Annotated in this window: 39 protein-coding genes (1 of these 39 only partly in view); 15 read left to right on the top strand and 24 right to left on the bottom strand. The window is 61.5% G+C overall.

All coding sequences use genetic code 11. The features are described 5' to 3' along the window. Window positions 1–60: 60 nt before the first annotated feature. A complete protein-coding gene (locus tag DDE20_RS19350; RefSeq protein WP_116559632.1) occupies window positions 61–339 on the top strand; it encodes a DUF1775 domain-containing protein in 279 nt (92 codons plus the stop codon). A gap of 105 nt (window positions 340–444) precedes the next feature. Beyond that, window positions 445–1,998, top strand: coding sequence for a copper resistance CopC/CopD family protein (locus tag DDE20_RS16515; RefSeq protein ID WP_116559631.1), 1,554 nt, complete (start codon window positions 445–447; stop codon window positions 1,996–1,998). A 333-nt stretch (window positions 1,999–2,331) separates the two neighbouring features. Here DDE20_RS16515 and DDE20_RS16510 read toward each other — a convergent pair whose 3' ends face one another. The 10 genes from DDE20_RS16510 to DDE20_RS16465 all read right to left on the bottom strand — a co-directional run bounded on the left by DDE20_RS16510 (window position 2,332) and on the right by DDE20_RS16465 (window position 19,382). Next, window positions 2,332–4,062 carry a UvrD-helicase domain-containing protein gene (locus tag DDE20_RS16510; RefSeq protein WP_116559630.1) on the bottom strand — a complete coding sequence of 577 codons (1,731 nt, stop codon included), beginning with the start codon at window positions 4,060–4,062 and terminating at the stop codon, window positions 2,332–2,334. Between the two features lie 3 nt (window positions 4,063–4,065). Next, a complete protein-coding gene (locus DDE20_RS16505; RefSeq protein ID WP_116559629.1) occupies window positions 4,066–5,970 on the bottom strand; it encodes an ATP-dependent nuclease in 1,905 nt (634 codons plus the stop codon). A gap of 321 nt (window positions 5,971–6,291) precedes the next feature. After that, a complete protein-coding gene (locus DDE20_RS16500) occupies window positions 6,292–8,100 on the bottom strand; it encodes a TniQ family protein (RefSeq protein WP_116559628.1) in 1,809 nt (602 codons plus the stop codon). A 315-nt stretch (window positions 8,101–8,415) separates the two neighbouring features. Continuing rightward, complete coding sequence (locus tag DDE20_RS16495) at window positions 8,416–12,111, bottom strand: vitamin B12-dependent ribonucleotide reductase (RefSeq protein WP_116559627.1); 3,696 nt, start codon at window positions 12,109–12,111, stop codon at window positions 8,416–8,418. Window positions 12,112–12,591: 480 nt separating this feature from the next. Next, window positions 12,592–13,578 (bottom strand): ABC transporter substrate-binding protein, encoded by a 987-nt coding sequence (locus DDE20_RS16490; protein ID WP_116559626.1) that lies wholly within the window; start codon window positions 13,576–13,578, stop codon window positions 12,592–12,594. Window positions 13,579–13,617: 39 nt separating this feature from the next. Then, window positions 13,618–14,502, bottom strand: coding sequence for an ABC transporter permease (locus DDE20_RS16485; protein WP_205961694.1), 885 nt, complete (start codon window positions 14,500–14,502; stop codon window positions 13,618–13,620). A 239-nt stretch (window positions 14,503–14,741) separates the two neighbouring features. After that, a complete protein-coding gene (locus DDE20_RS16480) occupies window positions 14,742–15,635 on the bottom strand; it encodes an ABC transporter permease (protein ID WP_116559624.1) in 894 nt (297 codons plus the stop codon). Continuing rightward, the gene (locus DDE20_RS16475) at window positions 15,632–16,429 is read right to left on the bottom strand and encodes an ABC transporter ATP-binding protein (RefSeq protein ID WP_116559623.1); all 798 of its coding nucleotides are present in this window, start codon (window positions 16,427–16,429) and stop codon (window positions 15,632–15,634) included. Before DDE20_RS16475 ends, DDE20_RS16480 begins: the two co-directional genes overlap by 4 nt. An 82-nt stretch (window positions 16,430–16,511) precedes the next feature. After that, window positions 16,512–17,966 (bottom strand): dihydropyrimidinase, encoded by a 1,455-nt coding sequence (gene hydA / locus DDE20_RS16470; RefSeq protein WP_116559622.1) that lies wholly within the window; start codon window positions 17,964–17,966, stop codon window positions 16,512–16,514. A gap of 165 nt (window positions 17,967–18,131) precedes the next feature. Next, a complete protein-coding gene (locus tag DDE20_RS16465; protein ID WP_116559621.1) occupies window positions 18,132–19,382 on the bottom strand; it encodes a Zn-dependent hydrolase in 1,251 nt (416 codons plus the stop codon). A 328-nt stretch (window positions 19,383–19,710) separates the two neighbouring features. Between DDE20_RS16465 and DDE20_RS16460 the strand changes: the two genes are divergently transcribed. Then, on the top strand, window positions 19,711–20,379 hold the full coding sequence (locus DDE20_RS16460) for a TetR/AcrR family transcriptional regulator (RefSeq protein WP_116559620.1): 669 nt from the start codon (window positions 19,711–19,713) through the stop codon (window positions 20,377–20,379). After that, a complete protein-coding gene (locus DDE20_RS16455) occupies window positions 20,376–20,969 on the top strand; it encodes a TetR family transcriptional regulator C-terminal domain-containing protein (RefSeq protein ID WP_116559619.1) in 594 nt (197 codons plus the stop codon). Before DDE20_RS16460 ends, DDE20_RS16455 begins: the two co-directional genes overlap by 4 nt. Before the next feature lie 169 nt (window positions 20,970–21,138). Here the strand turns inward: DDE20_RS16455 and DDE20_RS16450 are convergent, their stop codons facing one another. Next, window positions 21,139–22,230: an anhydro-N-acetylmuramic acid kinase gene (locus DDE20_RS16450; protein ID WP_116559618.1), complete on the bottom strand. Its 1,092-nt coding sequence runs from the start codon at window positions 22,228–22,230 to the stop codon at window positions 21,139–21,141. 81 nt (window positions 22,231–22,311) lie between these two features. Between DDE20_RS16450 and tyrS the strand changes: the two genes are divergently transcribed. Beyond that, a complete protein-coding gene (tyrS, locus tag DDE20_RS16445) occupies window positions 22,312–23,562 on the top strand; it encodes a tyrosine--tRNA ligase (RefSeq protein ID WP_116559617.1) in 1,251 nt (416 codons plus the stop codon). Between the two features lie 166 nt (window positions 23,563–23,728). Here tyrS and DDE20_RS16440 read toward each other — a convergent pair whose 3' ends face one another. Beyond that, window positions 23,729–24,694: a GlxA family transcriptional regulator gene (locus DDE20_RS16440; RefSeq protein WP_116559616.1), complete on the bottom strand. Its 966-nt coding sequence runs from the start codon at window positions 24,692–24,694 to the stop codon at window positions 23,729–23,731. Window positions 24,695–24,764: 70 nt separating this feature from the next. On the opposite strand from DDE20_RS16440, the gene bcoG reads away from it, so the two are divergent. From bcoG to DDE20_RS16390, 10 genes are all read left to right on the top strand, one after another. Then, window positions 24,765–25,679 carry a 3-dehydrocarnitine:acetyl-CoA trimethylamine transferase BcoG gene (gene bcoG / locus DDE20_RS16435; protein WP_116559615.1) on the top strand — a complete coding sequence of 305 codons (915 nt, stop codon included), beginning with the start codon at window positions 24,765–24,767 and terminating at the stop codon, window positions 25,677–25,679. Window positions 25,680–25,715: 36 nt separating this feature from the next. After that, complete coding sequence (locus DDE20_RS16430) at window positions 25,716–27,182, top strand: carnitine 3-dehydrogenase (RefSeq protein ID WP_116559614.1); 1,467 nt, start codon at window positions 25,716–25,718, stop codon at window positions 27,180–27,182. 38 nt (window positions 27,183–27,220) lie between these two features. Continuing rightward, window positions 27,221–28,384: an acyl-CoA dehydrogenase family protein gene (locus tag DDE20_RS16425; protein ID WP_116559613.1), complete on the top strand. Its 1,164-nt coding sequence runs from the start codon at window positions 27,221–27,223 to the stop codon at window positions 28,382–28,384. 317 nt (window positions 28,385–28,701) lie between these two features. Then, the gene (locus DDE20_RS16420) at window positions 28,702–30,690 is read left to right on the top strand and encodes an acetate--CoA ligase family protein (RefSeq protein ID WP_116559612.1); all 1,989 of its coding nucleotides are present in this window, start codon (window positions 28,702–28,704) and stop codon (window positions 30,688–30,690) included. Window positions 30,691–30,695: 5 nt separating this feature from the next. Beyond that, window positions 30,696–31,484, top strand: a complete 789-nt coding sequence (locus tag DDE20_RS16415) for a carnitinyl-CoA dehydratase (RefSeq protein ID WP_205961693.1) — start codon at window positions 30,696–30,698, stop codon at window positions 31,482–31,484. 139 nt (window positions 31,485–31,623) lie between these two features. After that, window positions 31,624–32,109, top strand: coding sequence for a c-type cytochrome (locus tag DDE20_RS16410; RefSeq protein ID WP_165814543.1), 486 nt, complete (start codon window positions 31,624–31,626; stop codon window positions 32,107–32,109). 3 nt (window positions 32,110–32,112) lie between these two features. Next, entirely contained in the window at window positions 32,113–33,024 is a 912-nt protein-coding gene (locus DDE20_RS16405; RefSeq protein ID WP_116559609.1) for a c-type cytochrome, read from the top strand. A 256-nt stretch (window positions 33,025–33,280) separates the two neighbouring features. Beyond that, the gene (gene alr / locus DDE20_RS16400) at window positions 33,281–34,324 is read left to right on the top strand and encodes an alanine racemase (protein WP_116559608.1); all 1,044 of its coding nucleotides are present in this window, start codon (window positions 33,281–33,283) and stop codon (window positions 34,322–34,324) included. Next, window positions 34,321–35,103: an MlaE family ABC transporter permease gene (locus tag DDE20_RS16395; RefSeq protein WP_116559607.1), complete on the top strand. Its 783-nt coding sequence runs from the start codon at window positions 34,321–34,323 to the stop codon at window positions 35,101–35,103. Before alr ends, DDE20_RS16395 begins: the two co-directional genes overlap by 4 nt. Beyond that, a complete protein-coding gene (locus tag DDE20_RS16390; RefSeq protein WP_116559606.1) occupies window positions 35,100–35,840 on the top strand; it encodes an ABC transporter ATP-binding protein in 741 nt (246 codons plus the stop codon). Before DDE20_RS16395 ends, DDE20_RS16390 begins: the two co-directional genes overlap by 4 nt. Here the strand turns inward: DDE20_RS16390 and DDE20_RS16385 are convergent. The 12 genes from DDE20_RS16385 to nuoH all read right to left on the bottom strand — a co-directional run. Continuing rightward, entirely contained in the window at window positions 35,797–36,798 is a 1,002-nt protein-coding gene (locus tag DDE20_RS16385; protein ID WP_165814542.1) for a FliM/FliN family flagellar motor switch protein, read from the bottom strand. The two genes, DDE20_RS16390 and DDE20_RS16385, sit on opposite strands and share 44 nt — an antisense overlap. Before the next feature lie 63 nt (window positions 36,799–36,861). Next, the gene (locus DDE20_RS16380; protein ID WP_116559604.1) at window positions 36,862–38,535 is read right to left on the bottom strand and encodes a ribonuclease J; all 1,674 of its coding nucleotides are present in this window, start codon (window positions 38,533–38,535) and stop codon (window positions 36,862–36,864) included. Then, window positions 38,532–39,305, bottom strand: coding sequence for a type III pantothenate kinase (locus DDE20_RS16375; RefSeq protein WP_116559603.1), 774 nt, complete (start codon window positions 39,303–39,305; stop codon window positions 38,532–38,534). The genes DDE20_RS16380 and DDE20_RS16375 overlap by 4 nt, the downstream gene beginning before the upstream one ends. A 15-nt stretch (window positions 39,306–39,320) precedes the next feature. Continuing rightward, on the bottom strand, window positions 39,321–40,055 hold the full coding sequence (locus tag DDE20_RS16370; protein ID WP_116559639.1) for a biotin--[acetyl-CoA-carboxylase] ligase: 735 nt from the start codon (window positions 40,053–40,055) through the stop codon (window positions 39,321–39,323). A gap of 1 nt (window position 40,056) precedes the next feature. Further along, the gene (gene nuoN / locus DDE20_RS16365) at window positions 40,057–41,499 is read right to left on the bottom strand and encodes an NADH-quinone oxidoreductase subunit NuoN (protein WP_116559602.1); all 1,443 of its coding nucleotides are present in this window, start codon (window positions 41,497–41,499) and stop codon (window positions 40,057–40,059) included. Between the two features lie 13 nt (window positions 41,500–41,512). Continuing rightward, window positions 41,513–43,075: an NADH-quinone oxidoreductase subunit M gene (locus tag DDE20_RS16360; RefSeq protein WP_116559601.1), complete on the bottom strand. Its 1,563-nt coding sequence runs from the start codon at window positions 43,073–43,075 to the stop codon at window positions 41,513–41,515. Next, the gene (nuoL, locus tag DDE20_RS16355; RefSeq protein ID WP_116559600.1) at window positions 43,075–45,039 is read right to left on the bottom strand and encodes an NADH-quinone oxidoreductase subunit L; all 1,965 of its coding nucleotides are present in this window, start codon (window positions 45,037–45,039) and stop codon (window positions 43,075–43,077) included. The genes DDE20_RS16360 and nuoL overlap by 1 nt, the downstream gene beginning before the upstream one ends. Before the next feature lie 5 nt (window positions 45,040–45,044). Then, window positions 45,045–45,350, bottom strand: a complete 306-nt coding sequence (nuoK, locus tag DDE20_RS16350) for an NADH-quinone oxidoreductase subunit NuoK (RefSeq protein WP_116559599.1) — start codon at window positions 45,348–45,350, stop codon at window positions 45,045–45,047. Window positions 45,351–45,442: 92 nt separating this feature from the next. After that, a complete protein-coding gene (locus DDE20_RS16345) occupies window positions 45,443–46,057 on the bottom strand; it encodes an NADH-quinone oxidoreductase subunit J (protein WP_116559598.1) in 615 nt (204 codons plus the stop codon). Next, complete coding sequence (locus tag DDE20_RS16340; RefSeq protein ID WP_116559597.1) at window positions 46,054–46,464, bottom strand: carboxymuconolactone decarboxylase family protein; 411 nt, start codon at window positions 46,462–46,464, stop codon at window positions 46,054–46,056. The genes DDE20_RS16345 and DDE20_RS16340 overlap by 4 nt, the downstream gene beginning before the upstream one ends. Window positions 46,465–46,470: 6 nt before the next feature. Then, complete coding sequence (nuoI, locus tag DDE20_RS16335; protein WP_116559596.1) at window positions 46,471–46,986, bottom strand: NADH-quinone oxidoreductase subunit NuoI; 516 nt, start codon at window positions 46,984–46,986, stop codon at window positions 46,471–46,473. A gap of 16 nt (window positions 46,987–47,002) precedes the next feature. Then, on the bottom strand, window positions 47,003–47,736 hold the 3' portion of the coding sequence (gene nuoH, locus DDE20_RS16330; protein ID WP_116559595.1) for an NADH-quinone oxidoreductase subunit NuoH. The gene runs 307 nt beyond the window's last position; 734 of the gene's 1,041 nt are visible here — the last part of the coding sequence; its start codon lies off the right edge, out of view; the stop codon is at window positions 47,003–47,005.

Here is a 47,736-nt window from a genome sequence, read left to right as displayed (position 1 = left end):
AGCTACTAGGCGTAGATATAGGCGTAGAACTGGTCGTCGACATAGAACCCCGGCGCTTGCATGAACGCTCGAAAGCTAGCTCGGACACGCCGACCCGTTAACCCACGGGGTTCCCTTGTCGCTTACGAACTTCTAGACGCTCATTTCGACCAGTTTTCCTTTCGCGGCAAAATGACCGACACATTTGCGGTAGGATCGACTGTCTATTTCCCTGTTGTGCAGGAATGCGCAAACGGGGCCGAACGTTGGATCGAAATCCCCGCCGAAGGTCAAGACCCCCATGAACTCGAAGGTCCGGCTCCGGGTGTGGAAATCACCGAACCAGGTCACAGCCACTAACGCGACTGCATAGCAGGGGGTCGTCCGATATCGGGCGGCCCCACCTTTCGGCGCTGAATTGACCCGAACAGAAGAATCCACGACAAATCGAGAGCGAGTAGACCGATGACACGACCGACAGGCATTCTGCATAGGTTTCTATGCACCTTGATTGCGGTTCTCGCGTTGGCGTCACCCGCTTTCGCTCATGCCGAGTTCCAAGGCAGCAGCCCAGCAGCCGATGCCCTGCTTGATGCTTTGCCCGAGACCGTAAGTCTGCGTTTCAGCGAACCCGTTGGCGTATTGACTATGGAATGGCTTCTACCGGACGGAACACGCAGTGCGGCTGAAGCATCTGCCAAGCCCGACGCGCTTTCTATTTCTGCACCTCCCGAAACCGGACGAGGCACCTATGTGCTGAACTGGCGGGTCGCCTCAGCCGATGGACATCCGGTCGGCGGGGCATTGGTGTTTTCGGTTGGCGAAGTCACGGGCGGGGCCGAACCGGATGTTCCGGCAACTGCTATTCCCTCAATTGCGGCGCGGTATCTGGCGGTTTTGAGCATGGTTCTGACAGTTGGTGCGGCGCTTTACGCCGCTATGATTGCACCATTGCCCCCGGTTGCCGGCCGCCTCTGGCGAACGTCCGCTCTGGCTGCACTCCCACTCGCTGGTGTCGCTCTCGGGGCATACGGGCTTGATCTTTTAGGTCGCGGATTTCCTGCCCTGCTGTCACCCGCCCCTTGGATCGCCGCTGTGTCTGCCCCGCGTGGCTGGGGACTTTTGATAGGTGCGGTCGCGGCCTTGATCGCAGGCAGTTCCTTAGGGAAGTGTGGTGTTGCTCTGTTTGCACTGGCTCTCGGGGCTATATCGCTTGCTGTGTCTGGCCATGCCAGCGTGGGGCCAAGCCGCTGGATCGGTCAGCCGCTGATGGGTCTGCACGCCGCCGCGTTGATCTTCTGGATCGGAGGGTTGCCGCCGTTGATTGCCAGCCTCTCGGGGGCGAATAACCTACGGGCTTTGCACAGGTTCTCGAAGGTGGCGCTTCCCGCTGTGATCGTGCTTGTGGCCTCTGGCGTTGGCCTGATTTTCATCCACAGCGTGGATGTTGCGACCCTGATCGGGTCGAACTGGGGCAAACTTCTGGCGTTCAAACTGGTTCTGGTGGCCTGCATGCTTGCGCTTGCCTTGCTGAACAAGACATGCTTGACCCCGGCACTCGCCGCTGCGCCCCTTGCGGCGCAATCTGGATTGCGCCGCAGCATTGGAGCCGAAATAGCACTCGGGATGATTGTCCTGCTGGTTGCCATGTGCTTTCGGCTGACCCCGCCGCCCGGTCCCGAAGAGGCAACTGACCAGATTTACCTGCACCTGCATGGCGCTGAGGTAATGGCCGATGTCACTTTTTCTGACGCGCCTCCCGGTGCGATTAACATAACAATCTATTTCGCGGATGGTGGCGGAGACCCACTACTGCCCAAGGAAGCCAGCCTTTTGTTCACAGACACTCTAGAAGGCATTGGCCCAATCAAGGTTGAGGCGGAATTAACGCCAGAAGGCACTTGGCTGGCGGGACCGTTGACGCTTCCCACCGAAGGGCCATGGGAAATGAAGTTGAGCGTTCTGATCACCGACTTCGAGCAATCGACTTTAACAGCAACACTTGCCACGCAAGAATAGCGGTTATGTCTCGTTCGCTTCGTCAATTGGGGCCACCAACCCAAAGCGTGTCACAGGTTTTAAGCAGCCATCTATGCAGCTTGCAGCGAAGGCTCACTTTGTCCGCATCTTACCGGTTCGCGACCCTCACGGCGAAGGTCAGCTATCGAAAATCAGCACTGAGGTTCATGGGGCCGCTTCGGGCTGGGAACTGCCGTTGGACGGATTTGTCACGAACGGCAGCTCAGGGCCGGTTCCGTCAGTCTGACAAGCATCGGCGGGAAGCGGTCGTTCGCTGCAGTCGCAACCCAACTGGCCAATTGCGAAGAAGATTGCGCAATAGGTCGCGCGCTATCAATCAATCAGGGGACTGGCTGTTCTGGGACGCACAAGCAGGACAAAGCTCCTCGCCCTGGTAATTCCAACGCGCAAAAGTCGCCGAGACGGTGCAAAGTCGGGCGCTTCGCGCTCAAGCAGGAAAGGGCTGGAATACATGCCTTCAATCATTACGACGCCGTCAAACTCTTTCCCTTTGGATTTGTGCAAGGTCATTAACGAGACGCCCTTCGGATCACGCTCCAGGCCGATCAGCTTTTCCTGATCAAGCACGCTTCGGATCATGCGTGCCGCGCCTTCATAGGTCGCGCGTTCCATCCAGCGCCCAGCCAAGGCCGTCGCCAGCGTATCGGAGGCGCGGAAAAGTCTCACCATCCGAGCATCCTGAAAGATCGCCTTCAAATCATCATGCGCTCGAAACGCTGCTCTAACGGTCTTCCAGTCTCTGACCGGATCACCCGTCAGAGCGGGGATTGCCGATAGCGCGGTCTCGAAGGTCTTCGGCGAGCCTTGCGTTAGGTCCTTACCCTCCGCGACCTTGGCCTTTGCTTTCCCAAAGCGCGCCGCCTTCGTGCCCGCCGTCTGCGCACCACGCCCACCATAGCGTTGGCAAAAATCCTTTTTGATCAGGAAATACTCTTCGATCTTGGCGTGCATCGCCTCGCGTGCAACCGGTGTATCCAGAGAGACAAATTCCAACGCCGACGCAATCGCAACACCGGCCGATGCCGAGAGCTCTTGATCCCAGACAATGTCATGGGGGATCGGCTTCAGGTCCTTTCCGTTATAGCTGTGCGGGACTTCGAGAATATCGGAGATTTCTGCGACCAGATCATTGCTTCTCGCCAGAACGGCGACGGTCGGATCATCGATCCCGCATTTGCGCAGGGTGTGAAGTGTGACCGCGACCGCGAAATGAACTGTTGCCGAGAACTGGTTCTTGTAGTCGTAGGACAGCCGCTTCACATCTTTGGTGTTGGGCAACGGGCCTTTGCCGCTCAGGACGCAATCCGCAAAGGCCAGAATGTCGCTGTCGGCGCTGCGGTAATTGTCATCACGCAGATCAACTTCACGAAGCACGATGGCACTCTTAAGAATATCCAGCCTATCCGCCCGAACGCCGGGCCGGAACGACCCTTCGAATATCCGTTGTTCTGTATCAGCGAGAAATAGGGTTTGAGTGACGGCGCTGAGTTGCTGGACAAAACGCCATTGATCGTCATCGGAATCCTGAAATTCATCAAGGATCACCAGTGGGAAGAGCCGTCCCATCCAGATGCGCAGGTGCGAACTGCCCTCGAAGAGCTCCGCCGTTGCAGCGGCGAAGAGGTCGAAGCAAATAATCCCGTCTTCATCTTTCAGTCGTTTGCTTTCCGTCGTCCAGTCTCCATCGAACTGCGTGCGCCGTATGCCTTCCTCTGACGGGGCCATCATCTTCAGAGGCCGCCCGCCCAGCAAGCGCCCATGGCAATGCAGGATATCCCAGCAGAAGGAATGATAGGTGCGCACATCAATGCGCTTCATTTCTTCTTTGTTGAGGATCTCTCGGCAGCGCTTGAGGATTTGTTGCACGGCGGCGCGCGAAAAACTCAGGAAAATAATGCTTTGCCCCTTTGCGAGGCTATCCAGAATACCCTTGCTCTTGAGCAGCGCGAGTGTCGTTTTGCCCGATCCCGGCCCGCCGATGACCAGCGCGTGCCCCTGTTCATCAATGACCGATTGACGTTTTTCGCAGATCGTAAAGGCCATCACTCAGATCAGGTCCTCGGCGTCGATATCCAGCGGGTCGGGATCATCCGGTCCATCTTCGCCGTCTCCCGAATCGTCGTCTGTATCGTCCAGCTTGGGCAGCGCCATGTCGGCGGCGACCTTTTCCAGAAAGCCCTTCACGGTTCCGGGCATCTCTTCCAGCGTCGCGCATTGTTCGATCAGCATCGCAGCGAAGCCCGAGCCCTTTTTGGCTTTGAGGACTTGTTTGGACAACAGGATCACGTCGTCATCGCTTTCGCCGCCTTTCAGATACCCCTTATCGGTTGGGTAGTCGGGATGGTCCTTGGCCTGATCCAGAAACCGCCGAAGAACCGCAGGCGGCACTTCGGCGGCCAGCAAGTCTTCCGTGCCCTTATACGCGCTCTCGAAATTGTAGTGATAAGTGTCCAGCTTCTCCGTCTGGTCTGCCGTCCAGGCTTTTTGAGGCTGATCGTGGAAGGCAAAGGTCGTCTTTTTCAATACCTCAAAAAACGGCCCCCATTTCGGGACATCGGACTGCGAACCCGCATCAAAGACGCTCACCCCAATCAAGTCCAACGGCGCATAAGCATCAGATTTATCGAGAGCTTCATACACGTAGCTTGCCGCTGCCAGCATCTTGGCTTCGGTATCGCCTTCGGCGACGATCACGCCGCGCGCCAAGACGGCTTCGGCCAATTGCCTGCGATTGGTGCGCAGTGCTCTGTGTTTGATGACGCCCGCAGGAATACTATCCGAAGACAAAATCCCCGCCGTCCGGGAGACAGCCCGCAGATTCGCCATATCGAACTCTTCAATTACATAGGGTGAATGGGAAGTGATGATGGCCTGTCCCATATTCTTCAGGAGATATTTCGCGATCCGACGCTGCGAATGGGGCGGCAAGGCAATCTCAGGTTCTTCCATCGCAAAGATGATGGCGCGGTTGCCCCGCAAATCCGCAATATGGGTCAGCAGTGCAAAGACCAGTGCGTTCACCGCGCCTGTCCCGAGGCGGTTGAACGGAACCGCGTGGTTGCTGTCCTGGCTCTTCAGGAAGAGCTGGACCACCTCACGCAAGTTCTCCCGCGTCAGGTCAGAAGCATAGAAGCCAGTCGCATCCTGGTCCGCAGACAAGCCGACGAAGCGCGCCATACGGTCCCTGATTTGCCTCTGAATGCCCTCGAGCTGGGGAATGTCTCCAATCGGCGGGTCCAGGGCGCGCAGTTGCCTCACCGTGCTTTCCCACATTGATTCCTTCCCGGTGTCGCCGAGCCGTAGGATCGTATCGAGCAGCGAGCCGCGTTCCAGACTAAGGGCGCGACGTCCGGTCCGTAGCGTCCGCAAATAGATGAAGCCGCACTGGATTTTCCAATCACGAGGGAAGAAGTGCAGGCCCGCAAATGGCTTGCCAAAGTGTTCATCGTCTTCGCCAAGTTCTTCGACAGGGTGTGCGAAATACGTCGCCCCGACAAAGTCATCCTCCTTTCGGTCATAATGACCGATGAAGGTCAGTGGCAGGGCGCGGACGATATCTTCGCCATTGGCGTCCTCGGGCGCTGCGCCATCTTCATCTACAAATCCACTTTTGGCATCGCTCCATGGACGGGTCTTCGAAAAAAGTTTCTTCTCCATCTCTTCAGGCAGATGAAGCAGAACTACATCAATCTTGATGTAAACAGGATTATCGTCCTCATCGAGATAACGGCCAGCATGAAAGTCATGCTCATTGACGATTGGGCGACGATAGGCACGCTCTGGACCAAGCACCAGTTCCAGCGCTTCACAGATCGTAGACTTGCCCGCATTGTTGCCGCCAACAAGAAGTGTGTGGCCATGGAAATCAACTAATCCACTTTTTACACCTCTAAAATTTTGGATCAACAGGCGCCGAACAATAAGAGGTTTACGTTTTTCTTCTTTCAACAATTAAAAAATCCTATTCAGGCTGGAGGGCCATCATCAATAGGTGTAAACGAGCACGCTGACGCGGCAAAACGGCACTTCGCCACCACCTTCGATTGTCACCCTACAGCTTACAGGCGCACTCGCCAAATATAAGATTTCGATTGCTGCGCTGCCGCAATCGCGGGCTATGTGTAAGGCAGCTAAGGGCCGGAAGCGCGCGTCTCCAAATTCCTGCAATCGGCGTCTCTGGAGATCAATCTGATCGTTGGTTTCTTAGTTTGCAGTCCTTATGTTGGATTCGATTAAACTCATCGCAGACGCGAACTAAGTCATGTTCAGCCATCAGATATTAACGAGATGCCCCCGCTCGTAGATAAATTCCTTTCCGTCTAAGGAAACGAATGCGGGCTCGATACCGGCGTCATCGAGTTTGCGTTTGATCGCGATCGGGCTGCGCCCGCTACGTGACAGGTAGCGGCGCGAAACATATTGCGCGTTGAACAGAGCAAATTCATCATCTGGAATTCGGGTTTCTGGTTGATGATGGCTTCGTGTCTCGGTTGCCTGCACAAGGCCGAAACAGCCGGCGTCAGCCAATTGCTGCAGGAAATCAGTGCTGATCCCCGCGTCTTTTGACACCGCCGAGATCGACGTTGAGAGCCGCCTGCCCTGCACGGCCTTTAAGCGCTGCGCCACTTCACCTTTCCGAATTAGGATCGCCGACAAACCTTGCTTGCGGGAATCTCTGAATACCTCCCTCAACTGCTGTTGCGTGATCAGATTCAGGACATCAGTCGTCGTGCTGCCGAGGTTGCTGACGGTTTCTGTCACGCTCGTCAATGTGTGATGCTGGGGCGCACATGGGAAACTGTTAAAGAAACTGGTCCACTGACTGATCGCGGCTTCCGTGAAACGCGGCCGCGCTTTATCGCCGCCCTCCCCCGGCTTCAACTGCCCGCCAGCTATCAACCTCTCCATCTGTGTGCGCGTCATACCCAGACGGCGTTGGGCCTCCGCATAACCCACCGAACCCGATGCTTGCTCGAGGAACGTCTGCGCCGCCGGTGCGCTAAACAATGCTTCAAAATCAGGCCGGTCCGATTCAGCGAGGAGACCCGCGTCAGTTAGCAGCCGGCGCAGCCTTTTGGGATGCAAGCCATGTGTCTGTGAGGCAGTCCTGATGGAATGCAGGCGTCGCTCTGGAAGCCGATATCCAAGAACCATTACGCCCGCATCAAGCGGCCAGGTCTCTAGGATGTGTTGCCGAAACAGATCGCGCAGTGGCGCATAGGCGTCCCCCTTTCCGCTACCGCGGGTCATCCATTCATAAATCCGGCCGTAGCGGGCCTGAGGCTTGTCTTGAGGCGAGCCCTTCTCTGAGTGAAGCGTTTCAAAATAGGCGACGACTGCCTGCGGTCCTTCCGCGAGAAGCGCAAAGCCTGAATCGGTTGCGACCGCGAGATCGCGAGATGTCATATCGCGGATTCCTACCTGCTTTCCAAATAGTAGGGAAATACCCATCATCTCGCATGCGGCGCCCAACGCCCCGAGGGAAAATTCCATTAGCCAACTCTTCGTTGCATTCCCAGCCAGTCGATCTGAGAGATGGCGCTCAAACTGGGCCTCCGCCGGGCTAGGATCGTCAAGCTCCCCATCCGCGATTTCTAAAAGCCAAGGGCTCCATGACGAGGCAAACTCATACATGAGATCCTCTTCCGGCGGCGCAACCAGGAACAGATGATGGATTGGGCAGGTTCGCGCGGAGGAAAAAGACCAGAGAACGCGGGCATAGGCATTCACCATCGCACTCGCGGACATCTGACCGCCGAGATCAGCACGAAAGCATGCAGGGCATATCCGGTTCCGGCGAAGGTAGAGATGGCGCTTTTCGACGGTTGAACCGGCTATCCGATAGGAGGAGCTATCGAGGGGTCGAAATGCCCGATTGGAAAGACGCGTCGCCTCGACGCCGCCAAGCTCTGCCAAGCCAGCCAAGGTCGTCGGGTCACCGTTAAGGATGTCTGTGATCGTAAACTGGAAGTCTTTCAGGAGTTCGGACAGGCTCGGCAGCTGATTGACCGCTGCAAGGCGCGATCCAAACGACAGTGCGGTCTCATCATCATGCAAGGTAACCGAATGCGGCATCAACATAGCGGTCTCCTGTGCCTGATGCGTGAAAAGTTCCAGCCCAACACGTCGCAAATAATTAGGGGCGCCGCAAGGACGCCCCTAATATGATGACTTCGTTGAGTTTTCGGCTTAGACGCCTGCTCCGATTTTCACCACCAAGCGCATTGAGGCGCTTCGGGCATCAAGGTGTCAATTTTGAAATTCTGATGGAATTCCGGATTCTGACACCAATACAATAACTTAACGCTCGGAGCCGCGTCGGACTTCCAGTTCTTGGAACAAACTTAGCCCGATTTGGGAGCTACTTTGCCCCTGCTGACACCCACCTCAATCTCTTTAACTACACCCAGACGTCCCGCCGCAGGTGTTGCATTTCATGCAGGTGCCGTTGCGGACGAGGGTGTAGTTGCCGCATTCGGTGCAGGGATCGCCCTCAAAGCCTTGCATTTTGGCTTTGGTGCGCGGGTCGAAGGAGGCGGTGGTGGAGCCAACGCTGGAGCCGACCGGAGAGCCGACGGCGAGGCCGACGGTGGCGGTTTCGGTGAGGGTGGCGGTGGCGATTGTGGTTTCGTGGCTGGCGGCGCTGTCGCGCATTTCAGCCTTGCCGCCGCCCTGCAGCACCACCAGCTCTTGCGGCAGGCGTTTGCGCAGGTAGCCGGTCGAGGAGATCTGCCGCAGCACCTCAAGCCCGCGCGAGGCGGCGTCGTCGGTCACCGTGCTGACGTTCTGCTGGCCCTCACGGGCGCCCTCGCCGAGGTCGTCGAATGCTGCACCCGTGGGTTTGACATGCGCCAGATCGGTGCGGTCGAGGTAAGACACAGCCAGTTCGCGGAAGATATAGTCGAGGATCGAGGTCGCGTTCTTGATCGCCTCGTTGCCCTGCACCATGCCCGCGGGTTCAAAGCGGGTGAAGGTGAAAGCGTCGACATATTCCTCGAGCGGCACGCCGTATTGCAGGCCCACCGAGATCGCGATGGCGAAATTGTTCATCATCGCGCGGAAACCGGCGCCTTCCTTGTGCATGTCGATGAAAATCTCGCCGAGCTTGCCGCTAGAATACTCGCCGGTACGCAGATAGACCTTATGGCCGCCGATCAGCGCCTTTTGGGTGTAGCCCTTGCGCCGCTCGGGGAGTTTCTCGCGGCCACGAGCGACCTCTTTGATGATCACCTTTTCGATGATCTTCTCGGCGATCACCGCGGCTTTCTCCTGATTGGAGCCGGTGGCGAGGATCTCTTCGGCCTCTTCGTCGTCTTCGATCAGCGCGGCGGCCAGCGGCTGGCTGAGTTTCGAGCCGTCACGGTAAAGCGCATTGGCCTTGATCCCCAGCGAGTGGCTGAGTTCATAGGCGGCCAGTGTTTCCTCGATCGAGGCGGTGTTGGGCATGTTGATGGTTTTCGAGATCGCGCCCGAAATGAACGACTGCGCGGCGGCCATCATATAGATGTGGCTATCGACGCTGAGGAAGCGCTTGCCGGTCTTGCCGCAGGGGTTGGCGCAGTCGAACACGCTCAGATGCTCGGGCTTGAGGTGCGGCGCGCCTTCCAGCGTCATCGTGCCCAAGACATGGTCATTGGCGGCGTCGATCTGGGCGCGGGTGAAGCCGAGGTGGCGCAGCAGTTCAAACGAGGGATCGTTGAGCTTGGCCTCGGGGATGCCCAGCGCTTCGCGGCAGAAGTCCTCGCCCAGCGTCCATTGGTTGAACACAAAGCGGATGTCGAAGGCCGAGGGCAGCGCGGCTTCGATCTTTTTGATCTCGACCTCGCTGAAGCCGTGGCCGACCAGCGCCGTGTGGTTGATATGGGGCGCCTGCCCCAGCGTGTTGTGGCCGACCGCATGGGCGATGATCTCGGCGATCTGGGCTTTGGTATAGCCGAGTTTGGTCAAGGCGGCGGGGACCGACTGGTTGATGATCTTGAAATAGCCGCCACCGGCCAGTTTCTTGAATTTCACCAGCGCGAAATCGGGCTCGATGCCGGTGGTGTCGCAATCCATCACCAGACCGATGGTGCCGGTGGGGGCGATCACCGTCGCCTGCGCGTTGCGGTAGCCGTGGGCCTCGCCCAAGGCCAGCGCCTCATCCCATGCGTTGCGGGCCAGATCGACGAGGCGCGCGTCGGGGCAGTTCGCGGCATCAAGTGCCACGGGGGCGACATTGACGCCCTCATAGTCGCTGGCGCCATGGGCGGCGCGGCGGTGGTTGCGGATCACCCGCAGCATCGCATCGGCGTTTTTCGCGTAGCCGGGGAAGGCGCCAAGTTCGGCGGCCATCTCGGCTGAGGTCGCATAGGAGACGCCGGTCATGATCGCGGTCAGCGCCGAACACATGGCGCGGCCTTCGGCACTGTCGTAGCCAAAGCCCATGTTCATCAGGAGGCCGCCGATATTGGCATAGCCGAGGCCGAGCGTGCGGTATTCGTAAGACCGCTGGGCGATTTCCTTGGAGGGGAATTGCGCCATCATCACGCTGACTTCCAAAGTGATCGTCCAGAGGCGCGAGGCGTGCATATAGGCCTCGGCGTCAAAGGCGCCGTCTTTGTAGAAGGTCAAGAGGTTCATCGAGGCGAGGTTACAGGCGGTGTCGTCGAGGAACATATATTCCGAGCACGGGTTCGAGCCGCGGATCGCGCCGTCTGCCGGGCAGGTGTGCCAGGCGTTGACCGTGTCGTGGAACTGGATGCCGGGGTCGGCGCAGGCCCAAGCGGCGTGGCCGACCTGATCCCAAAGCTCGCGGGCTTTGACGGTCTTGGCGGTCTCGCCATCGGTGCGGCGGATCAGGGCCCAATCGTCGTCATTCTTGACCGCTTGCAGGAAGGCGTCGGTGACGCGCACCGAGTTGTTCGAGTTCTGGCCGGAGACGGTGACATAGGCCTCGGAATCCCAATCCGTATCATAGGTGGGAAATTCGATGCTGGTGTAGCCCTGACGCGCGTATTGCAGGATGCGGTTGGTGTAAGTGTCTGGGATCATGGCCTTTTTGGCCGATTTGATCGCGGCTTTCAGATCGGGGTTCTGGGCCGGATCGACGGCGGCTTCGCTGGCGCCGTCCCATGTGCGGATGGCGGTGAAAATCGCGTTGAGATGCTGCTCATGGGCTTTGGAACCGGCGACCAGCGAGGCGACTTTTTGTTCCTCGATCACCTTCCAGTTGATGAACTGCTCGACATCGGGGTGATCCATATCGCAGATCACCATTTTCGCCGCGCGCCGCGTGGTGCCGCCGGATTTGATCGCGCCTGCGGCACGGTCACCGATCTTCAGAAAGCCCATCAGACCCGAGGATTTGCCACCGCCCGAGAGGTTCTCGCCCTCGCCGCGCAGGGAGGAGAAATTGGTGCCGGTGCCGGAGCCGTATTTGAACAGCCGTGCCTCGCGGACCCAGAGGTCCATGATGCCGCCCTCGTTGACCAGATCATCCGAGACCGACTGGATGAAACAGGCGTGGGGCTGCGGGTGCTCGTAGGAGGATTTCGATTTCACCAGCTTATGGGTGAAGGGATCGACGTAGTAATGCCCCTGCGACGGGCCGTCGATGCCGTAGGCCCAATGCAGACCGGTGTTGAACCACTGCGGGGAGTTCGGCGCGGCCATCTGCGCGGCGAGCATGAAGCGCATCTCGTCAAAATAGCCCTGCGCGTCGGCCTCGGAGGTGAAATAGCCCCCCTTCCAGCCCCAATAGGCCCAAGCGCCGGCGAGCCGGTCAAAGACCTGCCGCGCCGAGGTTTCGCCGATATAGCGCTTGTCTTCGGGCAGGCTTTTGAGCGCGTCCTGATCGGCGACCGAGCGCCAGAGGAACTCGGGCACGTTCTTTTCAGCGACTTTCTTGAGGCGTGCGGGCACACCGGCTTTGCGGAAATACTTCTGCGCAATCACATCCGAGGCGACCTGGCTCCAGCCCTTGGGCACTTCGACGGCAGCGTTGCGGAACACGATCCGCCCGTCGGGATTCCTGATCTCCGACACGGTGGTGGTGAACTCCAGTGCCGCGTAAGCGTCCTTGCCTTCGGTGGTGAATTTGCGCTCGATTTGCATTGTGCCTGTCCCCGATCAATCCATATGTCCCGCCGGTCTCTGGGCCTTTTTCTCGATATCATTGGCGCGCTCCGGGATCAGGACACGGCAAAACCATCACCGCGTGAAAGTCACGCGATAACCAGACACACGCGGTTTGCGCGTGTTCCGCTAGGGGAATGTGTGTGTTCCGTCACCCGGGCGAGCCTTACCATATCTAGTGGCCCTTGAACCGGCCTACACAAACTGACGTATCAACGCATAGGGGTCAACAGTGATTATTTTGATCCCGCGCCATCTCTGGGCTTGATTATTCCCGCCTATCTGTCTGCCGCGCCGACTCATCGGTGAACCGGCCAAGGATTCCTAATCACATCGCATACTTGGCGAATGTGACGAGAAAGAAAATAAAATTGGCCCGACATCGCGCGGATGCCGGGCCAGTGCTGGAGTGATGCACAAAGGACGCAGCGCAAGAGCCGCGTTGCGCCCTTTCGCGGATTAGTTGAGTGCCGCGTCGGTCACTACATGGGTAAACGCACCCTCGGGTTCGGCGGTGATCACCGGATCCGAACCGCCGCCCAAAAGCGTGGCCACGGTGCGGGCATAGGCCTCTTCGTCAAGGCGGCCGGTGGCGCCTTCGGTCAGCATCGCGACCTCACGCATCATGAAGATCTGATGCGCCTCGGTCTGGGCACCCGATTCGTCATTGTCGAGCACCATCATCGCCGCTTCTTCGGGATTCTCGGCGGCCCATTCCCAACCGCGCATCGACGCCCGGACGAATCGCGCCATCCGGTCGACAAACTCGGGATCCTCGAGATTTTCCTCAAGCACATAGAGCCCGTCTTCCAGCGTCGCGACGCCCTGATCCTCGTATTTGAAGGTGACCAGTTGATCGGCGGGAATGCCGGCATCCAGGACCTGACCATATTCGTTATAGGTCATCGTCGAGATGCAATCGGCCTGCCGCTGCAGCAAGGGATCAACGTTGAAGCCTTGCCGCAGCACTTCGACCCCGTCATCGCCGCCCTCGGTCGGGATGCCGAGATGGTTCATCCACGACAGGAACGGGTATTCATTGCCAAAGAACCAGACGCCCAGCGTGCGGCCCGGAAAATCATCCGGCGAGGTGATGCCGGTTTCCGCCAGACAGGTCAGCATCATGCCCGAGCGCGCGAAGGGCTGGGCGATATTGACCACCGGCGCGCCCTGCTCACGGGCGGCCAGAGCCGAGGGCATCCAGTCGACCATGACATCGGCGCCGCCGCCCATCAGCACCTGCACCGGCGCGATATCGGGGCCACCGGGGCGGATGGTGACATCAAGCCCCTCTTCCTCGTAAAAGCCGTTCTCGAGCGCCGCGTAATAGCCGCCGAACTGCGCCTGCGTCACCCATTTGAGCTGCAGGGTGATGTCATCAGCCGAGGCCGCGCCCGCGCTGATGCCAAGACCTGCTGTCATGGCGACAAGGTAGAATTTCTTCATCAGTCTTCCTCCCGTTATGAACGGCCCTTATGGACCCTTTTATCTGCTGCGCTGTGACGGGTGCCAGAAGGTCACCCGCTTTTCGAGCAGAGCCCAGAACCCGTAGAACGCCGAGCCAAGCAGCGCTGCTACGGTTATTTCAGCCCACACCATATCGAGTTGTAAACGCCCGACTTCTGTGGAAATGCGGAATCCCATGCCGCGGGTGGGCGAGCCGAAGAATTCGGCCACGATTGCCCCGATAAGTGCCAGTGTTGCACAGATTTTCAGCCCGTTGAAAATAAAAGGCATGGCCGCTGGCAGACGTAGCGTCACCAGCGTTTGCCACCAGCCCGCCGAATAGGTGCGCATCAGATCGCGCTGCATCGCCTCGGTCGAGGCCAGCCCCTGCACGGTGTTGACCAGCATCGGGAAAAACACCATCGCCACGACCACCGCCGCTTTGGATGGCCAGTCAAAGCCGAACCACATCACAAAGATCGGCGCGGTGCCGATGATCGGCAAAGCCGCCAGAAAATTGCCCACCGGCAAGAGCCCACGGCGCAGGAAGGCATAGCGGTCCACCACCAGTGCAAAGACCACCGCCGCGCCGCAGCCGATGGCAAACCCCGACAGCGTGCCGCGCACAAAGGTCTGCACGAGGTCGATCCAGAGCACATCGAGCGAGGCGGCAAAGCGCATGCCGATCTCGCTGGGCGCGGGCAGGATCACCTTGGGGACCTCCAGCGCCTTGACCGCGGTTTCCCAAACCCAGAGCAGCGTCACCCCAAAGACCAAGGGCGCGACCAGCGGATGCAGACGCGCCCAGAGGCTGCCCGCGCGGGGCCGGACCTCGGCGACAAATGAGACAAACGCCCAGCCGCCAAGCCAGATCGCGGCGACCGCGCTCCAGAAGGCCGCGCCCTCGGCGCCGGTTTGCTGCATGGCCAGAGCGTAGGCGGCGAAGACCAGCGCGTTCCAGAAGGCCAAGAGCAACAGCACGCGCCATAATTTGGGCGGGCGCTGCCGGTAGCCATAGGCGAAGACCACCGCCGCGACCAACGCCGCGATCACCTCGCTGGAGGGTTGCGCCGCCGCGCCGCCCAGCCCCAGCACCAGCGCCAAAGCGACGGCCAATGCGAGCCCCAGATGCTGCCAGGCTCCGGGAGTATTGATCACCCTGTTCATGCTGCAATCCCCATCCGCCGCAGCGTGCGCCGCTCTATCATCCCGACGATGCCGACCAGCCCCGCCGCCAGTATCGCCGCCGCAAACAGCGCCGCCCAGATTTGCACGGTCTGCCCGTAATAGCTGCCCGACAGAAGCCGCACGCCAAGCCCGCCCTGCTGCACCGGCAATTCGCCGACAATCGTGCCGACCAAGGATGCGGCAATGCCGACCTTCAGCGAGGCAAAGAGGAAGGGCATCGAGGTTGGCAGGCGCAGTTTCGAGAACACATTGGCGCCGCTGGCGGAATAGGTTTTCATCAGGTCAAGCTGCATCGCATCCGGCGCGCGCAGCCCTTTGACCATGCCGACGACCACCGGAAAGAAACTGAGATAAGCGGCAATGATCGCCTTTGGCACGATCCCCGAGATGCCGATTGAGTTGAGCACCACGATGATCATCGGCGCCAGCGCGATGATCGGGATCGTCTGGCTGACAATCGCCCAGGGCATCACACTGGCATCCATCGCGCGGTTATAGACAATGCCGATGGCCAGCAGAATACCGGCGCCGGTGCCGATGAGAAAGCCCAGCATGGTGGCGCTCAGCGTCACCCAGCCGTGGTAGATCAGCGAGCGGTTCGACAGGCTCCCCGAGCGCCACCAGCCGCGGCGTCCGGTGAACTCCTCGACCACCGTCGAATTCCACATCTCGCGCACCACCTGATGCGGCGCGGGCAAGACCGGACGGTCCTGGTTCATCGTATTGGTGACGATCTGGCTAAACGCGATCTGATCACCGCGCATCGCCGCCTGATTACGCTCCCATGGCGCGTTCATCGGGATCACCGCGACATACCAGAGCGCAAGGATCGCCACGACAATGGTGAGGATGGGCAGCGCGTTCTTCATTCCGCCGCCTCGTCATATCCGGCGCGCAGCCCCTCGCGGACGCGGTGGGCGATGTCGATGAACTGCTGGCTGTCGCGGATATCGAGCGGGCGTTCCTTGGGCAGCGGGCTCTCGATGATATCGGTGATCCGGCCCGGACGTGGGCTCATGACCACGATTTTGGTCGACAGATAGACCGCCTCGGGGATCGAATGGGTGACAAAGCCGATGGTCTTTTCGGTGCGCGCCCAGAGTTTGAGCAATTCCTCGTTGAGCCTATCGCGGACGATTTCATCCAGCGCGCCGAAGGGCTCGTCCATCAACAGGATATCGGCGTCAAAGGCCAAGGCGCGGGCAATCGAGGCGCGCTGCTGCATGCCGCCCGAAAGCTGCCAGGGGAATTTCTTCTCGAACCCCGCCAGCTCGACCAACTCCAGCACCCGTGCGCAGCGTTCCTTTTGCTCGGCCTTCGAGAACCCCATGATCTCGAGCGGCAGTTTGATATTGCCGCCAATCGTGCGCCACGGATATAGCCCCGCGGCCTGAAACACATAGCCGTAGGCGCGGGCCTTGCGCGCCTCCGAGGGGCTCATACCGTTGACCGTCAGGGTGCCGGCGGTGGGCTGCTCAAGATCGGCGATGGTGCGCAAAAACGTCGTCTTGCCACAGCCCGAGGGGCCGATGAAGCTGACGAATTCGCCCTTGTTGATGGTCAGCGTCACATCCTTGAGCGCATGGACCGGCCCGTCGTTCGTCTGGAACGTGAGGCCTAGGTCTTGTGCCTGGATGACCGAGGAAGTCGGCGTCTGGGTCATGCGTTACGTCTTTCTAAAACCGGTCGTCATTGTGGTGAGGGCGGGCACCGCACCCCTGTCAGGCACGGTGCCACAAGCGTGATCAGACGCCGGTCGCGGGGATGCCGCTGCGCTGCACGGGCCGCGGCGCGGTGATGTCCTTCCACTGGCTCAGCGCCTTATTGACCGTGGCATTGGGCGCGCGGGCAACGAATTTACCATGGCCGGGCTGGTGGCGCATCTCGCCGTCATGCACCGCCACATGGCCACGGGTCAGGGTGAACCGCGGCAGACCTTTGACATGTTTGCCCTCGAAGACGTTGTAATCAATCGCAGATTGCTGGTTGCCCGCCGAGATGGTTTTCTCTTTCTCGGGGTCCCAGACCACCAGATCGGCATCCGCGCCGACCAGCACCGCGCCTTTTTTCGGATAGCAGTTGAGGATCTTGGCGATATTGGTCGAGGTGACGGCGACAAATTCATTGGGCGTCAACCGGCCGGTGGCGACACCATGGGTCCAGAGCATCGGCATCCGGTCTTCCAGCCCGCCGGTGCCATTGGGGATTTTTGAAAAATCGCCCACACCGTAACGCTTTTGCTCGGTGGTAAAGGCGCAGTGATCGGTGGCAACCACGCTTAAAGACCCCGATTGCAGACCGGCCCAGAGGCTGTCCTGATGCTTTTTGTTGCGAAACGGCGGCGACATCACCCGGCGCGCGGCATGATCCCAATCGGCGTTGAAATACTCGGATTCGTCGAGCGTCAGATGCTGGATCAAGGGCTCGCCCCAGACCCGCTTGCCCGCCTGTTTGGCCCGCCGGATCGCCTCATGGCTCTCTTCGCAGGAGGTATGCACCACATAAAGCGGCACACCGGCCATATCGGCAATCATGATCGCGCGGTTGGTGGCCTCGCCCTCGACCTGCGGCGGGCGCGAATAGGCATGGGCCTCGGGGCCGGTATTGCCCTCGGCCAAGAGTTTCGCGGTCAATTCCGCCACCACATCGCCGTTCTCGGCATGGACCATGGCGGTGGCGCCCAGCTCCGAGAGGCGTTTGAACGAGGAATACATCTCGTCATCATTGACCATCAAGGCGCCCTTATAGGCCATGAAATGCTTGAAGGTGTTGATGCCGCGCTCGCGCACCACCGCCTCCATATCGTCAAACACCTGCTCGCCCCACCAGGTCACCGCCATATGGAAGGAATAATCGCAATTGGCCCGGGTGGATTTATTGTCCCAGCGTTTGAGCGCATCCAACAGGCTCTCGCCCTGATTTGGCAGGGCGAAATCCACCACCATGGTGGTGCCACCGGCCAGCGCGGCGCGGGTGCCGCTGTCGAAATCATCGGTGGAATAGGTGCCCATAAAGGGCATTTCCAGATGGGTATGGGGATCAATCCCGCCCGGCATCACATAACAGCCGCTGGCGTCCAGCTCGGTGCCGCCCTTGAGGTTCTTCCCGATCTCGGTGATCACCCCATCCTCAACCCGCACATCCGCCTCATAGGTCAGATCCGCGGTGACAATGGTCCCGTTCTTGATGATGGTCGACATAGTCCCTCCACTGCGTCTTTTATTTGTTTATCTCTTTTGCCCCTTGCGCCCCACCGCGGATTTCATCTTGCCGGAAATACTCAAATTGAAATCCTGGGGGGTTCTCAGGGGGGCGTTTGCGCCCCTCTGAGGCGGGGGGTGCGGGGGGCGGCAGCCCCCCGCCCCTCACTCAACCACTTGCGCGGTCTCCAATACCGCATGGAGCAACACATCCGTGCCTGCCGCCGCCCAGTCTTTCGAGATCTCCTCGGCCTCGTTATGGCTGAGCCCGTCGACACAGGGGCACATGATCATCGCCGTCGGCGCCACATCATTGATCCAGCAGGCGTCATGGCCCGCGCCCGAGACGATATCCATATGCGAATAGCCCTGCTGTTCGGCGGCGCGGCGCACCGCGGCGACGCAATCCTCATCAAAGGCGGGCGGATCGAACTGGCCGACGATCTTGGCCTCGAACTCGACCCCGATTTCGGCGCAGAGTTCCGGCGCGCGGCTCATCAGTTCCTCGACCATAGCGTTGAGTTTATCCAGAATATGGGTCCGCATATCGACAGTGAACACCACTTTGCCCGGGATGATATTGCGCGAGTTCGGGTAGACGTCGATATGGCCGATCGCGCCCACCGCATTGGGCTGGTTTTTCATCGCGATCTCATGGACCAATTCGGTGATCAGCGCTAACCCGCGTCCGGCGTTCTTGCGCATCGCCATCGGCGTCGAGCCGGTGTGGCTTTCCTTGCCGGTGACCGTGCATTCGACCCAGCGCAGCCCCTGCCCGTGGGTGACGACGCCTATATCCTTGCCCTCGGCCTCCAAAATCGGCCCCTGTTCGATGTGCAACTCGAATAGCGCATGCATCTTGCGGTCGCCGACCTTCTCCTCGCCCTTCCAGCCGATCCGCTCCAGCTCATCGCCAAAGCGTTTGCCCTTGGCGTCCTCGCGGTCAAACGCCCAATCGAGCGTATGGCGCCCCGCAAACACCCCCGAGGCCAGCATCGCAGGGGCAAACCGCGTGCCCTCTTCATTGGTCCAATTGACCACCACAATCGGGTGTTTGGTCTTGATCCCGAGATCATTCATCGTGCGCACCGCTTCCAGCCCGCCCAGAACCCCCAGCACCCCGTCGTATTTGCCGCCCGTCGGCTGGGTATCGAGATGGCTGCCCATATAGACCGGCAAAGCCTCGGGATCTGTGCCCTCGCGGCGGGCGAACATATTGCCGATTTCATCGACCCCCATGGTCATCCCCGCCGTCTCGCACCAGCGCTGGAACAGGTGGCGGCCCTCGCTGTCTTCATCGGTCAGGGTCTGGCGGTTGTTGCCGCCCGCAATGCCGGGGCCGATCTTGGCCATCTCCATCAGACTGTCCCAAAGCCGGTCGGCATTGATGCGCAGATTGGCGGGTGTTGCGGTCATTCTCTCTCTCCTGTCGGGCAGTTATGGCGCAGCCCGAAAGGCTGCCTGCGCCGGTTTATCTGCGCGCTGTCGCCGCCGCGGCCACAGCAGGTGCAGGCCAGTGTTTTCACTGGCAAATTCTTGTCCCGCTGGGCGAGACCTCGGGTTGTCACGGCGTGGTCATCTGCCTATCCTTGGACCTTCGGACCCTGAACACCGGCCCCCAAATAAGGCCCCAAAAACCAGCGGCACCACGGGCTGAATGTGATGACGCTAACAGACTTGACCATTCAGTCAAGATTATTTGCAGAGCGGCAAAACCGCGCCGAACAGCAGGAGCAAGCCGCGTATGGGCCATCGTGACGGGTTTGAAAAACCGGGCAGCCGCGCCGAGAACCGCGAAGAGATCGAGCGGGCGATTCTCAATGCCGCCGAAGAGGTGTTTGCGCAAAAAGGCTTTGGCGGCGCGACCATGCAGGCGATTGCCGATGCCTGCCATTTGCCGAAAGCCAATCTGCATTATTACTTCTCCAGCAAGGAAACCCTCTATCGCCGCGTGGTCGAGCGGATTTTCACCATCTGGCTGGAGGCCGCCGATAGTTTCGAGACCTCCGCCACGCCGGACGTCGCCCTGCGCCGCTATATCACCCGCAAGATGCAGCTGAGCCGCGAGCACCGCTATGGCTCGAAGGTCTGGGCCAATGAGGTGATGCACGGGGCGCCGATCATCCATGACTATCTCGAGACCTCACTGCGGCGCTGGACCGAGACGCGGATTGCGGTGATCCGGCGCTGGAGTGCCGAGGGGGCGATCCATGACGTCGATCCGCGCTGGCTTTTGTATATGATCTGGTCGACGACCCAGCATTACGCCGATTTCGCCCATCAGATCGAGACGCTGAACCAGGGCCCGCTCAGTGACGCGCAATGGGTGTCGGCGACCGAGACCGTCTGCCAGATCATCCTGCGCGGGATCGGGTTGAATGGCGATGGGTTGGACGGGGTAGCACCCCTATGACCACGCGTATTCAACGGCGCAACCGCGGGCTGATACTGGACGCCGCCCTTGAGGTGTTCTCGGCCAACGGGTTTCGCGGTGCCACACTTGACCAGATTGCCGCCGTCGCCGGCCTGTCGAAACCCAATATCCTGTATTATTTCGACAGTAAGGAGCGCATGCATAACGCGCTACTGGAGGGCTTGCTGGATGTCTGGCTGGCGCCCTTGCGGGCGATTGATCCCGAGGGGGATCCGCGCGCGCAGATCATGGGCTATATGCGGCGCAAGCTGCAGATGTCGCGCGATTACCCGCGCGAAAGCCGGTTGTTTGCCAATGAGGTTTTGCAGGGTGCGCCGCGGCTGGAGACCTCGATCTCGGGCACATTGCGCGATCTGGTCGATGACCGCGCGGCGGTGATTCAGGCCTGGAGCGATGCCGGGCGCCTGCCCGCGATTGATCCCTATCATCTGATTTTCTCGATCTGGGCGATGACCCAGCATTACGCCGATTTCGACGCGCAGATCCGCCTGATCCGCGGCAAACGCGATCCGATGGACGGGGCGGAGGCATTTCTGGAGATAGTCTTCGAGCGGCTGTTGCGGGTGTAGGGCTGCGGCAGGCCTGAATGGGGCTATTGGGGCGAAACTTGCGGGCATCGAGCCCGCGCGTTTCGGCGCGCCAAGACGCGCAGGGGGCCTTGCCCCCTCGGCCTGCGGCCTCACCCCCAGAGTATTTTTCGCAGGTGAAATTCAGGGTTTGCGGCTTTGGGGTTGAGGCTTAGGGTTTGCTGAGGCTGCCACCGCCGACCGGGGTGCCGACGCCGGTGGTTTTGGGCGCCGAAGTCGGCAACCCGCGGGCCACGCGGGCCGCGAGATAGGCGAAGGCCTGCGCCTCGATCATATCGCCGTCGAGACCCTGCGCCTCGACCGGCAGCACCTCGCAGTCGCAGCCGGCGGCGATCATCGCCATCAGCGTCGGATTGTGCCGCCCGCCGCCGCAAACCAGAAGCTGTGCGGGCGGGCTGGGGAAATGTTCGAAGGCGCGGGCGACGCCCAAAGCGCAGGCGGCGGCAAGGGTGGCGAGCGCATCGGCATCGTTGAGCGCGCTGACATCGGGCGCAGGCGCGGCGCGGTCGAGGGATTTGGGCGGCATCCGGTGAAAGAAGCCGTGGCGCGCGAAAGCGTCGAGGCGCGCCGCGTCGGGCTGGCCCGTCGCGGCCAGCGCGCCGTCCGTGTCGCGGGCCTCATTGCGTCTTTGGCGCATCGCATCATCCATCGGCGCATTGCCCGGACCGCAGTCAAAGGCGAGACAGGCGTATTCGGGTTTGGGGATGGCGGGATCGACCCAGGTGACATTCGCAACACCGCCGAGATTGAGGAATGCTATCGGCGCCTCGGCTTTGATATAGCGCGCCAATGCGTGGTGGTAGAAGGGCGCCAAGGGCGCGCCCTGCCCGCCCAGCCGCACATCGGCGCTGCGAAAGTCGCTGACCACAGGCCAGCCGAGCGCCTGTGCGAGCACCTCGCCCGCGCCCGCCTGATGGGTGCCGCGCCCACCGGGATCATGGGCCAAGGTCTGGCCGTGAAAGCCAACCAGATCAATGTTGCGAAACTGCGCGCAGAGTTCGGCATGGGCGAATTCGACGACCTCGGCGGCGGCTTCGACGCGCGGGTCGTCGTGCCAGGCGCCAAGCGCTTCGCGCAGGATCTCGCGCTCGGCCTCGCTATAGGGGCGATAGGCGCTCTCGCCAAAATCGAGGATATCAATGCCGTCGGTGAGCAGCACCGCCGCATCCACCCCGTCCAAAGACGTGCCCGACATCGTGCCCAGCACCCGCTGCGCCGCACCCCCGCCCTGTGGTTTTACCATAGCCGCCGCATCATGCGCCCCTTTCCCTTTGCCCGCCAATTCGTCTATAGACAGCGCGAATACCCGCCAAGGACAAGCACAATGACCTATACACCGAAATCAGAGTTTCTGCGCATCATTATCGAGCGCGGATTTCTGGCGGATTGCACCGACCTGCAAACGCTGGACGAGCAACTGACAAAAAACATTGTGCCCGCCTATATCGGGTATGACGCGACAGCGAAATCGCTACATGTTGGGCACCTGCTGAACATTATGCTGCTGCGCTGGTTCCAGAAAACCGGTCATAAACCGATCACCCTGATGGGTGGCGGCACCACCAAAGTGGGCGATCCCTCGTTCCGCGCCGATGAGCGGCCCTTGCTGTCGAACGCGCAGATTGACGAGAATATCGCCAGTATGAAGCAGGTATTCGCGAAATACCTCGACTACGGTGATGCCGCGCAGGACGCGGTGATGCTGAACAATGCCGAATGGCTGGACGGGCTGAATTATCTGGAATTCCTGCGCGATATCGGACGGCATTTCTCGGTCAACCGGATGCTGAGCTTTGAAAGCGTGAAATCGCGGATTGATCGCGAGCAGTCGCTGTCGTTTCTCGAGTTCAACTATATGATCCTGCAAGCCTATGATTTCCTTGAGCTTAACCGGCGGCATGGCTGCCTGTTGCAGATGGGCGGATCGGATCAATGGGGCAATATCGTCAACGGTGTGGACCTGACGCGGCGGGTGGCGGAAACGCAGATTTTCGGCCTGACGACGCCGCTTCTGACCACCTCGGACGGGCGCAAGATGGGCAAATCGCAGGGCGGCGCGATCTGGCTGAATGGCGATCTGCTGAGCCCCTATGAGTTCTGGCAGTTCTGGCGCAACACCACGGATGCGGATGTCGGGCGGTTCCTGAAGCTCTATACCGAGATGCCGGTCGATGAATGCGACCGTTTGGGCGCGCTGGAAGGTTCGGAAATTAACCACGCCAAGGTGATTCTGGCCAATGAGGTGACCACGCTTTGTCATGGTGCCGAGGCCGCTGCTGCGGCTGAGGCGACGGCGCGGGCGGTGTTCGAACAAGGCGGAACGGGCGAGGATCTGCCGAGCGTGGCAATCGCGCGCAGCGAGGCCGATGACGGGGTCTCGATCGTGCAGTTGTTCGTGCGCGCGGGCCTGTCGAAATCGGGGAAAGACGCCAAACGGCTGATTTCCGAGGGCGGCGCGCGGGTCAATGACGAGGTGGTCAGCGATATGGGCCGGATCGTCACCTCGGCGGATCTGGCCGAGCCGATGAAGCTGACGGCGGGGCGCAAACGGCATGCTCTGGTGACGGTGGAATAGGGTTTTCCGATTCAGAGATGAGATGCGCGCTGTAACAGATTGTTATAGCGCGCATTTTTCGTTTCATCGCGCGTTGGAAAACCCAGTCCCGAACTTCTCGGCTTGGACGTGTGCAGAAGACACATATAATTGTCAGACCTTTAATTGTCTGATAATTTTCGCATCTCTACCCCCGCACGGATCGCGGGGACTGGCCGAAGCGGCGCTTGAAGGCGCGCGAGAATCCCGAGCCGTCATTGAACCCGCAGCGTAGCGCCACCTCTTGCATCGGATGGCTGGTATCAGCCAGCAAGCGGCGGGCGGATTGCAGGCGCAATTCCAGATAGGCGGCGGCGGGGCCTTGGCCGAGGCTTTCATCGAAAATCTGCTCAAGCCGCCTTATGCCAATGCCCAGATCCGCGGTGATCCGGGCCAGCGACAGCGGGTCTTCGAGATGCTGGCTCATTAAGGTTAATGCTTGCGACACACGGGGATCGCGGGCACCCGGCACCAAGCCGGGGCGTTGCGGGCGAGCGCCATCGGCACGGGCCTCGTAAAGGAAGCTATCGGCCACCTGCCCCGCCACACCAATGCCGCAACGCGCGCCGATCAGATGCAACATCATATCGGCTGCCGGCACCGCGCCGCCGGCGGTAAAACGGTTGCCCGAGATCACATAGCGGTCGGGCACCACCTCGATCGCGGGATAGGCGGCGGCGAAATCCTCCAGATCCTCCCAATGCACGGTGGCGCGGTAGCCGCCCAGCAATCCGGCCCGCGCCAGTATCCAAGGGCCCGCATCGACCCCGCCCAAGGCGCGGAACCGCGGTGCGATGCGGCGGACCTCGGCGATGATCTCGCGCGTGGCGACCTCGGCCTGATTGTAGCCCGAAATCACCACCAGCGCGTCGGCGCCAAGCGCGGCTTTAACCGCGCCGTGGCTGGGCAATTCGATGCCGCAGGTCAGCGGCACCGGCGCCCCATCGGGCGAGACCACGCGCCAGCGAAAGCCCTCGCGGCCCAGTTGCCGGTTGGCGTTGCGCAGGGGGTCGAGCACCGAGGCGACCTCGAGGATCGAGGCGCGCGGCAGCACCAGCACGGCGATATCGAGGGGCTGCGATGAGGGGGCAAAGATGCTTTCGGATTTTGACATATTCCCTTCGTAAAACGCTAAGCACGTGGCCGCAACCCTGCTAGGCTTTACACAAATGAAGGAGATTCGAATGCCATTGACGATGAATCGCGAGGTTTTCATCACCTGTGCGGTGACCGGATCGGGGGGCACGCAGGATCGCAGCCCGCATGTGCCGCGCTCGCCCGAACAGATCGCCAATAGCGCCATCGACGCCGCCAAAGCCGGTGCGGCGGTGGTGCATTGCCATGTGCGCGACCCCGAAACCGGCGCGCCCTCGCGCGATGCCGCGCTCTATCGCGAGGTGACCGAGCGCATTCGCGATGCGGAGGTTGATTGCGTGCTGAACCTGACCGCGGGCATGGGCGGCGACCTGATGTTCGATGGCACCGAGGCGATGGACCGGATGGCGAAATCCTCGGATATGGCGGGGGCCGCAGAGCGCGTCGCCCATGTCGTCGAATGCCGCCCGGAGATTTGCACGCTTGATTGCGGCACGATGAATTTTGCCGAGGCCGATTATGTGATGGTTAACACGCCCGGTATGCTGCGCGATATGGCCAAACGTATGACCGACAGCGGCGTGCAGATCGAGATCGAGGCGTTTGACACCGGCCACCTGTGGTTTGCCAAGCAATTGGTCACCGAAGGCCTGATCAAGGATCCGGTTCTGGTGCAGCTTTGCATGGGGGTGCCATGGGGGGCGCCGGACGATCTGAACACCTTTATGGCGATGGTCAACAATGTGCCCGACGACTGGCATTGGTCGGCCTTCGGCTTGGGGCGGAACCAGATAGCCTATGTCGCCGCGTCGGTGCTGGCGGGGGGCAATGTGCGCGTCGGGCTGGAGGATAACCTCTGGTTGGAGAAAGGCGTGCTGGCGACCAACGCGCAACTGGTGGAACGCGCGGTCGGCATCATCGAGGGCATGGGCGCGCGGGTGGTCGGGCCCGACGAAGTGCGCGCGCGGTTGAAGTTAGAAAAACGGGCGCCGAATTTCGGCTGAGGATTTGCGGGCAGCAGCCCCATGAGGAGAGACGAGATGGCGCGCAAAGCGACAATTATCGGCGGCGGCGTGATCGGCGGCGGCTGGGCGGCGAGATTCCTGCTCTCGGGTTGGGATGTGTCGGTCTATGATCCCGATCCCGAGGCGCCGCGCAAGATCGGCGAAGTGCTGGCCAATGCCCGCGCGGCGCTGCCGGCACTGGCGGATGTGCCGATGCCGCCCGAGGGACGTCTGACATTTGCAAACAACCTTAAGGATGCGGTGGAAGACTCTGAATATATTCAAGAATCCGTCTCCGAGCGCATTGAGTTGAAGCACCGTGTCTATGCCGAGATCCAAGCCCATGCGCCGGATGCGCTGCTGGGCTCGTCAACGTCGGGCTATAAGCCCTCGCAATTGCAGGAGAAGTCCACGAACCCCGAGGTGCTTTTCGTGGCGCATCCGTTCAATCCGGTCTACCTGCTGCCTTTGGTGGAGGTTGTGCCCTCGCCTAAGAACGACTTGCAACGCATTGAAGAGGCAAAGGAAATCCTGCGCGAGATCGGCATGTATCCGCTGCATGTACGCAAGGAAATCGACGCCCATATTGCCGACCGTTTCCTTGAGGCGGTCTGGCGCGAGGCGCTCTGGCTGGTCAAGGACGGTGTCGCCACCACCGAAGAAATTGACGAGGCGATCCGCATGGGGTTCGGGTTGCGTTGGGGGCAGATGGGTCTGTTTGACACCTACCGCGTGGCGGGCGGCGAAGCGGGGATGAAGCACTTCATGGCGCAGTTCGGCCCCTGCCTGTCGTGGCCATGGACCAAACTCATGGATGTGCCTGAATTCAATGATGAATTGGTCGATCTGATCGCCGGTCAATCCGACGCGCAATCGGGGCATATGACGATCCGCGAGATGGAACGCATCCGCGACCAGAACCTGATCGGCTTTTTGCGGGTGCTGAAAGAGCGCAATTGGGGCGCGGGGAAAGTGCTGCTCGATCACGATGCGCGGCGGGCCGCTGAGGCGCCTGCGGCCAAACTGCCCGCGCTGGATGCGCCGCTTTTGCTGTCGCATATGCAGGTGCTGCCCGGTTGGATTGATTACAACGGCCATATGACCGAAAGCCGCTATCTCTTTGCCTCCTCGGAGGTGACCAATGCCTTCTTGGGGCTGATCGGCGCGGGGCTCGACTATGTCGCGGCGGGGCGCAGTTATTACACAGCGGAATCGCATATCATGCATTTGGGCGAGGCCAGATTGGGCGACGCGCTGACCGGCTCGGTGCAGGTATTGGGCGCGGATGAGAAGCGGTTGCATCTGTTCATGCGCATCGAGCGTGACGGGGCGCCGGTGGCGACGATCGAACAGATGCTGTTGCATGTGGATACGGTGAACGGCGGCACCTGCCCCGTCGCGCCCGAAGTTCTGGCAAAGTTGCAACCGATTGTCACCGCCCATGCCGCGCTGCCGCAGCCCAAGGATACGGGGCGGTATGTCGGACAACGCAAGTCCCGTTAACCTTAACGCCGCCGCCCCTTTCCCACCGGAGACACAAGATGCATTTCGCCCTGAGTGATGAACAGCGCATGATCGTCGAGACCACCCGCAGTTTTGTCGAAGCCGAGCTATATCCGCATGAGGCGCTGGTCGAGCGCACGGGTCATCTGCCGATGGAGCTGATCCGCGAGCTGCAACAAAAGGCGATGGCGGCGGGGCTTTATGCGGCGAATATGCCCGAAGAGGTCGGCGGCGCCGGGCTCGATACGCTGTCGTGGCTGCTCTATGAGCGCGAGTTGGGGCGGGCGAATTACGCGCTGCATTGGACCTGCGTGGCGCGGCCCTCGAATATCCTGCTGGCGGGCACCGAGGACCAGCGCGAACGCTATCTGATGCCCTGTATTCGCGGCGAGACATGGGATTGTCTGGCGATGACCGAACCGGGCGCGGGCTCGGACCTGCGCGGCATGTCGGCGAGCGCGCGGCAAGAGGGCAGCGACTGGGTGCTGAACGGCACCAAGCATTTCATCAGTCACGCCGATATCGCGGGCTTTACGATTGCCTTTATGGCCACCGGCGAAGAGGACACGCCGCGCGGGAAAAAGAAGAAGATCACCGCGTTTTTCGTCGATAAGGGCACCAAAGGCTTCACCGTGCGCGACGGCTACCGCAATGTGTCGCACCGCGGGTATTCGAACGCGATCCTCGAGTTTGATGATTGCCGCGTGCCCGCCGAGAATGTGCTTGGCGAGGTGCATAAAGGCTTCGAGGTGGCCAACGACTGGCTGGGCGCGACGCGGTTGCAGGTCGCGGCGACCAGCATCGGGCGCGCCGACCGCGCCTTGGGCCATGCGCTGGACTGGGCCGCCGAACGCAAACAATTCGGCCAGCAGATCGGCAAGTTTCAGGGCGTGTCGTTCAAACTGGCGGATATGGCGTTGGAGCTGAAAGCGGCGGAGCTCTTGACCTATGAGGCGGCGTGGAAACTGGACGCGGGCACGGTGACCGACGGCGATATGGCGATGGCCAAGCTGAAGGCGACCGAGGCACTGGCGATGATTGCCGATGAGGCGATCCAGATCCACGGCGGCATGGGGTTGATGGATGAATTGCCGCTGGAGCGGATCTGGCGCGATGCGCGGGTCGAGCGGATCTGGGAAGGCACCTCGGAGATCCAGCGCCATATCATCAGCCGCGAGCTTCTCCGCCCGTTGGGCGGATAATTGAGGAGGGTGCGAGGGGCTGCGCGCCCCTCGCGCTCCCGCGCCAAGGGGGCGCACGCGCCCCCTTGGAACCCCCGTGGATATTTTCGGACAGATGATAACGCGATGGTAAGATTTTCTCATCAGAATGGCTCTGCGGTACAGGCTGGGAAGCCGATGGCCGTGACAGGTGACGCTCTCCGGCTCTCTGTTCAGGGGGTCGGGGGGCCGATTACGCCCCTCATCTGTCCAAAAATATCCTGGGGGGTGAATTCGGCCCCGCCGAAGAGGGGGGCAAAGCCTCCCTGCCCGGTCACCGCGCATCACGGGGCCTGGATATGAGGGATCTGTCGCGCGTGTTGCGGCCGCGCTCGATTGCGGTGCTGGGATCGGGTTGGGCGCGCAATGTGATCGCGCAATGCACGAAGATGGGGTTTGAAGGGCCAGTGTGGCCGGTGCATCCGACGCGGGAAGAGATTGGCGGCGTGCCCTGTGTGGCCGCGCTGGCGGATTTGCCCGAGGTGCCTGACGCGGTGTTTGTCGGGGTGAACCGGCATGCGACGCTGGGGGTTATCGAGGAGCTCGCGGCGATAGGGGCCGGTGGGGCGATCTGTTTTGCCTCGGGTTGGCGCGAGGCGGGGGATGCGGGGCTGCAGGAGGCATTGGTCGCGGCGGCTGGCAACATGCCAATCCTCGGGCCCAATTGTTACGGGGTTATCAACTACTTGGACGGTGCTCTTTTGTGGCCCGACGAGCATGGCGGGCGGCGGGTGGAACGCGGTGTGGCACTGATCAGCCAGTCGTCGAATATTGTGATCAACCTGACCATGCAGGCGCGCGGGTTGCCGATCGCCTATGTCGCCTGTCTGGGCAATGCCGCGCAGGTCGGGTTGGCCGATCTGGCGGCGGCGGTCTTGGCGGACGAACGGGTGACGGCGCTGGGGCTCTATATCGAAGGCATCGCCGATGCGCCCGCTTTCGCCGCTTTGGCCGAGGCGGCGCGCGCGACGGGCAAGGGGATTGTGGCGATTAAAGCCGGCAAAACCGAGGCCTCGCGCGACGCCGCCGCCTCGCATACCGCGTCTTTGGCCGGTGGCGGGGCGCCCTCGAGCGCGTTTTTGCGGCAGGCGGGGGTGGCGGAAGTTACCAGCCCTGCGGAACTGATCGAGACGCTGAAAATCCTGCACGCGCATGGGCCGGGGCTGGGGCGGCAGCTGTGTTCGCTGTCGTGTTCGGGCGGTGAAGCGGGGTTGATGGCCGATCTTGCAGCAACCGTGGGGGTGGAGTTTCCGCCGCTCGGTGACGGGCAGCGCGCGCGTTTGGCGGCGGTGCTTGGGCCCTTGGTGACATTGTCCAACCCGTTGGATTATCACACGTTTATCTGGGGCGATCTGGCGAAAACCACCGAGGTGTTTACCGCCACATTGCAAGGCTATGACGCGGGGCTGTTTGTCATTGACCCGCCGCGCCCCGACCGCTGCGATCCGAGCAGTTTTGAACCCGCGCTGGAGGCGATCGAGGCGGCACAGAAGGCGACGGGAAAACCGGCGTTTGCACTGGCCTCTTTGCCCGAGAATTTCGACGAGACCCGCGCGATTGCGCAAATGGCACGCGGTGTGGTGCCGCTGATGGGGATGGAAACCGCCCTGAGCGCGGTGAAAGCGGCGCAGACCGTTGCGGGGCGCGAGGGTTGGCGGCCGTGGCCGGTGATCGCCGCCAAAGCGCCGCAGATGCTGAACGAAGCACAGGCGAAAGCGCGGATCAAAGCTGCCGGTATCGCGGTGCCGACGTCGGTGTCGGCGGCGCGATTGGACGGGTTGATACCTGACGGCATGACCCCGCCCTTCGCGCTCAAAGGCCTTGGATTCGCACATAAAACCGAGGCGGGGGCGGTCAGGTTGAATGTCAGCGACCCATCCGCAGAGGCGGAAATGCCCGGCGCCGAGGGCTATTTGCTGGAGGAAATGGTCACGGGCGGCGTCGCCGAAGTGATCCTTGGCGCGCGGTGCGATCCGGTTTACGGGGCCACGCTGACCCTTGGTTTGGGCGGTGTGGCGGCGGAATTGCTGGCCGATACGGTGACGCTGGTGCTGCCGGTCACGCGGGTGGAAATCGCGGAGGCGCTGCGCGAGTTGCGGCTCTGGCCGCTGTTGGATGGCTGGCGCGGGGCGGCGCGGGCGGATACCGAGGCTTTGATTAACGCGGCACTCACCTTGCAAGAGATGCTGCGCGGCGACCCGTCTCTGGTCGAAGTGGAAATCAACCCGCTGATCCTGCGCCAATCGGGCGCAGTGGCGGTGGATGCAGTCATTTGGGAGGAAATTTGATGCAAATGCGAACCGAAGGCCCGATCAAAACCCGCGTTGAGGGGGGTATTCTGGAGGTCACGCTGGACCGGCCCAAGGCGAATGCGATTGATCTGGCGACCAGCCGAATCATGGGCGATGTGTTCAAGGAATTTCGCGATGACGACGCCCTGCGGGTGGCGATCTTGCGCGCCGAGGGGGATAAATTCTTCTGCCCCGGCTGGGACTTAAAGGCCGCGGCGGGCGGCGATGCGGTGGATGGCGACTACGGCGTCGGCGGCTTTGGCGGCTTGCAGGAATTGCCGCATTTGAACAAACCGGTGATCGGCGCGGTCAACGGAATTTGCTGCGGCGGCGGCTTGGAACTGGCGCTGAGCTGCGATCTGATCCTCGCCTCGTCGACCGCCAGTTTCGCGCTGCCGGAGATCCGCTCGGGCACGGTGGCCGACGCCGCCTCGATCAAATTGCCCAAGCGCATCCCCTATCACGTGGCGATGGACCTGCTGCTGACCGGCCGCTGGTTTGACGCCGAAGAGGCGAAACACTGGGGGCTGTTGCGCGAGATTTGCGCGCCCGAGGAGCTGCGGGATAAGGCCTGGGAGCTGGCGCGGCTCTTGGCCTCGGGGCCGCCTCTGGTCTATGCGGCGATCAAGGAAGTGGTGCGCGAGGCCGAGGATATGCGGTTTCAGGACGCGCTCAACCGCGTCACGCGGAGGCAGGTGGCGGCGGTCGACCGGCTCTATGGCTCCGAGGATTTGCTGGAGGGGCAGAACGCCTTTGCCGAAAAGCGCGATCCGGTCTGGAAGGGGCGCTGAGGGGCGGCGGCGCCTATACCTGTGCACAAATGCGCAACTCATGTGCACAAATGCGCAGTGTGATCACAAAGATGCGAAGTTGGAAAACCTGCATCTGTGGTTATCCTCATCGCAGGACAGCCACATAAGGATCACGCATATGCCGCCAATCCCGCGCCTCCCTATCCGCCGCGCCGCCATCGCCGTTTTTCTGGCCAGCGCCCTTGCCACGCCGCTGCTGGCGCAATCTGAGGAGCGTCAGGACCCGAATATCGCGGCGCGTCAGAATCTCATGCAATTACAAGCCTATAACCTTGGTGTTCTGGGCGGAATGGCGCAGGGCCGGATGGCCTATGATGCGGAAATGGCGGCCACCGCGGCGTCAAATCTGGTGCATCTGACCCGCCTGAACACCGACCGCATGTGGGCCGAGGGCACTGATAACGCGGCGGTCGAGGGCACCCGCGCCCTGCCCGCGATCTGGGCCGATATGGAGGGTTTCGCCGCCCGCGGAGCCGCGCTGACCGCTGCCGCCGAGGCGATGGAGGCCGCGGCCGGGGTCGATCTGGCGACATTACAAGGCGCGATTGGCGGTCTCGGCGGGGCCTGCAGCGGCTGTCACCAGAACTTCCGCCAAGCGGATTAAGCTATGCGCAAACTCGCCGCCACAGCTCTCGCTCTGGCGCTGGTCGGGGCGGCGGGGTTTTGGTTAATGACCCGCCCCGCCGCCTTGGCGCCCGAGACGCTGGCGGTGCTTGCCGCCCATGACGCCGATGCCGAGGCCGGTGAATTGGTGTTCTGGGCTGCGGGCTGCGCCGGTTGCCATACGGCGCCGGGGCTGGAGGTGACCGCGCCGGTCGAGGAGCGCTTGCACCTGTCGGGCGGGCAGGAATTTGCCACGCCCTTCGGAACATTCACCGCGCCGAATATCTCGATGGACCCTGAACAGGGGATCGGCGGCTGGAGCCTGCCGGAGTTTGCCCGCGCCGTCACGCTGGGCGTTAGCCCCGCGGGGCAGCATTATTATCCGGCGTTTCCCTTTACCAGTTACGCCCGTGCGACGCCCGAGGATATCGCCGATCTCTGGGCCTTTTGGCAAAGCCTGCCCGCCGATGCCACGCCCACACGCGCGCATGATGTCGGCTTCCCGTTCACGCTGCGGCGCGGGTTGGGGCTGTGGAAGCTGTTGAATTACAATGCGGATTTCGTGGCACCTGCGCGTGACGATCCGCAGTATACCCGCGGGCGCTATCTGGTCGAGGCCTTGGGCCATTGCGCGGAATGCCATACGCCGCGGGATGTCGCGGGCGGGCTGGATCAGGCAGAATGGTTAACCGGAGCGCCCAATCCGGCGGGCGACGGGCGCATTCCGGCGCTGCCCCCCGAGGGCTGGTCTGGCGAGGATATCGCGGCCTATTTGCAAAGCGGCTTCACCCCCGAATTTGACGTTGCGGGCGGCACCATGGCCGAGGTGATCGCCAATCTCAGCCGGATTTCCGCCGAGGACCGGGCGGCGATCGCCGCCTATCTGGTGACGTTCAGATCATCGCCCAATCGGTGAATTTATGCGCGCGCTTGGGCTGCGGCTGATTGGGCTGCGGGGCGGGTGCGGGCTTGCGGATGGGCGTCGACATGGGGAACTCCTAATGGCTTGAAGCGAATCGTCGCGGTTAACGTTAATGAGTCGTTACGTCCTCCTAACAGGTTCAATCAAAAATCCGACCATTTTGAGGCAAGTTATCCACAGCCTCGGCGGAACCGCGCTCGGCACGTATTCGCCCTTGACTTGCGGCGCCCGGACGGGCCAAACGAGCCTCATGACAGCCGCACGTTTAACCATCGATCTGGACGCGATCGCCGCCAATTGGCAGCGACTCTCGCGCCTTTGCCGCAGCGAAACCGGCGCCACCGTCAAGGCCGACGCCTACGGCTTGGGGGCCGCGCGCGTGGCGCGACGCCTCGCCGACGCGGGCGCGCGCACGTTTTTTGTCGCCCTCGCCGAAGAAGGCGCGGTGATCCGGCAGGCGGTCGGCTCGGGCCCGCGGATTTTCGTCTATAGCGGCCATATGGCGGGCGACACCCAGACCCTGCGCAACCTTGACCTGATCCCGCTGGTCAATTCCGCCGATCAACTGGTCCGGCATCTGGAATCCCTGCCCCGCCATCCCTTTGGCGTGCAGCTTGATTCTGGGATGAACCGGCTGGGTATGGAGGCAGCGGAATGGGCCGCGGTGCGCGATCTGGCGGTGGCGGCAGACCCCAAGCTGGTGATGTCGCATCTGGCCTGCGCCGACGATCCCGAGCATCTGTTCAATGCCCAGCAGATGGATAATTTCCTCGATATGACAGCGGGTTACGCTGGTGATCGCTCATTGGCGGCGACCGGTGGGATCCTCTTGTCGCCCGAGTATCATTTCGACATCAGCCGCCCCGGTATCGGGCTTTATGGCGGCGCGCCGTTTGACGATGCGACGCCGGTGGTGACGCTGTCCTTGCCGGTGATCCAGACCCGCGAGGTCGAGGCGGGCGAAGTGGTCGGCTATGGCTGTACATGGGTGGCCGAGCGCCCCTCGCGCATCGCCACCGTCGCCGCGGGCTATGCCGACGGGTTGCTGCGCGCCCTGTCAAACCGCGCCATGCTCTATGCCGGCGAGACCGCCTGCCCCGTGGTCGGGCGCGTGTCGATGGACCTGATCACCGTCGATGTCACCGATCTGGAGGTGGTGCCCGAGGAATTGGAAATCCTCGGCGCGCCGCAAGGCATTGATATGGTTGCGGATGCGGCGGAGACCATCGGTTACGAGATATTAACCAGTCTGGGCGGTCGCTATAAACGCCGCTATCAGAGCCGCTTGGCATGACGCCGCGCGCGCTTTTGGGGGCAATCGGCCGCAGTCTGGCCGAGACCCTTGCAAGCGTCGGGCGGTTCAGCGGATTTGTGATCACAAGCCTGATGTGGATGCTGCGCGCGCCGTTTTACCCGCGTGAATTGCTGGCGCAACTCTTGCATATCGGCTGGCTCTCGCTGCCGGTGGTGGGGCTGACGACGCTGTTCACCGGCGGCGCTTTGGCGCTGCAGATCTATGCCGGATCGGCGCGGTTCTCGGCGGAATTCGCCGTGCCCTCGATCACCGCAATCGGCATGGTGCGCGAATTGGGGCCGGTGCTGGGCGGATTGATGGTGGCAGCGCGCGTCGCCTCGTCGATCGCGGCGGAAATCGGCACGATGAAAGTCTCGGAACAGATCGACGCGCTGCGCACTTTGGCGGTCGAGCCGATGCAATATCTGACCGTGCCACGGGTCTTGGCGGCGACGCTGTCGATGCCGGTGCTGGTGGCGGTGGGCGATGCCATCGGCATTCTGGGCGGCTATGCGGTTGGCGTCACGCGGCTGGGGTTTGACGGCGGCGCATACTTGCGTAACTCGCTGGATTTCCTTGAGTTTTGGGATGTGGCCTCGGGGATGATCAAGGGCGCGGTGTTCGGGTTTCTGGTGGCAATCTCGGGCTGCTATTTCGGGATGAATTCGGGCCGCGGTGCGCAGGGCGTTGGCGAGGCGACGAAATCGGCGGTGGTCATGGCCTCGATCCTTATACTGGCGGCGAATTACCTGCTGACGGAGGCGTTCTTTTCGGCATGATCCGCGCGCATGATCTTGAGAAGTCTTACGGCGAAAACCGCGTGTTGCGCGGGGTGTCGTTCGAGGTGCCAAAGGGTGAAAGCCTGGTGGTGATCGGCGGCTCGGGCACGGGGAAATCGGTGCTGCTCAAGTGTTTGCTGGGGCTGGAGCGGGCGGATCGGGGCTCGGTTGAGGTCGCGGGGCTGGCCAATCCCAAGCCGCAGGTGCTGGCGCAGCATGTCGGCATGTTGTTTCAGGGTGCGGCGCTGTTTGACTCGCTGCCGGTTTGGCAGAATGTGGCGTTTCGGTTGATGCGTGGGCGGAACCCGCTGGGCGCGACCGAGGCGCAGGCGCTGGCGGTGGAAAAACTGGCGCGGGTGGGTCTGGGTCCGGAGACGGCGATGCTTTTTCCGGCGGAACTCTCGGGCGGGATGCAAAAGCGCGTCGGTCTGGCGCGGGCGATTGCCGGTGATCCGCCGGTGTTGTTTTTTGACGAGCCGACCGCGGGGCTGGATCCGGTGATGGCGGCGGTGATCAACGCGTTGATCCGCGAGATCACCCGCGATCTGGGGGCGACGGCGCTGACCATTACCCATGATATGCGCACGGTGCGGGATGTGGCCGACCGCGTGGCCAAGCTGCATGAGGGGCGGTTTTACTGGCAAGGCTCGGTGGCGGAGGCGTTTGCCACCGAGGATCCGGTGATGCGGCAGTTTACCCGGGGTTTGACGGAAGGTCCGGTTGCGACGCTGCGATAGCGGCAAGATCGCCGCCCTCGCCCGCCTGCGCCTCAGGCTTGGCGCGGGGCGCGGGTTTGATATCGCTCATCTGCGGCACCGGCGGCGTGCCCCCCGGCCATGAGGTCAGCCGCACGGCGCGGTTGCCACGGCTTTGACCAAGCCGCCCGATCGCCTGCACCGAGCCGTCCAGCGCGACCAGTTGCACCTCTTCGAGATTGGACAGCGGCAGGGTCAGGGAACTGTCGACGCCGAGCGCCAACACCTCGGAGAGCGGCAGGGTCAGACGCCCCAATTCCGCCTGCATAGAGGCCGGAGCGCGCATCACGGTCTCCTCTAACTGCTTGCCCCAATTGCTGGTTTCACTGTCCGCCGCCGGATCGCCGGTCAGTGTTTCCGGCGCCGCGCGTGGCAGGGCGAGCATGATCCGGCCGGGGCGCTGGACCTCACCGGCGACCAGATCCACATCGAGGCTGACGGTGTCAAACACCACATCATCGAGCAGCACCGCCAGCAGCCGGTGATCGACCACCGGCCGGTGAAAGCGCATCGCCGCGGCAATGGGATCGGTGAGATCGCGCATCGTATGGTTCACCAGATCGGCGAGCAGACTGGAATCGGTGGGCGTGGGGCGGCGTGGCAAGGGCGGTTTCGGACCGAGCCGCCCGATGGTCATCGCCTCGATCACCGTGGCAAAGGTGGATTGGTCGAGCATCACCACAGCGGTGCCCGCCGCCAAACCGTCAAGCTGGCCGACAAAGGCGTCGCTGTCGATCATATCGAGCAATTCGGCCAAACTCGCGCTGCTGCGCCGGGTCTCGCCCTGTTCGGCAACCAGGGGCGCCATCGACGAGGTCGCGCGCGCGAACGCCCGCGACAGCCCCTGCGCAGGGCCGGTCACCGCCGGTTTATCCGGCGGTGGCGCGTTTCGAGTCACAAGTTTTCGCCGCAAGAGCGGGTCGCGGGTCGGTGCATTCATGGCCTGAGAATCCTGCCTTTTCAGCAGCATCGCAGAGATGAGTTAACAAACCCTTTTAAAATGTCACTCTTCGGCCAAACGGCTGACAACAACCGTCACTTCGGGCTTTTTGCCGATCTCATCGACGCAGACCGAGCGCACGCGACGTTTGAGCACATCGCCCAGTTTGTCGTCATTGCCCATCACCTTGCGGCCAGTGCGCTCGAGCTCTTCGACCAGCGCATCCTCGATCACCTCGGAGAGCGGGCGTTGCGAGCGCCCATGACGCGCCAGACCGAGGCAATCCGCCCAAGCCTCGCCCATCGGCAGACCGTCTTCATCGATAATTAACGTCACCATGACATGTCCGTTGAGCGCCATTTTCATCCGCTCGCGCACGACCCCGTCCATGGCGCCATAAATCGCGGACCCGTCGAGATAGAGCCGTCCGGTGTCGATGAAATCGACCACCTCGGGGGTGTCGCCGGTCAGATCGAGCATCGTGCCGTTGGGTGCGATGGCCGTGGCCATGCCGCTGGCCGCGCCGAGCCGCGCGTGTTGGCGCAGGTGACGGTGCTCGCCGTGCATCGGCACCAGCATCGCCGGACGGGTCAACTCGTGCATCCGCTCGAGATCGGGGCGGTTGGCGTGGCCCGAGACGTGATAGGTGCCCATGGTGTTATCGACCACATCGACGCCCATTTCCGACAGGGCGTTGACGATGCGCAACACGCCGCGCTCATTGCCCGGAATGGTCATCGAGGAGAAGAGGAACAGATCGCCCTCTTTCAACGACAGCCCCAGATAGGAGCCGCGCGACAATTGCGCCGAGGCTGCGCGGCGTTCGCCCTGCGAGCCGGTGACCAAGAGCATCAGGCTGCCGCGTGGCATGTCGCGGGCCTCTTCGACCGAGACCGTGGGCGGGAAATCATGCAGCAGCTTCGCCTCGGTGGCGGTGCGCACCATGTTTTGCATCGCGCGGCCTAACAGACAGACCGAGCGCCCCGCGTCGCGCGCGGCTTTGGCCAAAGTGCGCAGACGCGCGACGTTGGAGGCAAAGGTGGTCGCCACGACCATGCCCTCGGCCTCGCGCACCAAATCGGTGATCGACTCCGGCAGCGTGCTTTCCGAGCGGCCCGGATGCAGCGAGAAGACATTGGTCGAATCGCAGACCAGCGCTTTGACGCCGGCTTCGCCGATCTGGCGGAACATCTCTTCGTCAAAGGGCTCGCCGACGCCCGGCGCCATATCGAGTTTGAAGTCGCCGGTGTGCAGGATACGCCCCGCCGGGGTCTCGATCAACAGGCCCGAGGCTTCGGGCAGCGAGTGCGAGACCGGCACGAATTGGACCTTGAACGGGCCCAGTTCCAGCGTGTCGGGCATCGCACCGATGGTGTGGATCTGCTCGACCGGCTGGCCCGCCTCGACCATCTTTTTGGCGGCAATCCGGGCGGTGAAATCGCGGCAATAGACCGGCGCGCGCAACCGGCTCCAGAGGTGGCCGAGGCCGCCGACATGGTCCTCATGCGCATGGGTGATGAAAATCCCGTCGATCCGGTCGCGGCGTTTTTCCAGCCAGGTGATATCGGCCATGATCAGATCGACACCGGGGGTGCCGTCCATATCCGGGAAGGTCACGCCGAGATCGACCACGATATAGCGCTCGCGGTTTTTCGGGCCGTAGCCGTAGACATAGGTGTTCATGCCAACTTCGCCAGCACCACCCAATGGAAGGTAAATTAATCGTTCACGCGTCATACGAAGTCCTTATTAAAGTCATGGATGACGGTCAGCCCGTGCATCGTCAGATCGTCTTCGATCGTGTCAAAAATTGTGTCAACTTGTCCGAACAGCGGCGCAAGCCCGCCGGTGCCGACGGTTTTCATCGGCTGGCCATACTCGGCTTTGATGCGGGTGACTATCCCCTCGATCAAACCAATATAGCCCCAAAACACCCCCGATTGAATGCATTCCACGGTATTCGTGCCAATCACCTTGTCGGGGCGGGTGATATCGACATGGGGCAGCGCTGCCGCGCCCTGGTGCAGCGCCTCAAGGCTGAGGTTCACCCCCGGCGAGATCACCCCGCCGACATAGGCGCCATCGCTGGCCACCACATCGAAATTGGTTGCAGTGCCGAAATCCACCACGATGACATCGCCACCGTGGCGGACAAAGGCACCGGCGGCATTGGCCAACCGGTCCGGCCCCGGCACCACACCGGGATCAACGCGCGGCAGCACCGGCAGTTTGCAGTCGGGCTTGCCGACGACCAAGGGGCGCACGCGGAAATACCGGTCCGAGAGCACCCGCAGATTGAACACCACCCGCGGCACCGTCGAGGAGATGATCACATTGCTGAACTCGACGCTGATGTTGTTGAGCACCATCAGGGTGGAGAGCCAGACATAATATTGATCAGCGGTGCGCGCATGGTCGCTTTTCATCCGCCATGTGGCCAGAAACTCGTTGCCGTCCCAGATCGAGAAGGACGTATTGGTATTGCCACAGTCGATGCAAAGCAGCATGGGACCCCCCTCGGGTCAGGGAAAGAAGATATCGGCGGCAGGCACTGCCACGCGACCGGAGGCTGTATTGAGCACCAAGGCGCCGCTCTCATCAATGGTTTCGAACACCCCGTGGACCTGATCCGAGAGCGTGCGCGCGACCAGAGGCTCGCCCAGACGGGCGACGCGGGCGAGAAAGGCGGTGCGAATGGGCTCGAACCCGTAGGTCACAAGGCGGTCTTCCCAGAGCGCATAGGCCGGGGCGAGGCGGTTGAGGAATTCCTCGGGCAGCACCGAAATGCCGGTCTCGGCGCGCAGGCTCACCGGCGCGAAGCCCGCACCCTGTTGCACCGGCGGATGGCTGCGCAGGTTGACCCCGATGCCAAGCGCCAGCACCCCCTGCCCCACGCCCTCGAGCAGGATGCCGGAGAGTTTGCCGCCATTGAGCAGCACATCATTGGGCCATTTCAGCGCAAAGGGCGATTCCAGCCGCGTCAGATCGGTCAGCGCGTCATAGAGTGCCAGCGCCGCCACAAAGGAGCGCAGCGCCAGACGCGCGGGCTCATCCGCGAGGCGCACCGCCAGCGTGGCCGAGAAATTGCCCGGCGGATCGCTCCAGTCGCGGCCACGGCGGCCACGGCCTGCGGTTTGGCGCAGCCCCAAAATCCACGTCGGGCCGCTTAATTCAGCGGCCCGGCGCATGGCCTCGGCATTGGTGCTATCCACCTCGGGCAACACCAGACGGGCATAGCCGTCTGGCCAGGCGGGCAGATTATTGGACAAGCGCTTGCGCCGCCAACCCTGCAGCACCCTCGATGCCAAAGAGGTTGATCACACCGAGCAGGGTGACCGCTGCGGCGACCAAAGTCATCCAGCGCTGCACCGGTGCGACATCGCTGTCCAGCGGGTCAACCTCGGAACCGAAGTAAATGAAGTAGACGATGCGCAGGTAGTAGAAGGCGCCGACCACCGAGGCCACCACACCGACGATGGCGAGGGTGATAAAGCCCGCGTCAATCGCCGCCGCAAGCACGGTGAATTTGGCCCAGAAGCCGATCAGGGGCGGCACACCAGCGAAGCTGAACATCAGGATCAGGAGGGCGAGCGCCTGTGCGGGCTGTGCCTTGGACAGCATGTTGAGATCGTCGATCTGCACCACCGGACGGCCTTCGCGGCGCATCGAGAGGATGAAGGCAAAGACCCCGATCGACATGGTGACATAGATCACCAGATAAAGGAGCGTCGCCTGCACACCGGCGGCGGTGCCGGCGGTGAGGCCCAGCAGTGCAAAGCCCATATGCGAGATCGTCGAATAGCCCATCAGGCGCTTGAGGTTGCGCTGGCTGAGCGCACCGATGGCGCCCACCACCATCGAGGCACCGGCGAGGAACGCAAGGATCTGGCCCCAGTCCGCCGCCGCTTCGCCAAAGCCCGAGAACACCAGCCGCGCCAGCAGCGCCATGGCGGCGACTTTCGGGGCGGTGGTGAAGAAGGCGGTGACCGGCGTCGGCGAGCCCTCGTAGACGTCAGGCGTCCACATATGGAAGGGCACGGCCGAGATCTTGAACGCCAGACCGGCCATCATGAAGGCCAGACCCATCAGCAGGCCGATCGGCAGTTGCTCACCGGCATGCACGGTGCTGGCGATATCGGCCAGACGGGTGGTGCCCGAGAAACCATAGACCAGCGAGGCGCCGTAGAGCAGCAGACCGGAGGCCAGCGCGCCGAGGACGAAATACTTGAGGCCCGCTTCGGTCGCTTTGACACTGTCGCGGCGGATCGCGGCGAGGACATAAAGCGAGAGGGACTGCAGCTCGAGCCCCATATAGAGGGTGATCAGGTCGCCCGCGGAGACCATCACCATCATCCCGACGGTGGAGAGCGCGACAAGGATCGGATACTCGAACCGCATCATATTCTGGCGCTCGAGGTAATCCATCCCCATCACCAGCACCGCGGCACCGGCCAGCAGGATCGCGACTTTGGTAAAGCGGGCAAAGGCGTCATCAAGGAACAGCCCGCCAAAACCGGTGCGGGTTTCAGGCTCGAGCACGCCGATCATCACGGCAAGCAGCACCATGACCGCAACCGTGGCCCAGGTCAGCGTGGCGGCAAGTTTGTCCTTGCCAAAATAGGCCCCCGCCATCAGCGCCACCATCGCCCAAAGCGACAGTAGAATTTCGGGTAGCGCAATCGAAAGATCAACCGAGGTCATCTGGGTGGGCCTTTCAGTGACTTTGAGCCGAGGGGGCGACCTGCGCCGCCGCATCCGCGACAGCCTCAGTGCCGACCGCGGCATGGAAATGAGTGAGAAGATTATCGACCGAAGGGCCGATGAGATCGGTAACCAGCGCCGGATAGACCCCCAGCAGCAGGGTCATCACCAGCAAGGGCACCAGCATGGTTTTCTCGCGTGTATCGAGATCCTTGATGGTTTTCAGGCTTTCCTTGACCAATTCGCCAAAGACCACGCGGCGATAGAGCCAGAGCCCGTAGCCTGCCGAGAGGATCACACCGGTGGCGGCCACGGCGGCGACCCAAGTGTTGGCGTGGAAGGCGGCCATAAAGGTCAGGAACTCGCCGACAAACCCCGAGGTGCCCGGCAGGCCGACGTTGGCCATGGTGAACAGCAAGAACACCGCCGCATAGGCCGGCATCCGGTTGACGAGACCGCCGTAGGCCTCGATCTCGCGGGTGTGCATACGGTCGTAGATCACCCCGACCAGCAAGAACAGCGCGCCCGAGATAAACCCGTGGCTGATCATCTGGAAGATCGCGCCATCAAGCCCCTGCTTGTTCAGCGCAAAGATCCCCATGGTGACAAAGCCCATATGTGCGACCGAAGAATAGGCCACCAGCTTTTTCATGTCGTTCTGCACCAGCGCCACCAAGGAGGCATAGACAATCGCAATTGCCGACATCCACAGGATCAGAGTCGACATGGTGTCCGCGCCCACGGGGAACATCGGCACCGAGAAGCGCAGGAAGCCGTAGCCGCCCATTTTCAACAGCACTGCGGCCAGAATGACCGAACCGGCGGTCGGCGCCTGCACGTGGGCGTCGGGCAACCAAGTGTGCACCGGCCACATCGGCATTTTCACCGCAAAGGAGGCAAAGAAGGCGAGGAACAACAGCGTTTGGACGCCGCCGGTGATCTGCCAGCCGAGCAGGCTAAAGGGTCCGGCGTCGAATTCATAGGTCAGCAGCGTCGGGATATCCGTCGTGCCCGCCTGCATGAACATATAGATCATCGCCACCAGCATCAGCACCGAGCCGATGAAGGTATAGAGGAAGAATTTGAACGCCGCGTAGATCCGGTTCTTGCCGCCCCAGATGCCGATGATCAGGAACATCGGGATCAGACCGGCCTCAAAGAACAGATAGAACAGCACCATATCCAGCGCCACGAACACGCCGATCATCAGCGTTTCGAGCAGCAGGAAGGCGATCATATATTCCTTGACCCGGTGGGTCACATTCCAGCAGGCCAGAATGGTGATCGGCATCAAGAAGGTGGTCAGCATGACAAACAGCACCGAAATGCCGTCCACGCCCAGCTTATAGGTCAGGCCCATGATCCACTCGGCCTCTTCGACGTATTGGAAGCCGGTGTCGGAGGGATCGAAGGAGAACAGCAGGATCAGCGAGATCAGGAACACCGCGCTGGTGGCAAAAAGCGCCAGCCGTTTGGCCTGCAATTGGGCTGTTTCGTCATCACCGCGCAGGAACACCGCCAGCACAAAGGCCGCCGCTGCTGGAACAAAGGTGATGATGGACAGAAGGTTCAGCATCAGTGTGCCCCTCCGGTGAGCGTAACATAGGTAACGAGCGCGGCGATCCCGAGGACCATGGCGAACGCATAGGTATAGAGATAGCCGGACTGGGCGCGGGCATAGACGCGGTTCAGTCTGGGAATGACGTTCAGCGACAGACCATTGAGGAAACCGTCAATGCTGCGCTCATCGCCGCGCTTCCACAGCAACCGGCCAAGGGCAATCGACGGGCGCACGAAGATCGCGTCGTAAATCTCGTCGAAATACCATTTGTTGAGCAGGAAGCGGTAGAGGATCGGCTGGTTCTGCGCCAGCTGCCCCGGCAGATGCGGGCTGCGGATGTAGAACAGATAGGCCAGTGCCAGACCCGCCAGCATGGCGATGAAGGGCGAGACCTTGACCCAAGCCGGTGCCTCATGGGCGGCGTGGATCACATGGTTATCCGACAGCATCACAATGGAATCGCCGAACCACGCATGCACCGAAGCCTCGGAGCCAAAGAACGGCTCATACCACAGCATACCGGCGAAGACCGCGCCGACCGCCAGCACCGCCAGCGGGATCAGCATGGTCAGCGGGCTTTCATGGGCGTGGTCATGGGTCTCACGGTCGCCGCGCGGCTTGCCGTAGAAGGTCATGAACATCAACCGCCAGCTATAGAAGGAGGTCATCGCCGCACCGGCCACCAAGATCCAGAAGGCATAGGTGGCACCGCCGCCGAATGCGCTCTCGATAATCGCGTCTTTCGAGACGAAACCGGCGAAACCAAAATGCGTGAGCGGAATGCCGACGCCGGTGATTGCCAGCGTGCCGATCATCATTGCCCAGAAGGTATAGGGCATTTTCGAGCGCAGACCGCCGTAATTGCGCATGTCCTGCTCGTGATGCATGCCGTGGATCACCGAACCGGCGCCAAGGAACAGCATTGCCTTGAAGAAAGCGTGGGTCAGCAGGTGGAACATTGCCACCGAGTAGACGCCAAGACCGGCGGCCACGAACATATAGCCGAGCTGCGAACAGGTCGAATAGGCGATCACCCGCTTGATGTCGTTCTGCACGAGGCCGACGGTGGCGGCGAAAAACGCGGTGAAGGCGCCGATCAGCACGATAAAGGCACGGGCTTCATCGGCGTATTCCATCAGCGGCGAGAAGCGGCTGACGAGGAACACACCGGCAGTAACCATGGTTGCGGCGTGGATCAGGGCCGAGACCGGAGTCGGGCCTTCCATCGCGTCGGGCAACCAAGTGTGCAGGAACAGCTGCGCGGATTTCCCCATCGCCCCGACAAACAGGAAGAAACAGGCGACATTGATCGCGTTCCAATCGGTCCAGAGGAAGTGGATCGTGGTCTGCGAGAGCTGCTCGGCGGAGGCGAAGATATCATCGAAGCGCACGGAATCGGTAAGGAAATACAGCATCATGATGCCGATCAGGAAGCCGAAGTCACCAACGCGGTTGACGATAAAGGCTTTCATCGCGGCGGCACCGGCGGACTGCTTTTTCCAGTAGAAGCCGATCAGCAGATAGGACGCGAGGCCGACGCCCTCCCAGCCAAAGAAGATCTGCACGAGGTTATCGGCGGTGACCAGCATCAGCATGGCAAAGGTGAACAGCGACAGATAGGCGAAGAACCGCGCGCGGTAATCCTCTTCCTCGGTCCAGTTCTCGTCATGGGCCATATAGCCAAAGGAATAGAGATGCACCAGCGCCGAGACCGTGGTCACCACGATCAGCATCACAGTGGTCAGACGGTCAAGGCGGATCGCCCAGTCGCCGACCAGCGTGCCGCTGTCGATAAAGCGCAGCACCTGAATGCTCTCCGCCACGCCGTCATAGCTGAGGAACAGCACCCATGACAGCAGCGCCGAGAGGAACAGCAGCGCGGTGGCAATCACCATACCGGCTTTCTCGCCGATCACCTGCCAGAACAGACCGCAGATGAGCGCGCCCAACAGAGGAGCAAAAAGAAGGATCGTCGCCATCGGTCTTAGCCTTTCATCACGTTGACGTCTTCAACATCAATCGTGCCACGGTTGCGGAAGAAGGTGACAAGGATCGCAAGGCCAATCGCGGCCTCGGCGGCGGCGACGGTCAACACGAACATCGTGAACACCTGCCCCACCAGATCCCCGAGCTGGGACGAGAACGCCACGAGGTTGATGTTCACCGACAGCAAGATCAATTCAACCGACATCAGGATCACGATGACATTCTTGCGGTTCAAGAATATCCCGAAAATACCGATGACGAACAGCGTCGCCGCTACCGTCAGGTAATGCTCAAGTCCAACCATTGTCCGTTCCCTCCGGGTTTGTGCACCCGATTTAGTTTTTAGTCCGCCACCAGGTCGCGCGGTGGCCTATCGCAAGTCGCCCAGAGACCCGGTCAGAGCCCCTGCCCCGGTTTGACGTCTTTCAGTTCCATCGCCTTGGCCGGATCACGCCACATCTGCTGCGTAACATCCTGCCGCTTGACGCCGGTCCGGTGGCGCATGGTCAGCACGATCGCACCGATCATCGCGACCAGCAGGATCAGCCCCGAAAGCTGGAACACCAAGAGATACTGGTCATAGATGATCAGCCCCAAGGCGCGGGTGTTGTGGATCTCGGCCATATCCGGCGTTGGCGCCATCCGCAGGGCGCTGGCATTCTCGGCCTGCCCCCAAGCGCCGTACAAGAGCGCCAGTTGCATCAGGATCACCACACCGACCAAGGAGGCGAGCGGGAAATACCGCGTCATCTCGGCCTTGAGCGCGGCGAAGTCGATGTCGAGCATCATCACCACAAACAGGAACAGCACCGCGACCGCGCCGATATAGACGATCATCAACAGCATCGCGATGAATTCCGCGCCCATCAGCACGAACAGCCCTGCCGACGACAGGAAGGTGAGGATCAACCACAGCACCGAGTGCACCGGGTTGCGCGCCGTCACCACCAATAGCGCCGCGATCACGGCGACTATGGCGAAAGCGTAAAAGGCAAAATCGGCAACGCTCATGCCTCGTTCTCCTTGGTTTCGGCAAAGACGCTCTGGGCAATTTCCAGCGCCTTTTGCATGGCGGGCAGGCCGCCGAACATACTCATTTGCCAGATCACCTCGGCGATCTCGCGCTCGGTGGCGCCCGCTTCCAGCGCGTGGCGCACCGTTGTTTTCATCTGCGGCTCGGCCTGCGCGCCCAACACGGTCAGCGCCCCGACAGTGACCAGAAGCCGCGTTTTGGCATCCAGCCCCTCGCGGTTGAAGGTCTTGCCGAACCACATTTCCATCATGTCCTTGGACATCGTCGGAAACATCTTATCCAGACCCGCGCCTTTGACATTTTCCAACGCCGGATTGAAGCGCTGCAGCATCTCCTGCCCGCTTTCCATCATCTGCTGGATCATCTTTGTATAGGCGTCGGTCATGGCTTCCTACCTGTAAGGCGCGTCAAGCTCGAGGTTGCGGGCGATCTGGGCCTCCCAGCGGTCGCCGTTGGCCAGCAAACGCTCTTTATCATAGAACAGCTCTTCGCGGGTTTCGGTGGCGTATTCAAAATTCGGCCCCTCGACAATCGCATCCACCGGGCAAGCCTCTTGGCAGAAACCGCAGAAGATGCATTTGGTCATGTCGATATCGTAGCGCGTGGTGCGGCGGCTGCCGTCGTCACGCGGCTCGGCGTCGATGGTGATCGCCTGCGCGGGGCAGACCGCCTCGCAGAGTTTACAGGCAATGCAGCGCTCTTCGCCATTGGGATAGCGGCGCAGCGCATGCTCGCCACGAAACCGCGGGCTGATCGGGCCTTTTTCATGCGGATAGTTGATCGTCGACTTCGGCGCAAAGAAATAGCGCATGCCGATGCCAAAACCTTTGAGAAAATCGAACAGCAGGAAGTATTTGATCGAGCGGGTAAAATCCGTCGCCCTGCGCTCGCCGCTGCCCTGTGCCATTTGTTCTGCCATTTGATCAGCCCCCAATCACGTAGCGTGCCCAAAAGCCGCCCAAAACTTCGAATTTCGCCAAGAACGCGACCAGCACCACCCAGCCCAGCGACAGCGGCAGGAAGACCTTCCAGCCGATCCGCATCAACTGGTCGTAGCGGTAGCGCGGGGTGATTGCCTTGACCATGGCGAAGACGAAGAACATCACCAGCATCTTCAGGATCATCCAGTGGATCCCGTCCGGCAGGAAGCTCACCGGGCTGAGCCAGCCGCCAAAGAACAGCAAGCTGATCATTGCGCACATCATCACCACGGCGGTCAATTCACCGATCATGAACAACAGGAACGGCGTCGAGGAATACTCCACCTGATAGCCGGCGACGAGTTCGGCTTCGGCCTCGGGCAGGTCAAACGGCGGCCGGTTGGTCTCGGCCAGCGCCGAGATCAGGAAGAAGAACAGCATCGGGAAATGCGGGATGAAATACCAATGCATCAACCCGTAGTCACCGGCCTGCGCGCGGACGATATCGCTCAGATTCAGCGAGCCGGTCGAGATGATCACCCCGATGATGATCAGACCGATCGAGACCTCATAAGAGATCATCTGCGCCGCCGAGCGCATCGAGCCGAGGAAGGCGTATTTCGAGTTCGACGCCCAGCCGCCCATGATCACGCCGTAAACCTCGAACCCCGAGATCGCGAAGATATAGAGGATGGCGATATTCACATCCGCCAGCACCCAGCCGTCATTGAACGGGA

Origin of the sequence: Pararhodobacter oceanensis (assembly GCF_003076755.1) — a bacterium.
Taxonomy (GTDB): Bacteria; Pseudomonadota; Alphaproteobacteria; order Rhodobacterales; family Rhodobacteraceae; genus Pararhodobacter; species Pararhodobacter oceanensis.
This window is presented reverse-complemented; position numbering and strand designations above follow the sequence as displayed.

Bases quoted from the DNA above. Each gene is read 5' to 3' on its own strand.
- DDE20_RS16455 (WP_116559619.1), top strand. From the start codon at position 20,376: ATGACCACGCGTATTCAACGGCGCAACCGCGGGCTGATACTGGACGCC.
- alr (WP_116559608.1), top strand. From the start codon at position 33,281: ATGACAGCCGCACGTTTAACCATCGATCTGGACGCGATCGCCGCCAAT.
- nuoK (WP_116559599.1), bottom strand. From the start codon at position 45,350: ATGGTTGGACTTGAGCATTACCTGACGGTAGCGGCGACGCTGTTCGTC.
- DDE20_RS16425 (WP_116559613.1), top strand. From the start codon at position 27,221: ATGCATTTCGCCCTGAGTGATGAACAGCGCATGATCGTCGAGACCACC.
- DDE20_RS16490 (WP_116559626.1), bottom strand. From the start codon at position 13,578: ATGAAGAAATTCTACCTTGTCGCCATGACAGCAGGTCTTGGCATCAGC.
- nuoI (WP_116559596.1), bottom strand. From the start codon at position 46,986: ATGGCACAGGGCAGCGGCGAGCGCAGGGCGACGGATTTTACCCGCTCG.
- DDE20_RS16340 (WP_116559597.1), bottom strand. From the start codon at position 46,464: ATGACCGACGCCTATACAAAGATGATCCAGCAGATGATGGAAAGCGGG.
- DDE20_RS16500 (WP_116559628.1), bottom strand. From the start codon at position 8,100: ATGTTGATGCCGCATTCGGTTACCTTGCATGATGATGAGACCGCACTG.
- DDE20_RS16385 (WP_165814542.1), bottom strand. From the start codon at position 36,798: ATGAATGCACCGACCCGCGACCCGCTCTTGCGGCGAAAACTTGTGACT.
- DDE20_RS19350 (WP_116559632.1), top strand. From the start codon at position 61: ATGAACGCTCGAAAGCTAGCTCGGACACGCCGACCCGTTAACCCACGG.
- DDE20_RS16380 (WP_116559604.1), bottom strand. From the start codon at position 38,535: ATGACGCGTGAACGATTAATTTACCTTCCATTGGGTGGTGCTGGCGAA.
- DDE20_RS16430 (WP_116559614.1), top strand. From the start codon at position 25,716: ATGGCGCGCAAAGCGACAATTATCGGCGGCGGCGTGATCGGCGGCGGC.
- DDE20_RS16460 (WP_116559620.1), top strand. From the start codon at position 19,711: ATGGGCCATCGTGACGGGTTTGAAAAACCGGGCAGCCGCGCCGAGAAC.
- DDE20_RS16360 (WP_116559601.1), bottom strand. From the start codon at position 43,075: ATGCTGAACCTTCTGTCCATCATCACCTTTGTTCCAGCAGCGGCGGCC.
- DDE20_RS16420 (WP_116559612.1), top strand. From the start codon at position 28,702: ATGAGGGATCTGTCGCGCGTGTTGCGGCCGCGCTCGATTGCGGTGCTG.
- hydA (WP_116559622.1), bottom strand. From the start codon at position 17,966: ATGTCGACCATCATCAAGAACGGGACCATTGTCACCGCGGATCTGACC.
- DDE20_RS16475 (WP_116559623.1), bottom strand. From the start codon at position 16,429: ATGACCCAGACGCCGACTTCCTCGGTCATCCAGGCACAAGACCTAGGC.
- DDE20_RS16405 (WP_116559609.1), top strand. From the start codon at position 32,113: ATGCGCAAACTCGCCGCCACAGCTCTCGCTCTGGCGCTGGTCGGGGCG.
- nuoN (WP_116559602.1), bottom strand. From the start codon at position 41,499: ATGACCTCGGTTGATCTTTCGATTGCGCTACCCGAAATTCTACTGTCG.
- DDE20_RS16375 (WP_116559603.1), bottom strand. From the start codon at position 39,305: ATGCTGCTTTGCATCGACTGTGGCAATACCAATACGTCCTTCTCGATC.
- DDE20_RS16390 (WP_116559606.1), top strand. From the start codon at position 35,100: ATGATCCGCGCGCATGATCTTGAGAAGTCTTACGGCGAAAACCGCGTG.
- DDE20_RS16515 (WP_116559631.1), top strand. From the start codon at position 445: ATGACACGACCGACAGGCATTCTGCATAGGTTTCTATGCACCTTGATT.
- DDE20_RS16440 (WP_116559616.1), bottom strand. From the start codon at position 24,694: ATGTCAAAATCCGAAAGCATCTTTGCCCCCTCATCGCAGCCCCTCGAT.
- bcoG (WP_116559615.1), top strand. From the start codon at position 24,765: ATGCCATTGACGATGAATCGCGAGGTTTTCATCACCTGTGCGGTGACC.
- DDE20_RS16510 (WP_116559630.1), bottom strand. From the start codon at position 4,062: ATGGCCTTTACGATCTGCGAAAAACGTCAATCGGTCATTGATGAACAG.
- nuoL (WP_116559600.1), bottom strand. From the start codon at position 45,039: ATGGCGACGATCCTTCTTTTTGCTCCTCTGTTGGGCGCGCTCATCTGC.
- DDE20_RS16410 (WP_165814543.1), top strand. From the start codon at position 31,624: ATGCCGCCAATCCCGCGCCTCCCTATCCGCCGCGCCGCCATCGCCGTT.
- DDE20_RS16415 (WP_205961693.1), top strand. From the start codon at position 30,696: ATGCGAACCGAAGGCCCGATCAAAACCCGCGTTGAGGGGGGTATTCTG.
- DDE20_RS16465 (WP_116559621.1), bottom strand. From the start codon at position 19,382: ATGACCGCAACACCCGCCAATCTGCGCATCAATGCCGACCGGCTTTGG.
- DDE20_RS16495 (WP_116559627.1), bottom strand. From the start codon at position 12,111: ATGCAAATCGAGCGCAAATTCACCACCGAAGGCAAGGACGCTTACGCG.
- DDE20_RS16480 (WP_116559624.1), bottom strand. From the start codon at position 15,635: ATGAAGAACGCGCTGCCCATCCTCACCATTGTCGTGGCGATCCTTGCG.
- DDE20_RS16485 (WP_205961694.1), bottom strand. From the start codon at position 14,502: ATGCAGCAAACCGGCGCCGAGGGCGCGGCCTTCTGGAGCGCGGTCGCC.
- DDE20_RS16345 (WP_116559598.1), bottom strand. From the start codon at position 46,057: ATGAGCGTTGCCGATTTTGCCTTTTACGCTTTCGCCATAGTCGCCGTG.
- DDE20_RS16450 (WP_116559618.1), bottom strand. From the start codon at position 22,230: ATGGTAAAACCACAGGGCGGGGGTGCGGCGCAGCGGGTGCTGGGCACG.
- tyrS (WP_116559617.1), top strand. From the start codon at position 22,312: ATGACCTATACACCGAAATCAGAGTTTCTGCGCATCATTATCGAGCGC.
- DDE20_RS16395 (WP_116559607.1), top strand. From the start codon at position 34,321: ATGACGCCGCGCGCGCTTTTGGGGGCAATCGGCCGCAGTCTGGCCGAG.